The following is a 48,249-nucleotide window of genomic DNA, read 5'->3' as shown; positions in this document are numbered from 1 at the left end:
AAGTTGATGGATGTGGGGTACCACCACATACCTATCAAGCTAAGATTTTAAAGCACCATCTAAATGGAAATTTTGTGTTTTTATAGCACCGAAGTTCATTTTTATCGTTTTGGAGAAGAGTGTGTTTCTTAAATTGATAGAGATTTGGCGAGACCCCAATAAGGCATTTTAATTTAGATGAGCAGGTCGCTAAACTTAATCGGCTATTTCGTATAAAAGATTTAATGGTATATGGAAAATGGAGCTGTATGTATTAAGGCTCCATTTTTATATAGATGAAAAAGTATTATGTTTATCCTGTAAGGGTATTCAATTATGATTCTTTTTGTAATTGCTGAATTCTCTTTTCTCCCCAGTCGTACATCATTTGTAAAATGGGCTGTAAGCTTTCGCCGAGATCTGTTAAAGAATACTCTACTCTAGGCGGGATTTCTGGATAAACTTTTCTTGCGATTACACCATCATCTTCTAATTCGCGTAATTGTTTCGTTAATACTTTATGTGTAATTTTGGGAAATAAATGTTGAATGGTACTAAAGCGCATTGGACCATTTATACCTAATCGATATAAAATGACAATTTTCCATTTTCCACTAATGATGGATAACGTTAATTCTTTCGCACAATTAAATTCTTTATTTTGTATTTTATGTAATACCTCATGACGTAAATCTTGCTCCATGCTTTTCACCTTCCATTCGGTATCCTAGAGGATACTTTCTATCAAAAAAGTGCATTCTTCTCGCGTTTTTATACTACATATATAATGAAAGATGTAGAGCGGAAGTAATCGCTTTATTCTAAATTAACACAATTGGATTAGGAGATAGTTATATAGGGGAGGGATTATATATGCAAGAAATGGGGAAGATGACAAAAGGTTTTATTAGTAGCTCTTTGGCAGAGCAACCAATGACAATAAACAGTCGTTATACATTTAGTTTGCCATTGTACACGATAGGAATATTATTCATTGAATTACTTGAAAAGGGCTATGTACAGTTAAATCAAAATGATGAAATAGAAATAAGAAATAATCAAGGTACAAATCGTGTATACGTGAATCAACTTATATTATGTATACAAAATAACAAAAGACGTACATGTAAAGAATGGATGCACTATTTTGGTGAAAAAAGCAAAGTGACAGATGAAATATTTAAGAGTATAGTAAAAGAAATGAAGCAAGAAGGCACAGTTCGGTATAATTCTAAAAAGAGATTCGCCAATATTTTTACACAAATGCAAATTGAATATGTAACGAATGCAAACTCATTTGTAGAGTATATCAAAAAAAATTCGTTGGTTAAAAAAGAAAATAAAATTGAGATGATTATCTTATTATGGAAATACTACTATGCAGCTTATATAAACGAGCAAGAAATAGCTTCTTTACAAAAAGAACAAATGATTTATCGATTTGTAAAACAAATTCAGGAAGGTGTTCTTGAAGGAGCGCAAAGAAATATTTTATTTGTGTAATTGAAAAAGGAAAACTCGAAAACAAAATTTTATTCCGTATGAATAGGCAGTAAGCTCCTAACATTTGTACAGACGTGTAATAAACACGGAAAAATTAAGTTGGTAGTAAAATGAACTGTACTATATAAAATGGATAGTTTAATAAAAGGACCATGAAAGATTAAGCGTTAAAGTAAAATGTTGATATTTAATCATTGAAAAAGGACTGTCAAATTTAGACAGTCCTTTTGAATTTTTATTGAACTAAAGCATGCGTTAGTTCAATAAAAGCTATTTATTAAATATTCCATAAATAAATGAAAATATTAATACAACAAAATAATACAAATACTTTTTTTAGCCTTCTTATAATACTCCTCTTATGGTAACTCGACTTAATAATCTATTCTATTCCTTAATTTTTTTGGCTTCATAATCACCGTAAAAGTAAGAGTTATCTAAATCATCATATTTAGGAGTAGCAATTATGGTATATTTACCATTTTCATCGACTTCAAACAAATAAAGAAGATAATGATAGGGACCTAAATTATTCTCTTTTGCGGTTTCAACCACACTATACATGATGGCACTTCCTCTAGCACCTCGCGGTGTATTTGAAAACATCCAATTTTTTCTCCCAATTACAAACGGTTTAATAGAACGTTCACTTCTGTTGTTATCGATTTCTAAATGACCATCTAATAAAAAAGCTTCAAGATGATTCCATTGATTCAAACTAAAAATTGTGCGCCTTTTTTACTTTTGTATATATCTACGTGTAATAAAAATAATGAAAATTCCGGATTTTGATAAGGGGTATTTGGATAAAAATATTATGTATTGTTAATTCTAGATACAGAGCATTTGAAAAATCATAATATTATATTTTTTTATAAATGAATTCACGATATAGTTCAAATCCATTTTTTGCGTAAAATTGTTTTGCTGTAGTATTAGCAAGCCAGTAGTCTAGTTCTATCATGTTTATGTTTTTGTTATTTGCGATTTTGTAAATGTAATCTAGTAATTGTGAGCCATATCCTTTATTTCTATATGTTTCTAGTATACTGATTTGATGTATGTATATAGAAGTATACGGTTTTTTGAAAGCATTTCCTGGATAATTTTTAATTTCCATCCATGCATAGCCGAGAGATTGATTAGACTCTTCTAATAGTAAAAAAATAAAATTAGGATTACTAATCACATTTTGAAAAAAATCTTTTACAGCATCATAATGATAAGGATGAAAATGTTGAGGATATAGGGATGCATGTATGTTTTGTACCGGTTCATTTAGTTTTGCAATTATTTCATAATTATTTGTTTCATTAATTTTCATAATATCACCTTTTTCATTGAGGATGTTCAGAAGTTCTTTCTATTATATCTTATTTAAAATTAAAGGATAAAGCTGTTAATGAAACAGCGATGAGAATTTCATTAATATAAGCTAAATGTATGGTATAGTGAGAAAGTATGTTTGCAGTAGAGGAAGGAGATATAAACATGATTACATCTGCGCAAACTCCTTCATTAACAGAGACGATGAAAGAGTGGCATCAAGCGTTAACATATGAAATTAAACATTGGAAAACAATTGGTGGAAGTAAACTATCCATTATAAATGGACGTTTTTTATATACAGACTATGAAAGTAGTGTATATGTATTTCAGCTTATTTCTGAAGTAAGTTTACCAGACGGAACACCAATTCGAATTGAATTTGACGGTGAGGAAGCAACTGGAGAAGTATTATCTGTTCAAGGGTTAGACATTGAAGTGAAACTCAATTGTTATATACAGCAACATATACAAGAAGCGGCGTTATATAGTGAACCGTGGCAACTGTTAGAACAGTTGCAAGAGCGTTTAAAAGAGGTAAGAAAGGATAAACAAAGACGTCAGCGCGTGAAACGGTTATTACGGGGTGATAGTGAGCCAAAGCATATTGTGAAAATGAAAAAAATGAAAAATGAACTTGCATATCGTGCTTTTTATAATGCAACAACATACGTCTGGGGACCTCCGGGTACAGGGAAATCATATAATTTATCGCGAATTATTGCAGCTCATTATCAAAGTGGAAAATCTGTTCTTGTATTAGCTCATAGTAATGCTGCGGTTGATGTATTAATGAGTGAAGTAACAAAGCAAATTGAGAAAAAAGAGAAATGGGTACCAGGAGACGTTATTCGTTATGGTTTTAGTCAAAATGAACAAATCCGGAATCATGAAACGTTACTTACTACGCGATTAGTTGAATCAACAAATGAAGATTGGGAAGAAGAGCGGCTGTATTTAGAAGAATTAAGACAAGAATTAAGACAAAAAATCCTCTCTTATAAAGCAACTTCTTCCGAAAAACGAAGAATGCAAGAAATAGAAGGAGAACTTCGGAAGCAAAAAGCAAAAGTGAAGGAAGTTGAAAAAGAGTATATTGAAAATGCAAAAGTCATTGGGGCGACATTATCGAAATGTGCAATCGATTCACTTGTTTATGAAAGAACATTTGATCTTGTGGTCGTCGATGAAGTAAGTATGGCATATGTTCCGCAAATAGCATTGGCAGCTTCTTTAGGAAAGCGAATTGTCGTTTGCGGGGACTTTCTACAATTACCACCGATTGCTTTATCAAATCATGAGCTTGTGAATAAATGGTTAAAAGAAGATATGTTTTATCATGCAGGTATAGTAGAATCTGTAAACGAGCACAAAAAGCATCCGAATTTATACATGCTGCAAGAGCAGCGTCGCATGCATCCGCATATTTCAAGTTTTACAAATGAGTTTATTTATAAAAATGAAGTGTTCGACCATCCATCTGTTGCAGCGCGAAACGATATTGCAAATTTACAGCCTTTCATGAAGGAAGCGGCAGTTTTAATGGATACAAGTAGTATCGGTGCTTATTCATTAAAAGATGTTGCATCTAGCTCACGTTATAATATTTTTTCTGGACTATTAGCGATGCAACTTGCGTTAATTGGTTTAGTGGATGGAATATCGTCAATTGGTATCGTTACACCATACCGTGCTCAGGCACGTTTTTTATCAACGTGTACCCGAGAATTTCTTCAAAAAACAAAGTTCAAAAATGCACCTGTACTAGCGGCGACAGTTCATAAATTTCAAGGGTCTGAACGTGATATGATTTTATTCGATACAGTTGATAGTTATCCGCAAGAACGACCAGGTGTATTATTCTTTGATCAAAAAAACCATCGACTCGTTAATGTTGCAGTAACGAGAGCAAGAGGGAAATTTATTCAGTTATCAGATTGCCAATATATGAAGCAAAATCTTTCGCGAAAACAAGCCTTATCTTATTTAACACAGCACTTACAAAAGCGAGGAAATGTGTATGATCGTACAACATCAAGAGCGTTTCTAGAGCGGAAGATTACAAAAAGATTACGTTGGGTTATACAAACGAGTGCCGAAGAACCGAGGGCATTATTAAAAGACATTGTTTCAGCAAAAAAGAAAATTATTGTATCCATTCCGAATTCAAGCCGTATGGATAAGAGGATTTGGCAAGCATTAGCACATGCAGAAGCAAGTGTTATCCTATATACAGAAGGTGCAATTCCGATAAAAAACGTACAAGCGCGTCGTCAAAACAAGGTGATGCCATTTATTATCATTGACGATGAAATAATGTGGGTAGGTGCTCCATTAACAGCTCATATGATATTTGATGGTAGTCCAGAATTTCCATATATTGCAGCGAGGCTACAAGCTCCGCAAACAATTGGAGTATTAAAAGGATTTTTAGATATAAAAATATAAAATTATTATTGAAGAATCATTATTAGAATAAGATTAAACGAGAATTCCTCAGACGAAAAATTGTCTGGGGTTATTTTCGATGATTATTATTTTGAAAATTCGTAAGATTAATATTATTATATAGTTGAGATAAATAGAAATGAGGACTGTCCTGTGAAAATTGTACATAACCGAGCTATATTACAATTATTATCTGTAAAAGATGCATCTTCATTGTATGCCATTATTGAAAAACACCTAGATATTTGGACATATTTAATAACAAATTACGTGCACACATTAAAACAGATGCTCGGAATGAAAATTCACAGCGGGCTATTGAAAGATTAGGTGCAGTAAAAGAAGGAATTCTGTGAAATGAACGCCAACTTCCAAATGGATATGTGAGATGCTGTTGTGCATAGTATTATCTCAGAAGATTGGCCAAGTGTAAAAGAACAATTAGAAAATAAATAAATGAGTGTAAAATGTAAGTAGGAGGAAAAAGATGCCATATATAGAAACAGAACGTTTAAAAATGATATCTTTCACATTAGAATTAGTAGAGGCTACAATAAAAGGGACTGAGGAGATTTCAAAAATAATACCTTACCAAGTTGCTAATCAATGGCCAATGCCTGATTATGCGGAAATTTTACCGTGGATAGCAGAACGATTACGTGAAAATCCAGATAATAGTCGATGGAGTGGTCTTATTATTCATAAAGAAGATCAGAAAATTATTGGAGATATGGGCTGTAAAGGTAGTCCGGATGTGAATGGGATCGTTGAAATTGGATATAGCATTGTCCCAGATTACCAAGGAAAAGGCTATGCTACAGAAATGACAAAAGGCCTTGTACAATGGTTATTGAACCAGCAAAATGTAACGACGATTAAAGCGGAATGTTTAACAAGTAACACTGCTTCTGCAAGAGTGTTAGAGAAATCAGGTTTTTGTTGTGTATTACAGGAAGAACATATGAAATATTGGATTTTGAAATAGTAGTTCAAGAGAAATGCCTTCTAATCAATTTATCAAGATCTAAATTCAAAAAAACTTAAAATATAAAGGTCCTAACATATTAGTCATAAATAATATGTTAGGACCTTTTATTTTTGGTAATAAGTTTTGAAACTGAATTTGAAATTTAGATAGAAGTCCCATAAACGGTCGTTTTTAGAACTGTTAATAGTACATATTACATAATCAATATGGATATTTATGGTGCGGTGATAGGAAGAGTGAAAAGTAAAGCATGGAGTAAAATAATTAAATAAAACTCATTAACACTCTACGATATGATAAAATTTAGAATGTATGTTTGGTTACTGTTGGATCATTGTAATTTAAGGGGGAGTAGCAATTGAAAGAAACAAAATATCTACAAGTTTGGAACTTAGATTATCTATTCTCAGGTGGAAGTGAATCATCTCAATTAAATGAACATATAAAAGACTTAGAAGTCAAAGTCAATAAATTTGAAGAAAAACTAAATTTTTTTAATACCCCACAAGACGTAAATGAATCAGAAAAATTTGCAGATTTACTTGATTACATAGGAGACATTCGAATTTATATATCACAAGCTAATTCTTTTATAACCTGCCTTCTTGCTCAAAATCCTAAAGATCAACATGCTATAACGTTAAAAGGGAAAATAACAACAATAAATGCTCGTTTTGAATCTGCATTGCAAAAAGTGAAAAATATTTTAGTAAAAACTAATCAATATTTGTGGGAGGACTTGCTTAATACTGATTTTTTAGCAAACTACAAGTTTATACTAAATGAATGGCGTAAAGATGCTAAAATGAAACTTTCAAATGAAGAACAAAATTTAGTGTCAGACCTTATGGTAGATGGGTATCATGCTTGGGGCCAATTTTATAATTCTTTTATGAGTAATATTAGGATTAAAGTTCAAATAAATGGAGAACAAAACAAATTATCAGTGGGTCAAGCTATAAACTTACGTTCACATCCTAATGAAGAAGTTCGTAAAGAATCTCATAATGCTTTAGAAGATAAGTGGAGAGAGAATGAAGAACTATTTGCGAAAATATTAAATCATATTGCAGGCTTTCGATTACAAGTTTACAAAAAGTGTGGCTTAGATAATGTAATAGAAGAATCTTTAATAAAAAATCGTATGAAAGAGGAAACGCTTCATGCAATGTGGTCTGCAGTTAGTAAATTTAAAAAACCATTCACTGATTACTTAAATCAAAAAGCAAAAATGAATGGCTATGAAAAAATGAAATCATTTAACTTTTGGGCACCTATTGCAAAAAGTAATCAAAAAATAGAATATGAAGATGCTGTTGACTTTATATTGGATCACTTTAGTCAATTTGGAACCGAATTAGAAAGTTTCTCTAGAAAGGCTTTCAATGAGGGCTGGATAGAAGCAGAAGATCGTTCCAATAAGTCAGCTGTTGCATTTTGTGCTGGGTTTCCACTTTCGGGGGAATCAAGAGTTTTTATGACATTTGGTGGTACAATTACAAATGTATTAACACTAGTTCATGAATTAGGCCATGCCTTTCATAACCATGCAATGAAATCTATTCATGGAATGAATAAACAATATCCGATGAGCATTGCTGAAACTGCTTCAACGTTTTCAGAGATGATTATCTTAGATGCTGCAATGCAAAAAGCTAAATCTACTAATGAAAGATTATTCTTACTTGATGAGAAATTAAAGCGTAGCGTCATGAATTTTATGAATATTCATTCTAGGTTTTTGTTTGAAAAGAAATTTTACGAAGAACGTAAGGAGGGGATTGTTTCATCATCACGCTTAAATGAAATCATGCAAGAAGCAATAGATGTAGGATATGATGGTTCTCTTGATAATGCTTCATTACATTCATGGATATGGACACCACATTATTATATTACACAATCTCCATTCTACAATTTTCCATATACATTCGGATATTTATTTGCATTAAGTATATTTGCAGGAGCAAAGGAAAAAGGTAAAGAGTTTGAAAGCGATTATTTAAATTTACTTCGGGATTCAGGAAGTATGTCCACAGAAGATTTAGTGATGAAACATTTAGGAGAAGATATCACATCAGGAGCTTTTTGGGAAAAAGGAATAAAATTATGCGTTAAAGATGCTGAAGAGTTTATGAAATTAACTTCTTCACAAGGAAAAGTGTTTCAATAAGTAAAAATACTGTAGGAAATAAAATGACTTAATTTTAGTTAAAAAGAATCATAGGCGTACCCATACTTGTAGGTAATAAAAAAACCTAATTCTTCTGCTTAACGTAGAAAAATCAGGTTTTTTTATTCTAAAAATTGGATTAACGTATAATATATGCGTTTTGTCGGCAGGACCCCATCTAGACCGAATAGTTCTAGCTGAACAGGTTCACTTTGGATTTATCAGTGCTCTAAATGGAATATATGCAACTGTACATACAACAAATGAATTTATAACACAGAATGCTGCAAGTGCATATTGATGTAGATATAATCTTCCGCAATCGTGCGCGTTTGTTGAACAAGAATTAAAAGGGTGGTACATATTATACATGACTAATATGTATCACCCTTTATTTTTTATGAATTTCTATAATTTAGGTCTTGATAAATCAATTTGAAGGCATTTTTCTTACAAAACTATTACGTATTTTATATACTTTTGTTTCAGCGTTCCATTCTTTAAAAAAATTCGCTACAATATAGAAGTATGAGAATTTGATAGAAATATAAGTTGTTATTATTATAAGTAGACCACGAATGTAAGTGTGAAATATAAAAACCTCTTTTTTATTGAAAATCCTTTTATAAAGTGAAACTTCCATCAGTGGGGGGCTTCATCTCCCACTGATGGTTAATTGAATTAATCGGGCTTTTACGGGCAGTTACCCCTCATCTATCTTCTTTGCTTACTCTGAATCTTGAGGTGAGGGTCATACTGCCCGTTAATGCGGGATAGAACTGCTATGAGGGAAAACACCTTCTTTCAAATCAATTCAAATAACAAATTGAACGAACATTCGATTTAACGAATTTTTATATAAAGTATGTAGGAAATACGGGGGCTGTAATGTTATGAAGAAAAAAAGAAGTATAAAAATAAGGGTGGTACAGGCACTCTTATTTATACTTGGTTTAATTATTGTATTTGTAAGCTATGCGGCGTATGATATTTGGCATTATCGTTCTAAGACAGATCAAGTTGATACGGATGCTGCGATTGTATTAGGAGCCGCGTCGTGGAATGGAAAACCGTCTCCAGTATTTCGTGAGAGAATTAATCACGCCATTTCTCTTTATCAGAATGGAAGCGTTAAAAAAATAATTTTTACAGGTGGTACGAAATTTGAAACGGAATTAGAAGAAGCGCGTACTGCGAAAATATATGCATTAAAGCATAATGTAAAAGAGGAAGATATTTTAATTGAAACGGAATCACGTTATACAGAAGAGAATTTAAAAAATGCTCTGCAAATTGGAAAAGAACATGGCTTACAAACGTATACACTTGTAAGTGATCCACTTCATATGAAGCGAGCAATGCAAATTGCAAAGCATCTTGGTATGGATGCATATTCTTCGCCAACACCAACGTCTGCTTATCGTAGTCTAGACACAGAGTTACCATTCTTTTTCAAAGAGTTATGTTCTTATCTTGGATATGTTGCATCTTTGCCTGTTCGTTTTTTTAAAGGCGATTAAAAAAGGAAGATTTCCTAATGTTTTTAGGAAATCTTTTTTGTGCTTAAAACATTGTTTTTTCATCGGAATAGTGCAACAATTGAAATGTAGATTAATATGTTTAAGGAATAGAATGTATATAACGAAACATCCATTAGTAAGGTCTTTACAGTTCATTAGTGTGGGATAACTAAAGTAGCTAAAGAGAACAGTGTGCATATAATTTTAGCATGAAATAGAGGGGGCTGATGAAATGGGGTTTATAAGAACGAAAAAGCAACGAGAGCGATTAAGTAAATTACAACCATATATCACTCTATTCTCAAATAGAGAACAGCAGTTAGATGAATTGCATTCATTTCCTTTTGAAAATATAGAAGATTTAAAAGGGATTGGATATACAGCATGGACTGTTCCGTACGACGAAGGCGGGGCAGGAATATCTCTGTATGATTTTTTACTATTTCAGGAATATATTGCACAAGGTGATGGTTCAACAGCATTATGTATGGGCTGGCATCTTGGAATTATACAAGAACTTTCGGAAAATCGCTCATGGAATAAGAAGTTGTTTTCTTGGCTTTGTGAGAAAGTGAAAGACGGCGCACTTGTAAACCGAGCAGCAACGGAACGAAATACGGGCAGTCCAACACGAGGAGGAAAGCCAGAGACAACAGCTGTCAAAAAGGGAAATACTTGGATCATTTCTGGTAGAAAAACATTCACAACAATGGCACCGGTATTAGATTACTTTCTCGTTTCAGCATCTATAGAAGGGACAGAGGAAGTAGGGGAGTTTCTTGTCCCGCGTAATACAGAGGGTGTTTCAATTGAAGAAACGTGGGATAGTGTAGCTATGCGTGGGACAGCAAGTCATGATCTAATTTTAGAACAAGTAGTGGTTCCATATAAATACTTTGTAGAGATTATTTCTCCGCGTAGGATGACAAAGAGAAGAGGATGGCTGCTGCATATTCCAGCTTGTTATCTTGGCATTGCACAAGCTGCACGTCGGTATGCCTTGCAATTTGCAGCAACGTATCAACCGAATAGTTTACAAGCACCTATAGCAACGGTGCCAAATGTTCAAAGGTTAATAGGAGAAATGGAATTAGAAATGATGCAAGCCCGTTCTTTCTTATATAGTGTTGCAAAGCAGTATGAAGAAGGAAGTAAAGAAAGTTTGCAAGCAGAGATGGCCGCGGTGAAGTATACTGCGACAAATACGGCAATTTCTATTGTAGATAAAGCGATGCGTATTGTCGGAGCCAGAAGTTTATCTGAGAAAAATCCATTACATCGCTATTACTTACACGTACGTGCTGGACTTCATAATCCTCCGATGGATGATGCGACAATTTCACTATTAGCGCAGCATGCCTTGCAAGATTTTGAAAAGGAAAAATAGGCACTGTTTTTCCTTTTCGTATATAATAAGGGCAAGTGATGTATGAAAAGGAGAATACATATGTTAGAAGTCATCGCAACATGTTTAGAAGATGCAAAACGGATTGAACGTGGTGGTGGAGAACGGATAGAGTTAATTACAGCATTTACAGAAGGCGGGCTTACACCAAGCTATGCATTAATAAAAAATGTAATAGAAGCCGTTACCATTCCTGTACATGTCATGATTCGTCCACATGCAAAATCTTTCGTATATTCTAAAGAGGAAATTGAGTTAATGAAAGAGGATATTCGCATCGCAAAACAACTTAGCGCAACTGGTGTTGTTTTAGGTGTTTTGAATGAAGATAATAAAATTGATGAAGAAAAATTAGGACAGTTATTAGAAGTAGTAGATGAAATGAATGTGACGTTTCACCGAGCAATTGATGAAATGACGGATTTAGTAGGAAGCGTAAAAATATTGCGGAAATTTAATAAGATTACACATATTTTAACATCTGGTGGACAAGGGAAAATAGAAGATAACACTTCTGTTTTACGTGGTATGAATCAAGCAAGTGAGGGACAAATACAAATCGTTGTTGGCAGTGGTGTGACGAAAGAGAATGTGCAGCAATTGCTACACGATACTAGAATTACACAAGCTCATGTTGGTACAGCGGTGAGAGAAGGAAAATCGTGTTTTGGTGAAGTTGTCGTTCAAAATGTACAAGAAATTGTAAAACTGACTAGTTGTTAAAGGAGATATCTAGATGAAAAAGAATGAGATCGTGTCATGGGTTAAAAGTATAGCTCTAGCTTTGGTTATTGCATTTGTTTGTCGTGCATTTTTATTTACACCGTCGCTTGTACAGGGAGAATCCATGATGCCAACGCTAGAAAATAATGAGAGAATGGTTGTGAATAAAATTGGATATAGTCTACAAGGATTAGATCGTTTTAATATCATTGTCTTTCACGGGAATGAAGGTCATGATTTAGTAAAACGAGTAATTGGTTTACCTGGAGATACAATTGAGTATAAACATGATGTTTTATATGTAAATGGTAAGCCAGTTGCTGAACCATATTTAGATGAATATAAAAAGCAACTATCTGGAGGGGAGCTAACTCCTGACTTTACGTTAGAAGAGATAACTGGAAAGAAAACAGTTCCTGAGGGCTATGTATTTGTACTGGGAGATAACCGTCAAGTATCTAAGGATAGCCGAGCATTTGGTTTTGTTTCTGAAAAACAAATTGTTGGGAAAGGTTCAGTGGTATTTTGGCCACTGCAGCATGCTAGAACATTATAGTAGTTTATAAAAAAAGCAACTAAACTCATTTAGAGTTTGATTGCTTTTTTTTATTTTTATTAAAGATAAAAAATGTATTGTTAGAATTGAAAGAATATTTTATAATTTAAAACAGATATTTCATTTCGAAAATCGGAATAGGCGTTCTGAAATACGGAACGGAGGGGGACTTCATGAGTTATAACAAAACAGCAGTGAAAACAATGAACATTTTAGAATTATTTTATGAGTATGACACGTTAACATTAGCTGAGATGGTGAGATTAACTGGCATGCCTAAAACATCAGTATACCGTCTTATTGGATCTCTTGAAGAAATGGGTTTGTTGCAAAAAACAATAGATGGTGCATACAAGTTAGGATTTGTTTTTTTACGATTTGGTCAGCTTGTTTCAGAGCGGTTATCTTTACGGAAAATTGCGAAGCCTTATATGGAAAAATTACAAAAAGAAATTGGACAAGCAGTTAATTTAATTATTCAAGATGGTGATGAAGCCATTTATATTGAAAAAATTGACGGGGATCAACCTGTACGTGTATATACAGCAATTGGACGGCGAGCTCCGCTGTATGCTGGAGCGTGTCCACGTATTTTACTTACATATTTTTCAAAAGAAGAACAAGAAAATTATATAAAAAATACAACACTTGTTGCACTTGCAAAGGGCACGGTTACAGATGAAAATGAACTACGTGATATGCTACAAACTGCAAAGAATAACGGTTATGCCATTAGTTATTCAGAACTTGAAAATCATACAGCGGCGATAGCTGCTCCAATTTTTGGAAGTGATGGTATGGTAGTTGGTGGTATGAGTATTTCAGGACTAGAAGCTGAATATGATGAACCAGTAATTATAAAATGGATTGAAAATCTTACTCAAACAACGAAACAAGTATCAATAGAATTAGGATGGAAAGAAAAGAAGGTAGGGGAATAATGAAATTTTCAGCACTAGGTGATCAAGCGATTGTCGTTACATTTGGACAGAAAATCAATATGGAAATTTATGAGCAAGTACAATCTTTATTTGAGGCATTACAAAATGCACCGTTTGTTGGGATGCTAGAATGTGTTCCTTCTTATACATCTGTAACAATTTATTATGATCCCTACACATTGTATAGGGAGAAAAAGATAAATGATTCGCCGTATGACTATGTTTGTTATCATGTGCAGTCACTTTTACAAGGTGAGAATTATAAGAAAATAAAAGAATATGAATATATATCCATTCCAGTTTGTTACGGAGGGGAATACGGTCCTGATTTGGAAGAAGTAGCAAAGTATCATAGGTTAACAATAGAAGATGTAATTCGTATTCATAGTGAATCCACTTACTTTGTTTATATGCTCGGTTTCACACCAGGGTTTCCTTATTTAGGAGGTATGCCGCAGCGGATTGCAACTCCACGAAAACATACACCGCGATTAAAGATTCCAGCTGGATCTGTTGGAATCGGTGGAAGTCAAACGGGTATATATCCACTTGAAACACCAGGCGGATGGAATATTATCGGACGCACGCCGCTTTCTTTATTCCGTCCTCAAAAAGTACCGCCTACTTATTTACAAAGTGGTATGTATTTACGTTTCATCCCCATAACAGAAACAGAATTTCAGCAATGGGAGGATGAGAATGTATGAATATAGAGGTGTTACAACAAGGAATGTTGACAACTGTACAAGATTTAGGAAGACATACATATCAACAATACGGTGTACCAGTTGGCGGAGCAATGGACACAGTTGCACTTAGAATTGCGAATATGTTAGTTGGGAATGCAGAAGGGGAAGCTGGATTAGAAATTACGATTATTGGGCCGAAGCTGTTAATTAAGCAGACGACATTAATTGCAATAGGTGGTGCGAATATGGAAGCGCTTTTAAATGGAAAACGAGTTCCATTGTGGCGCCCGATATTGGTGAAAGAAGGAAGTATGCTTTGCTTTAAAAAAATTCAGTCAGGGTGCAGAGCATATGTAGCATTTGCTGGTGGAATTCATGTTCCTGATGTAATGAAGAGCAAAAGTACGTATATGCGAGCTAATTTAGGCGGATTGGAAGGTCGTGCTTTACAAAAGGGTGATCAATTGAAAATAGGTACACCTTCTCTTTGGGCAAAGCGTGTTATACAGCAGCTTGTAAATGAAAAACGAGATACAACGATGTGGGGAATAAACTCTAGTTGTTTACCAAACTATCATCATTGTCCAAAGATTCGTGTTGTGGAAGGATTAGAATTTGATAGGTTTACGGAAGAGGGTCGTCAATCTTTCTTTACAAAGCAATTTAAAATTTCCAATTATGCAGATCGAATGGGTTATCGCATAGATGGGGAGCAGGTAACGGTAGAGGGAAAATTAGAGTTGCTATCAGATACTGTGACGCATGGGACAATTCAAGTACCACCTGAAGGACAACCTATTATATTAATGGCAGATCGTCAAACGACAGGTGGATATCCGCGAATTGCCAATGTAATTTCAACTGATATACCGCTGCTTGCACAATTAAAGCCAGGAGATTATCTTTCGTTTTCGAAAATTTCAGTAAAAGAAGCGCAGCAGCTATATATAAAACAAGAACAAACTATATATCTTTTAAAAATGCTCATTAAGCTGAAAGGAGAGAAAGCATGAATGTAGTGGATTTAAATTGTGATTTAGGAGAAAGTTTTGGAGTATATAACATAGGAAATGATGATGCGATTCTACCTTATGTTTCATCGGTAAACATTGCTTGTGGATTTCATGCTGGTGATCCTTTAGTTATGCATAGTACTGTTGCAAAAGCGCTAGAACACGATGTTTCAATAGGTGCACATCCAGGTTTACCGGATCTTATTGGTTTTGGAAGAAGAATGATGCATGTTTCACCAGATGAAGTGCACGATTATATGATATATCAAATCGGGGCATTAGATGGATTTATTCGTGCATTGGGTGGAAAAATGAACCATGTTAAACCGCACGGTGCGCTCTATAATTTAGCAGCAGTAAATTCAGAAATTGCAGATGCTATTGCAAAAGCTATTTATAAAGTAAATCCAGAACTTCTTTTATTCGGATTAGCAAGTAGCGAATTTGTGCGTGCAGGAGAAAAATATAATCTTCGTGTTGTACAAGAGGTATTTGCAGATCGAACATATCAAAGTAATGGGACCTTAACAAATCGTAAAGAATCAAATGCATTGATTACAAATGAAGAAGATGCAATAAGACAAGTGTTGCAAATGGTGCAAAAAGGGAATGTTCAAGCTGTTGATGGGACGATCGTTTCAATTGCAGCACATACAATTTGTATTCATGGGGATGGCGTGCATGCTGTTGATTATGCGAAAAGCATTTACAATGCACTACAGCAAGCACAAATTAACATTTGTGCACCGTAATACGTAAAAAAGATAGGGGGGTTATATATGGTGAAATTGATTGGAATTTTACTTGTAGCAGTTGGTTTTTTATTTCGATTTAATACATTGTTAGTTGTTATGGTAGCTGGAATTGTAACAGGGATGGTATCCGGTATGTCATTTCACGAAGTGATAAGTTTATTTGGAAAATTCTTTATAGAAAATCGATATATGTCCATGCCAATTTTATTGACACTTCCGGTTATTGGAATTTTAGAGCGTTACGGATTGAAAGAACGAGCAGAAGCACTGATTACAAAATCAAAAGGAGCAACGACGGGGCGCGTTCTTCTATCGTATTTTACTATTCGCGAAGCAACTGCAGCGATTGGGCTTAACATTGGAGGACATGCGCAAGCAGTAAGACCACTTGTTGCACCGATGGCGGAAGGGGCAGCGCAGGCTCGTTACGGAAAACTTCCAGAGAAGTTAAGAGAAAAAATTAAAGCGTCCGCAGCGGCTGCAGAAAATACAGCGTGGTTCTTTGGAGAAGATATTTTTATTGCAACAGGTGCTATTTTATTAATGAAAGGATTTTTTGATTCTGTCGGCATGCATGTTGGTGTGTGGGATATGGCACTTTGGGGAATTCCAACAGCAATTTCTGCATTTATTGTAAGTTGGATTCGTTTTCGTCAAATTGATAGACATATAGACGACGTTATGAAACAAGAAGCGAATCAAAATAAGGAGGCGATGTAGCGTGAAATTAATTACACTTGATACAATTTATTATCTACTTGGTATTATTGTTGCTTTTATTGCAATTCGTGTTGCTTTTGATCGTCAACATCCGAACCGTTTTGGTTCTAGTTTGTTTTGGGCGTTGTTTGCTATTACATTTTTATTTGGAAATATTATGCCCTCGTTTTATGTCGGTTGTCTCGTTTTAGTTATGGTTATTTTAGCATCATTAAACCAAGTAACAAAATCAAATGAACAAGAAGCACCAGTAGAAGAGCGTGTAAAACATGCAGCAAAATTAGGAAATAAAATTTTCATGCCAGCTATATTAATCCCTTTGTTTACTATTATCGGAACGCTCACTCTTGGGAAACTCAAGTTTGGAGATATATTTGTTGTGGATCCTGAAAAAGTAACACTAATTGCACTAGCATTAGGTGCATTAGTTGCCCTTGCTTTTGCGATGGCTATTACAAAAGCAAAAGTGACAGAGCCAGTACAAGAAGGGAGCCGTTTACTACAAGCGGTCGGATGGGCCGTTATTTTACCACAAATGCTTGCTGCTCTTGGCGGTATATTTGCTAAGTCTGGAGTTGGACAGGTAGTGGCGGATTTAGTTGGACAAGTATTGCCGACTGAATATCCATTCGTGGCTGTCATGGCATATTGCTTAGGAATGATGTTATTTACAATGGTAATGGGAAATGCGTTCGCTGCTTTTGCTGTTATTACAGGGGGGATTGGTTTGCCTCTTATTGTTCAAATGCACGGAGGAAACCCAGCAATTATGGCAGCGCTTGGTATGTTTGCTGGTTATTGCGGTACATTGTTAACGCCGATGGCTGCTAACTTTAACATTGTTCCGGCAATGTTGTTAGAGCTTAAAGATAAAAATGCTGTTATTAAAGCGCAAGCGCCAGTTGCCGTCGCTATTTTTATAATTAACATGCTTGTTATGTACGTACTTGTATATCGATTTTAAAGGAGGGAGGATTGATGAAAAAAATTTTATTAACAGGATTTGAACCATTTGGAGGAGAAAAAATCAATCCTGCTTGGGAAGTTGCTAAACAACTTGATCAAAAGAGAATAGGTGAATATACAATCGTTAGTAAACAAATTCCTACTGTTTTTCACACATCCTTACAAATGTTAGAATTTTATATTGATGAAGTAGATCCAGCTCTTGTGGTGTGTATTGGACAAGCAGGGGGACGTTCCGATATTACAGTGGAGCGCGTTGCAATTAATGTAGATGATGCAAGAATTCCTGATAATAAAGGAAATCGGCCGATTGATATACCAGTGATTGAGGATGGTCCAGTGGCGTATTGGTCAACACTTCCCATAAAAGCAATTGTGAAGCAACTTCGTGAAGGGGGAATTCCAGCATCTGTTTCCCAAACAGCAGGGACGTTTGTCTGTAATCATCTTTTTTACGGACTTATGCACATATTAGCAAAACAGAAAGATCATATTTCTGGTGGTTTTGTACATATTCCATTTTTACCAGAACAGGCGAGTGCATATCCTGGACAACCGAGCATGTCGCTTTCTAACATTACAAAAGGAATAGAGCTTTTAATACAAACAGCTTTGGAAGTAGAAATAGATATAGTAGTAGCAGAAGGTACAACGCATTAAGAGAAAATTTCCAAGTTGCTGCATATGCCTGTTATAATGAAAGAAGAAATATACATAGAGGTGAATGTTGTGCAGCATTATGGAGAAGTGCGTTCTATCATTGACAATGCTAAGAAAATTACGGTGTTAACTGGAGCGGGTGCAAGTACAGAAAGTGGGATACCAGACTTTCGATCAGCAAACGGTTTGTATGCGGATGCAAATGTAGAAATGTATTTATCAAGAGGATATTATAATCGAAACCCGAAAGATTTTTGGAAACATTATAAAGCAATCTTTCAAATTGAAACATTTCATCAATATAAACCGAGCAAAGGACATACGTTTATTGCGCAGTTAGAAGAAAACGGAAAAGATGTTGTTGTTTTAACACAAAATATTGATGGACTTCATCAACTGGGCGGGAGTAAACGTGTCATTGATTTACATGGTACACTGCAATCTGCTCATTGTCCAAAGTGTCGTACGAAATATAACTTACAATATATGATTGAACATGAAGTACCGCGTTGTGAGAAGTGTAATTTCATTTTAAATCCTGATGTTGTGTTATATGGAGACACATTGCCTCAATTTCAAACAGCCGTTGAACGCTTGTATGAAACAGATGTATTACTTGTTATGGGAACATCATTAAAAGTACAGCCTGTAGCATCATTCCCGCAAATGGCAAAACGAGAGATAGGGGCAACGACGATCCTTATTAATGACGAGCGGACAGGACAAGAACCGTATTTTGATTATACGTTTCATGAAACAATAGGAGAATTTGTGGATGGATTTTTAGCAGGTGGAGCAGACAAAGCAGAGTAAATGAAACTAAAGCTAAAGAAGTTTATGCCAAAGTGGTTTTAAAGGGATATATAGTGCCCAACTAGCGAATGTATTAACCTAAGAGAATAAGAAGCAGTAACAAGTAACGCATGGTTGTTTCTTTTATCCATGCGTTACTTGTTCTTTTATTTAGGAATCAATATACAATAAGAGAGTTGCTTATTATGAAAATCGAGTTTTTTATCCCGTAAAAGTCCGATTGGTTCAACTAACCATCAGTGGGAGATGAAAAAAAACCTACTGATGGAAGTTTCACTTTATATTATTTTTTTAGCGATAAACCATAAACAATCGTTTCACTTGGTGTTGTAATTTTAAAGCCTGTGCTGTAATCTAGCGTCATTGTATTTCCGATATAATCTTTTGTGAAGTCATCGATTTGAATAACAAGCTGTTCGTCTTCAAATACGACATCTTTTGCATGATATTCATCGACAATTAAATCGATATTCACATAGACAGTACAAGTGTTGCCTATAGTTCCTTTTACTCTAATAATTGTTTTACCTTCGTTTTGTAATTGTTGCAGTTTTTCTTTTGCTGTATTTGTAACACAAATATTCATGTAATCCCTTCCTTTTCTTAAATTCTCATTCTATTATGGCAAAAATATAATAAACCGGCTACTCGGACACATAAGAAAACCTATCAACTTTTGTTGATAGGTTGTTATTTTTAAAGCTCACATTTATCTAGTGGAATAACTTTTGTTTTCTTTGTAAATTTATAACCTAACCAAAGTATTAAGAAAAGAGGTAAACCAATATATGAAACGAGTACACCGTTCCAATCAATAGATTTTCCCATAAATGCACCGTAGTTTTGACCGAGAATAACGATTAAACATAATACAAATGCAAAGATTGGACCGAATGGGAACCATTTTGCTTTATATGGTAAGTCATTTAAGTCTTTTCCTTGTGCAGTGTATGCCTTGCGGAAACGGTAGTGACTAATTGCAATTCCGATCCAAGCGATGAAGCCTGACATACCAGAAGCATTTAAGAGCCATACATAGACCACACCATCACCGAAAAAAGAAGCTAAGAAAGCAACACATCCAACTAATGATGTTGCAATCAATGCATTTACAGGTATACCACGACTATTTAGTTTTCCTAAAAATTTAGGTGCTTTACCTTGGTTTGCTAAATCCCAAAGCATACGTGCTGATGCATACATACCAGAGTTACCAGCAGACAGAACAGCTGTTAAAATAACGGCGTTCATTACTGATGCCGCAAAGGCAACACCTGCTTTTTCGAATACAAGTGTAAATGGACTTACTGTTACATCACTTGCTGCAAGGCTTTTGTCTGTATATGGAATGAGTAAACCAATTACAAGAATTGCTAAAATATAGAACAGTAGAATTCGCCAAAAGATGCTGCGAATTGCTTTTGGAATATTGCGTTGTGGATCTTCAGTTTCACCAGCCGCAACCCCTAATAATTCTGTTCCTTGGAATGAGAATCCAGCTGCCATAAATACACCAATGATTGCCATGAAGCCTCCGTTAAACGGTGCATCTGCAACTGTGAAGTTTTTAAAACCAACAGGTTCTCCGCCCATAATACCGAAAATCATAAGAAAACCGACAATTAAAAAGGCGATAACAGTTACAACCTTAATAAGTGCAAACCAATATTCAGCTTCCCCAAACCCTTTTACAGACATATAATTTAAAAGAAACATAATAGCTAAACAAATAGCACTCCAAATAAGGGAAGGTGTATTTGGGAACCAAAACTTCATAATTAATGTAACTGCAGAGAGTTCAGCAGCAATCGTGATGGCCCAGTTATACCAGTAGTTCCAACCTAATGCAAATCCAAGAGCTGGATCGACAAATCTTGTTGCGTATGTGCTAAATGATCCTGCTACAGGCATGTACGATGCTAATTCTGCTAAACTCGTCATTAAAAAATATACCATAATACCAATTGCAGCATAGGCGACGAGAGCACCGCCAGGACCAGCTGAGTGGACAACACCACCGCTTGCTAAGAATAAACCTGTTCCAATTGTACCACCAAGTGAAATCATTGTAAGATGGCGGGATTTCAATCCGCGTTTTAGTTCGTTATTTGTTTGTGCAGATTGATTTGTAGACGTAGAGGTAACTTTTGTAGTTGCGCTGTTCATTTTCAACACTCCTTTTCTTGTAAGATAGGAAGGAGCGGGGGGAATTAAAAAAAACCGCCAAAGGACTTTAGCGGAGCATTTCAAAAATAGCCACCCCATCATACCTTCCGTTAAGATAGCGCCCCACGTTTACACGGTAACTTTGTAAACGTGACAGTTCTGTTCCTATTCGAAAACAGCCCCAGCAAATACTTCCAGAGAAGAAGTATAAACTTCGGCAGCTTTTCCTTTCATTCGGAGTTATTGACGTTCTCTGCGTCTCGTCCGGATTACTAATAAAAGCCGCAACCTCTACCTCATCGGATTGATGAGGATTTTTTCTATTGCTATGATTTTTAATATATCGCAATTGTAATGAGTTTCTGAGAATATTGCAAGGATTTTTTTGTAGAAAAAAAGCGAAAAAGAATGGCTATTTTAGAAAAGCGCTTTCAAAATTCATCCCGGTCCTAAAAAATATGTAATAAGTAACCTCTTGATGAAAAAGGTTATACAATAGTTTCGCATTGTGTTTCAAAAAATCCTTTAAAATTTACAGAAAATTGAGACAAATAAATTTCGACAAAATATATTGTAGAAGAGGAGACTAAAAGAAAACAAGCTTCCCTTTATGGGGAAACTTGTTTTTGTTTGTTATATACAATTTTTTTGTTTGTCTGTTGTGATTGATTACGAGTCGTAATAATCAGTGCAATTGTAACGACAAGACCTGTCACAATATAAGCAAGAAAAATTACGCTTTGATTTACTTTAAAAGTTGTTAATAGCGTACGGATATTGGTGAAAATAATGAGTCCTCCGACAAGAACTCCAAGTAAATGAGAAGGAACAATTCGTACTAGCCACGCAGCAATTGGTGCTGCAATGATACCACCAAGCATAAGAGCAAACACCCAAAACCAACTGACTTGTTCCCATCCAAGAGAAATGAAAAATCCAAGTGTGGCAGCTAATGAAACAGGAAATTCACTCGTATCTACAGAACCGACAACTTTTCTTGCTTCATTACCGCGTGCAAGTAAAACAGGAGTAGTAATTGGGCCCCAACCGCCACCGCCTGTTGAATCTACAAAACCTGCAAAAAGGCCAAGTGGGATTAATTGCTTACCAGACAGGCGTTTATTATTTGTTTGAACAACTTGTTTTTGTAAAATAAATCTTAATAAGATATATACACCTAATACGAATAAAAATACTGAAATATATGGTTTAATTAAATTTCCTGGTAAGTTACTTAAAAAGCAAGCACCTACAAAAGCGCCAATTGCACCCGGTAATGTCAGTCTTGAAACGGTATATTTATCGACATTTCCAAAGCGGATATGTGAAATACCAGATGCGGCAGTTGTAACAACTTCGGCTAAATGAACAGATGCTGAAGCGACCGCCGGTGCAATTCCAAACATGAGTAGTAATGAGGAAGATGTTACCCCATAAGCCATTCCCAAAGCTCCATCAATGAGTTGAGCAAAAAAACCAATGATAGCAAAGACAATTAATTTTTGCATGTTTAATACCCCCGTTTATAATAAAGTGAAATTACCATCAAGGACTGATGGTTAATTGAATCAATCGGGCTCTTACGGGCAATAATCTCCCATCTATCTCTTTTGTCTTCTCAAAATCTTAAGGTGGGGTCTTGCTGCCCAAAAGTAGCGGGATAAAATAAAAAAGGCTCCTTTCTCTAGTGAGAAAAGAGCCTTTGGTTTTCCAATCAGCTTTATCATATTCTAATTTTTTTTATTATAATACATATTAATCATATAAATCAACTATGTTTTAAATAAAATTTTGAATTGCCAGAAATAAACGAAAAGTAATACACTAAAAAAGATAAAGGTAAGGATGGTGAGGAGATGTTACAGTTTGATCATCTTGTTCACGTAATTCAATGCTCTCCAGCTGAAGCAATAAAACAAATGAAGATACTCGGATTTCATACAGTTCAAGGAGGAGAGCATACGAATTGGGGAACATATAATAGCTTATGTTATTTTGATTTGGCATATATTGAGTTTTTAGCAGTTCAGAACAAAGAAGCTGCAAACAGAGCAGAGAACCCTCTCATTCAGCAAACTGTTCGTAAGTTGCAAATGGGGGAAGGGATGCTTCAAGTTGCACTGCGTACAGAACATATAGAAGAACTTGCTAAGAAATTCTCTGAAAAGGGATTTCATATAAATGGTCCGCTGGAGGGAAAACGTTTAAGAGATGATGGAACTCTATTAAGCTGGAAAATGCTATTTATTGAACAGGAAGCTGATGAACCTAGATTACCGTTTTTTATTGAGTGGGGTGAATCGGATGAAAAAAGAAGAGCAGATTTACAGAAAAAAGGAGTGATTTCATTTCATGACAATAATGTAACTGGAATGAAAAAGTTATTCTATGCTGTTAATAATGTAAATGAAACAAGCAAACTATGGAAAGAGTTATTGCAAATAGAAATGAGTACGCCAAAAATAGATAAGGAGTGGAATGCTGTATTTCGAAGTTTTTCTCTTGGGAAAATAACAATTCAACTTTGTGAACCAATAGGGAATGGAGTAGTTCAGAATCAATTACAGAACTGCGGGGAGGTACCATTTGCTGTAGAGTTTCAAGGAGACAAGGAGAATACGAGTGTATATCAGATATCGAATGGTATGTACATATTTTAAGAGGAATCAAGGTGAACGAAGTAATAAAGCAATTAGCAGAGCATACAAATTGGCCGGCAATTGTCCAAACAAAATTTTGGTATAAATCGAAAGGCTTCCAATCGTAATGTTGGAAGCCTTTACGAATAACAAAAGTTGATTGCTTTTTGAAGTCGAAAGATCCCTTCAGTAATATAATTTATATTTACTTTTCCATATGATAGACGAATATAATCATCTTTTGCACCAAAAATACTGCCGGGCATAAAGGCCACTTGTTGTTTTAAACTTTGCATAATAAGTTGTTTCTCTTGAATAGGTTGTTTTAATTTTCCCCATATGTAAATTCCGCCTGTTGGTATAGAAAATGAGAGTTCTTTCTGAAGTGAGCATCGCAGTGCGTCTGCTAATATATTTCTTTTTTGTAATAGTTCATAGCGTAACTGTTGTAAATGTGTTTCAAATGGAACTGTTTCAAAAAATTGTTGTATAAGCCATTGCGGAAAAATACTTAAACCTAATTCCATTTGATGCCGTGCATCTGATAATCGTTCAACAACAGACTGCGGAGCAACGAGCCAGCCGATTCGTAATCCTGGTGCTATCATTTTAGACAGAGAATGAACATAAATGACTGTTCCGTTTGTATCAATTGATTTTAAAGTTGAACATGTTTGTTCTTTATTTTCTAATGTTAATAAGCTAGAAGGGTCATCTTCAACAATTGGAATTCGTAAATCGGCACATAAAGATAGAAGTGTTTCCCTTCTTTTGGGATGAAGGAGTGTCCCTGTTGGATTTTGATAATTGGGATTTAAGAAAATCATTTTAATCCGGTGCTTTCGATAAAGTTCGTATACATCGTCTGGATGAATGCCATGTTCATCAACAGGTAATGGAAAAATACGAATGCCAGCCGATTGGAAAAGGGGCAAGGAATAGCAATGCGACGGACTTTCAAATGCGACTGCATCGCCTGGATTTAATAAACATTGCACAATAAGGTGCAGTGCTTGCTGCGCACCGGAAGTAATCATAATCGATTGTTCAGTTGCATCAATTTGTAAATGCTCCTTCATATATTTAGCTACAATTTTTCGTAAAGGAAGGTAGCCTTGTGGATGATCATAGCTTAATGATTGTGTTAACGGTTGTTCGCGTAAAATTGCTTGTAATTGCTGATGAGGAAACAAATCACATCCAAGTTCACCGTTTGCAAAATCAATGATATTTTCATTTTGCTGCACTTGCTCACGAATGTAGCGAAGGAGTGGTAAGTTAGGCAAAAATGTCCCACCTTCCACAAAACCGCTCCAATTCGGTGCGAATTTCGGCGATACACCCCACATCTGTGTACTGACCCTTGTGCCTTTTCCAGTTGTACTTTCAACAATTCCCATTGCACGTAGTTCATTATAGGCCGTTGTAATTGTACTTCGATTTACTTGAAGCTGCTCTGCTAGCTTGCGCTCTGAAGGGAGAAAACTTCCTGGTGGAAGCTCTCCGTACATAATACGCCTTTCAATATAATCAACAACTTGTTGATAGATCGGGATTTTACTATCTAAATCTAACTTCCATTTCATTTGTAACGTCTCCTTGTTCCTTCATTATCACCATTATAGCAAATTGGCTGGGTGAAAAAACAGCCAATTGGATGGTGTTGCATTGGGCCAATTTTACTATGCTAAATGAGGGAAGGGGAGATTTGGATGAAACGAAGGCAAATGGAATGGCTCCTGATGTTAGTTGCTTTAGTATGGGGAGCAAACTATACGATAGGAAAATACGGAGTGACATATATGTCATCCATTCAATTTAATAGTATGCGCTTTTTAATTGCATCACCAATATTACTACTTATTACTTTTATTATGGAACGTTCATTACGTATAGAGAGGAAAGACTGGCTGAGACTTTTGGTGGTTGGTATTGTAGGGACAACTTTATATCAAACGCTGTTTATGCTTTCAGTAAAATATACCTCTGCGACGAATGCTTCATTATTAATTGCAATGTCTCCAATCTTTACTGGGATTTTAGCTGTATTGCATAAACAAGAACGTTTTTCTCTGAAAATACAAATCGGATCTATGCTTTCTTTTGGCGGGGCAGCGCTTGTGCTATTGACAGGGCATACGAATCAGTCTACATATGAATACGCATGGCTTGGAAATATAATTGGATTGGTTGCGTCGATTGCATGGGGCTGGTATCCAATTCTTGCTCAGCCGCTTATTACGAAATATTCTGCGATGCGAGTAACCGCTTGGTCAACGTTATTAGGAATTGTTCCGCTTGTTTTATACTGCATTATGAATGTAGACTCCTTAACATGGCCGAGTGATATGCTAAGTTGGGGGTCGTTAGGATATTCTATTGTATTTGCAACGATTTTTGGACTTGCAATGTGGTACGTTGGGATTAGTAAAATTGGTTCAACAAAAGTAATGGTGTATATGTATCTTGTTCCATTATTCGCGGTTATATTTGCAGCTGTAACGATAGGCGAACAGGTGAACATCATGCAATTGTTTGGTGGGTTTGTTATTTTTGCTGGGTTATACGTTGTGAAAAAAGGAACAGTGAAAAAGCCAGCGCTCAATTTAAAAAAGGTAAGTTAGTATGAAAATGACCACGTCCTAAGAGGAGTGGTCATTTTTGTTTACATAATAAGATTGCTTGCTTCACGGCCCATTACTGGTGATCGTGAACAAGCAACTGCTGTGCTTCAGAAGAAGATATCCAATGTAAGATGTGATCATCTTCAATAGGAACATGATGTTCTCGTACTTTACTACATATGTAAAAATGGCCATCATTTAGATAGTATACATTTTCTTTTTCTGCATAAAAGTAGCGCTCAGCATTTCCGATATAGTGGTGTACCTCAATTTCCCAGCCTAATTCCTCTAATAATTCACGATGTAAGCATGCTTCTTTTGTTTCGTTATTTTCTATCATACCTTTTGAGAGGACTCCCACCTCTAAATGTACGTAAAGGTGGCGAGGTGAATCGAAAAAGTGTATCCTAATTTCATTTATTTTTATTGTATTATCTCATATGATGATACGAAATTCCGAAAAATGATAAAGGAAAGTGAACTTCAATGGCTAATAACATACATATAAATGAGAAGTGAGAGGACATGACATATGCATATTAGAAAAATTAGGCCTGAGGATTATATTACAATTCATTCTGTTATTAATGATTGGTGGGGCGGGAGACAGATGGCAGACATGCTGCCACAGCTTTTTTTTGTTCATTTTCAAGAAACGAGTTTTATTATTGAAAAGGATAATGAAATTGCAGGGTTTTTATGTGGCTTTTTTTCACAAACTTTTGAAGATGAAGCATACGTTCATTTCATCGGTGTGAATCCAAAATATAGAAGACAAGGGATTGCGTCAGCACTGTATTCCTCCTTTTTTGCTGCCGTTCGGTCCCATGGTCGTCATGTTGTAAAAGCAGTAACATCTCCTGTTAATCAAAAGTCCATTCAATTTCATCGTGATGTAGGGTTTAATATTGAAAAAGGAGATAGTGAAATAGAGGGGATATCTGTACATACAAATTATGATGGACAAGGTGGAAGTCGAGTGTTATTTATAAAACATTTATAAATGATGTAAGCAGCAAAACGATATAAAATTGTTATGCTGCTTTTTTATTATAAAATATATACTTTTGTTTTTTCTCGAGAGGTGTTTTTAGTAAAATGTTGTTTATGATAGTACTTGCAAAACATAATACCAATGTAGTTTGAAGTCGAATTTGCAGTAAATAATCGCACTTTGCGGTATGTGTCATGATAAGTTAAAGAGGATTCTTTCGAACAGATACAAAATTTTTAATAAAAATTAAGATAAAAGGCAATATAAGGAGGGTTGAATTTATATTTCGAAAGGAAGGATAGCAATTGAGTAAAGTTCTATACATTACCGCGAATCCGAAACCAACTGATCAATCATATGGACTTTCAGTTGGACAAGCTTTTTTAGAAGCATATCGTCACGAGGCTCCGGATCATGAAATTATTGATCTTGATTTGTACAAAACCAATATTCCATATATTGATGCAGATGTACTTAATGGATGGGGAAAGCTACAAAAAGGGACAGCGTTTGAAAATCTTTCTGCAGAAGAGCAAAGTAAGATCGCTGCAATTAATAAATTAACAGATCAGTTTGTAGAAGCAGATAAATATATATTTGTAACACCGATGTGGAATTTTAGCTTTCCACCGCTTATGAAAGCATACATTGATACAATTTGTATGGCAGGAAAAACATTTAAGTATACAGAAGAAGGTCCTGTTGGTTTGTTATCTGGTAAAAGGGCCGTTCATATTCAAGCACGCGGTGGTATTTATTCAGAAGGACCAGCAATAGAAAAGGAGTTTGGAGATCGTTATCTTCGGGCGATTATGAGCTTTGTTGGAATTGAAGATGTACAATCTATTATTGTAGAAGGTATGAATCAAATGCCGGATGAGGCAGAGAGCATTAAAGAAAAAGCAATGGCACACGCGAGAGAAGTTGCAAAAGGCTTTTTTGAATAATTAGAAAAAAACCCACAAATTTCTTATAATGGAATTTGTGGGTTTTTATTTATCAGATAAGTGTGGGGGGAATCGGGATGGATATTGTTTTTACAGAGGATGGGAAACGTTTTAATTATCGTGTAGCAGCTGTATGTATAGAGAATGGAAAGGTTCTTCTTCATCGGGGGAAGGGAGATAACTTTTGGTGTCTACCTGGAGGACGAGTTCAAATGCTTGAAAGTAGTGAGTCTGCTCTTAAACGAGAGATGAAAGAAGAGTTAGAAGTGGATGCAAATGTAAAACGATTAATATGGATTGTTGAGAAGTTTTTTACTTATGATAATCATGCGTTTCATGAAATAGGTTTTTACTATGAAACGCATTTAGAAGATTGTGTTATTCCAAAAACAGGTTCTTTTATAAGAGAAGATGGCGGACGAGAATTTGAGTTTCAATGGGTTCCACTAGAGGAGATCCATCATTTTAATACGCAACCTGCCTTTTTAAAAACAAAGCTAGATCATTTACCGCAGTGTGTAGAACATATTGTGACAAATTAAAAGAAAGGCGGCTCTGTACCGTTCAGGTTATGTATAATTTCAAATAAAAATAGACTGCCTCAAAAGGTACGTATGTGCCTTTTGGGGCAGTCTATTTTTGTGAAATCCTATCTTTTAAAAATTGGGTATAGGTCAGGAGAATAAGAAGAGTATATTATTGTTTTGTCTAGCATAAAAGACATCCGACTCTAAGCTGTACATATGGAAATATAGTTGAATAATAATTTTGGTGAGCAAAGGGAATAGTAAATATAATTTTGAGTCGTAGAAGGGATAACTGCCCATTAAAAAGAGGATAAAAACAAAATTATTGCTTTTCAAATGAAATTCATGTATATTAATTGACATATCAATTATTGACGTATCAATTATTGATATGTCAACTTTTTGAGTAGTCTAAAAAAGGGGTGGTAATTTGAGCGATTCATGTTCAAAGGAAGCGATTATTTTATATAAATTACATTTCCTCAATAAGGACATTAGTTCGAAATTCGAAGGTTGTACGGGGATTAGCCAGTCTAGACTTGAACTTTTACATCAACTTTATCTAGTAGATGAAATAAGTCAAAAAGCACTTCAAAAAGAAATCAATATTGACAATGCAGCAATTACTCGGCATTTAAAGCAACTTGAAGCTAACGAAATGATTACAAGACGTAAAAATCCGAATGATAATCGAATAACCCTTGTTAGTTTAACGGATGCTGGTCGGAATAAAATTCACTCCTTTCAAGAGGAAAAAGAGCGATTTGCCACTTCTGTGTTAAAGGATTTTAACGAAGAAGAACGCGATGAACTTCTAAATATGTTAAATCGCATTCAAAAAAATATAAAAGAAGTCTAATGTAACCATTAGACAGAAAAAGGGAGAATTCATCTATGATTAACATACAAAAGACAAATAATTTTACAGAAATTATGACAGGTCGTCGTTCTATTCGAAAGTACGATTCGTCTGTAAAAATTAGTAAAGAAGAAATGACAGAAATCCTTACAGAAGCAACGCTTGCACCATCTTCTGTAAATATGCAGCCATGGCGCTTCTTAGTAATTGATAGTGCTGAAGGAAAGGAAAAGCTTGCGCCACTTGCTAAGTTTAATCAACTTCAAGTAGAAACATCGGCAGCAATGATAGCTGTTTTTGGTGATTTGAATAATTTTGAAAATGCCGAAGAAATTTACGGTAAAGCAGTTGAACTTGGATATATGCCTTCAGAAGTCAAAGAAAGTCAAATGGAGAAGCTTACAGCTTATTTCTCAACAGTTTCGCCGGAAGTAATGAAAGACACAGTTTTAATTGATGGTGGTCTTGTTGCGATGCAACTTATGCTTACAGCTCGTGCTCACGGATACGATACATGTCCAATTGGTGGATATGAAAAAGATAAAATTGCAGAAGCGTTTGGTTTAGATAAAGAGCGTTATGTGCCAGTTATGTTAATTTCAATTGGGAAAGCAGCTGACAGTGGCTACAAATCAGTTCGCCTTCCAATTGATAAAATTGCTCAGTGGAAGTAATTGTAAAGGATTGCAAAGTTTCATCATTTGCGTGATTGACTTTTTTCATATACAAATACAAGTAGAAAAGTGAGAGGAGACAGTACCATGATTATTATCCATGCTAAATTTCATGTGGATCCAGTAAAACAAGAAGCGTTTTTAGATGAGATTCAGCCGCTAATCAGTGGTTCAAGAAAAGAAAGTGGAAATATGTCTTATGATTTGTACAAGGATACCGAAAAAGAAAATGTCTATACAATGGTAGAGGTGTGGGAAAATGCCGAAGTAGTTGCTAATCATAATAAGAGTGAGCATTTCACTTCTTTTGTTAGCAAAGCAAATCAATTTTTAGTTGCACCATTAGATATAAAAGCTTTTGATGGAAAACCACTACAAGGGTAATAACAAGGAGAGCGTATAAATTGACGCACTAGTTTGTGAAAAATTATGATACGGTTATAGACAGTTTCCATCGTTTCAATGAAATGTAGGTGGAATTTTTAATTAAGGGGGAAGAAAGATGACAAATTCAAATAATAAAATAGCCAGTATCTATGAAGGCACGAATATAAACAATTGGGGATCATTTCAAAACGTGGAAGAAACAAAGTTATTTGATCCGATTCAAATTGGAGCTTGGTCTCTTCGTAATCGTGTGGCAATGGCACCGATGACGCGTTGTTTTGCTAATGATGAGACAGGGGTAGTTGGAGCTGATGTAGCCGAGTATTACCGGAAACGTGCGGCAGATGGTGTTGGTCTAATTATTACAGAAGGAATAGTAATTAGCCCAAGGGCGAAGGGGAATCCAGGTGTCCCAGGTATTTATACCGAGGAGCAAATTGATTCTTGGAAGTCAGTAACAGATGCAGTACATGAAGAAGGTGGAACAATTATTGCGCAAATATGGCATGTAGGACGTATGAGCCATCATGAACTAACAGGTGGATTCTTACCACAAGCACCTTCAGCTATTGCGGCACAAGGAAATGTCCCACGTTTTCGGAAGCCTTTTGATACGCCAGAAGCGATGACAATAGAAGAAATTCAAGAGACTATCGAACAGTATGCACAAGCTGCTAGGAATGCGATAGAAGCAGGTTTCGATGGGGTAGAAATTCATGGGGCACATGGGTATTTAATTGATCAATTTGCTTATGAATTTGCGAATCATCGAAATGATCAATATGGTGGAGATTTAAAACAAAGGTTAACATTTATGAAAGAAGTATTGCAAGCCGTTATAAGTGCGATTGGTGCAGATAAAACGCTTATTCGTTTTTCTGCATTTAAAGGTGATAACCCTAGCTACATGTGGGAAAATCCTGAAGCAGCAATTCAAACTTTCGTAGAGATGTTCTGTGAAGTAGGATTAACGATGATTCATCCTTCAACAATGAATTATACGCAAGTTATAGCTGACGGAAAAAACTTACATCAATTAGTTCGTAAATATTGGGATGGTATAATTGTAGGAGTTGGGAATTTAAATCCAAAAGAGGCAGAAGAAGCACTACAAGAAGGTACAATTGATGTAGCGGCATTTGGTAGACCATTGATTTCTAATCCGGATTTTGTTCATCGTGTTACACATGGGGAAAGTTTAGAGGAATACGATGCAAAGCAGCATCTTGCTACATTAATATGAATAATAATAAAAGAAGAGCACATAAGGTGTTCTTCTTTTATTATGTAAGCAAAAAATATAAGAGAATAGCATGATAGGGGAAAGCGAAAATGAATGAAACGCTACTCGTTATTATTAGTATATTAATATTGTTTTGCTATTCATTATCTTTTTTTTACTTTAAAAATATCCAACTTTTATGTAAGCTCTCTATACTTCTTTGATAAACGAATGAACTCTGTTTTATTTCTTTTATCTAACGCTTGATCTATCTCCATCATAATATTCATCTTCTTCTGTGTAATTAAAACACCTTTTAAAAATTCTTCAGCTATTTTAGATGCACCTTTTATATTACCCTTATCATACTACTAAGAACCTCGATGACTCCAGTAGGAGAAGTCGAGGTTTTTAGCTAGTATTGAGATTTAAGCTTATTTTTTCTTTTCTTTCACTCATTTTTGATATTTGTATAATGTATGAACTTCTCTTTTAAATTTCTGGAGAAGTTCAGTATCATCACGATTTGCATACCTTGTAGCGTTATATGCATCGATAATCACATCAAATTGAATGGAGATCTTTTCTTCTCTATGAAGTCTTTCCATCCATTGTTCAACTGTTTCACCGCGTAGCCGATTTAATGGTGGTTTTAGTTTCTTTTCCAAATTAAATATTTCTTTACGAATTGCATTGTTTGGTGGGCGTAACTTTCGGTTTCGCTTTTGTATATTTCGTTGTTCTAGACCAACAATGATAGGTTCATAGGAAGACATACGCCCAAAGTTGATTTCATGACGCCTTTTAAATAGTTTCCAAATCACATAAATGGCAGCAACTACAATGATAAGAATTGTAATACATTGTAAAACGAACGGATCATATTCTTTTCCTAGAACCTGTGGAGGCGGCGAATTACCTTGCATCAAATTACTATTTAAAGAACGGTCAGTTTGCTTCAGTTCAGCTGCTAGAAATAGTGGGTTTAAAATATATCCTAATCCTAAAGCAATCCATTGAATGACATAAGTGATGCCAGTTCGTACGTAAGAAAGGAAAGGTATGAATAAAAAACTAGTAATCCCAATAGCTGTAACTGATAGTAATCGCATTATTTGTTGATTTCGATTAAAACTTGTCATCCATAATGTTAGGAGTGTATGCAAAATGAGTAATCCTAATTCCCATATGGAAGGAAGCTGCATATGGAGAAAAATGGAACCAAAAGACCATAGAACGGCTCCTAATAATTTATGAAAGGGTGAAACATCATCTTTTGCGTACACAAGAAAAAAGAAAAACGGTAATAATACGGAACTTATAGTAGAAAATAACGCCAAAGAATAGCAAACCATGACTTGTAGAATGAATAGTGCTACAAACCATGTTTTTTTCTTTTTACTAATTTTTATAATAGGCAGCAAGCAAATATGACTGACTAGAAGAAACAAAACAATGTGTACAACTTCTCCTTTTTCAGTTAATAAAGAAAGAAGGAGGAGAAGAATAAAATCATTAACGTACCGTAGCCATGTATTCAAGCTGTTCCACCACTCCTTCATTGTGAACAATATATGTTGGCTGTGTTGTATAAGGTATAGTATGTTTAGGGAAGCCAAGGAAAAATAGTGTAGACGACCTCACTCTTTTTCGCATCATATAATGCAGAAAACTCTCTCGCGGCAGTAATGTACTATCTTCTGAAATACGTGCAAGTTCTTCCAATGCTTTTGCATAATGCATAGAGCCTTCATTCAGCGTCAAGTGCATAGGCCCATCTTCTGTTAAAATGCTAATAAATAATTCAAAGGGAATTTTCTTTTCTGTTGCAATTTGACAAATGTATGTTGCATAGGAAATCAAGTCTTCTATATTTTCTTTCCATCCAATTCCTCGATCTGAGGCAAGGCATATGCAAATTGTCCAGCTATAATTTTTTACTGCTTCATATTTCTTGGCTTGTAAACTTTGCATTTTGGCGGATGCCTTCCAATGGATGGAACGAAATGATTCTCTTTCATACTGTTTTACTCCGACAATTGACGTTTCATCATGAAAAAAAGAAAAATTTGTTCTATAAGAGCCCAGTAATAGTTGCTGTATTTCTTGTAGTCCTGCAACTTGCTTCGGGGTAGGATAGACAATAATTTCTGTTTTTAATTTATGCATAATTGGTAAATGTACTTGAATGATGTTAAAGGGATCACCAATGATGCATTCAAACTGTTCGATCTGAAAAACCCCTCGTTTTGTCGCTGTGAAAGTTAAATCTAACTTTTGCTGTGAACGAGCAGGCTGTGAAAATGGAAAAGAAAAGAGATTTTTTGATATTTGTTCTAGTCCTATGCTTGGATGAATATCGAGTGATGGATGTATATGAAAAAAACATTTTCCATTCACCAACGGTGCTTTTGCTTCATTTTGTAACATAATGGATAGTTGTCCGTTCTCTTTAGGAAACAATCTTGTTGTTTGTTTCTTATTTATAATTTGAAAGTGCTTCTCTATGTAAGTGATATACCGATAAATAAAAAAAGAAAATATATAATAAAACAGAAGCGGATATACGATATATGGCTGCGGTAAGAAAAATGTGAACAACAGTGCAATCGGAATTGTTAATTTTATGGTATGATTTTGAAATAATAATGGGACGGAGACGAGACGTTGCCCATTCATGTTTGTTCAATCTCCACTGGTACATCAACCTCTTTCAAAATCGCTTCTATAATCTCTTGTTTTGTCGTACGAAGAGCGCCTTCCATGGATAAAATAATGCGGTGTTTCCAAATGTAAGGAAGTAGTAATTGCACGTCTTCTGGTGTACAAAATTCTCGATTCCTTAAAAAGGAAAGAGCTTGAATACTTCTTACTAAAGCGAGTGTTCCGCGTGGACTAATTCCGTTTGCGATAAAATCATGATTACGAGTTGCATTAGCAAGTTTGATTATGTAGTCTTCTAAAGGTTCTGATACATAAACATCTTTTACTTTCTTTTGCACTTGAATAATGTCATCTAGTGAGATGACAGGCTGAAGCTCGTTTAATGGTTTATCTTTTCGAAAACGTCGCATCATTTGGAGCTCTTCTTCTGGAGTAGGATAACCAATCGAAATGGTCATTAAAAAACGGTCAAGCTGTGCATCTGGAAGTGGAAATGTTCCTTGTGATTCGATTGGGTTTTGCGTTGCAATTACGAAAAATGGTTTTGGAAGAGGTGTGGATTGTTTTTCGAGTGTCACTTGTCGTTCTTCCATCGCTTCTAATAAGCTCGATTGTGTACGTGGCATAGCACGGTTAATTTCATCCGCTAATAATAAATTTGTTATAACAGGACCAAGGCGCAGTTCAAATTCACTTGTTTTTGGATTGAAGTATTCAATACCTGTTACATCACTAGGCAGTACATCAGGAGTGAACTGTACGCGGGAAAATTGGCCGCCAATACTTTTAGCAATCGTTTTTGCCAACAAAGTTTTTCCTGTTCCAGGGACATCTTCTAATAAAACGTGCCCATCTGCTAATAAAGAAACTAAGAGAAGGTCAATTACATTTTCTTTTCCGACAAATACGGAAGAGATATTTTCTTTTAACTTATGTATCATGTGTTTCTTCCTTTCTTATAAGTCTTTTTTTGATTTTAACAAAATTTTCTAAAAATTAAAACCATTTTTCGCTATAGTACAATGTTTAAGCATGTGCGTACATGTTCTGATAAAGTAAATAAGTAGCCCTATGTTAACGAGCTACTTACAATTTGCTGTTGTATGATTGAACAAAGTTGTTTTCTTATATTTTGATCGTATATTCTTTCAAAACGTACCCAATCATCGTTGTAGTAAATAGATATGTGAGAGCTGAAAAAGTGAGGATGCTCTTTTACTTCTTCGATTTGTTCATAAAAGTATTCTTCATATCGCTCAGGAGTAGGCTCGTTTTTTTCTTTATATACAAACAGTAATCTTTTATTTGTTGTCAGTAGTATCCCTGGCATTGATGGTCCTCTATGTAAAAATAATGATAAGGAACATTGTGCGTAAAAAAGGATTGTTTCGTTTTCATGGAGTAAGTTTTTTACTGTATCTAGTAATGTTGGCATTACAATCACCTCTTTCTATATATAATGATTATATCATTTAAATAAAGTTCGATAATTTCCGTAGTCTTTTAAATAAAGTCACGGTGTTTATAAAAAAGACACGATGTTTTGAACAAAGTCGCGATGTTTTGCCCCTTTGGATCTGTTTATCTAAAGGGGCGTTTTTATAGTGAAAAGTGAAAAGAAGATCTGAACTGAAAGGCGGATTAAGGAACTGTTGAGTAGCAACAAATGGTTATCAAGACCTAAATCGTAAAAAGTTATCAAAAATAAAGGATGTCACATATTACATATAACTAATATGTGACTGTTAAATGACAATAAAGTCATTTGAAAAATAATAAAGTTGTTTAAAAAATACCAATCATTGTATTCAACAATCGGGCCATATAGTTGAATAAATAAATCCCAATTTCTCAATTATGACACTGAGAGATTGGGATTTTGAATGCTGGAATATCCTTAACACTGTAAATCCGTGTTTTGCTGGAGGTACCCCGTTAACAATTTTGTAAAGTTTTGAGCGGTTTTTGATAGATAATGATTCTTCAGCCATATTAAGCCCGTGGATGCAGATAGCTCTGTATCTGTAATTTTGAAAGCCTGGATATTGTAGTTTTTGTATTGTTTAATGACGGTTTCCGGAACAATAGCTTCTCCAAATTTACAAGCGACTAAATCTAATAAAAGGGAGATGTCAGAGCACTCGGCAATAATGTTCGGATGCAGTTGAGCTTTTGAAAATGCTTCCAAGATCATATAATGAATTCCCAATCCTTCTGTACTCGGTAATATCAGAGGGTGGTTTTGAATGTCAGCAAGCATAACTTGATGATTAAAAGACTGCTTTTTATTTGAAGTAATAAAGTAAAAAGGTTCTTTATAAAGATGGATAGCTGAAAAATCATCTAACTCGAGCGGTAATCGTATAATCGCCAGCTCTACAATCCTGTCTCTCACTAATTGACAAAGATGAGATGACTCATTTTGATGAACTTTATATGTAACCTTAGGATATTTTTTGTGAAATTGGTGAAGTAACTCAGGTAATCCGGCTACCGAAAAAGTATTGATACCTATCGTCAGTCTTCCACTTACCCCGTTTCCGACTTCCTTTACCTCCATTCTGGCTTCTTCCATTAACTGAGTCATTTGTAACGCATACTTATATAAAGCTTTTCCTGCTTCCGTCACTTCTAAAAATTTCCCAGTTCTCTCTATTAATTTCGTTCCTAATTCATCTTCCATTGTTTTCAGGTGCTGGCTTAGCGGAGGCTGGGAGATATGAAGTCTTTCAGCGGCAGCAGAAATTTTTCTTTCTTCTACAATTGCTATGAAATATCGCAGTTGTCTAATATCCATCAGTGGAAAAAACTCCCTTCCTATATGAAAAACTTAAGTAAAATTAATTTTTTTTATATTTTTCATATACTACATTCTAAGATATCATAATTTTAGATGAAAAGAAATTTCCCGCAACGGCTTTAAACCGCGATGCATTTTTAAGTAAAAAAATTTTGCAGATGTTAGCTAGAACATCGAGATAGGTTAATAAAAGCTTTTCTTGCGGGAAATCTTTATTTTTAAGCCAATTAGAACTAATTTCTATTGGTACTTGGAAAAAATAAACATTTTAATATAAAGGTGAAACAATATGAAGAAACAACATTTTTACGGCGCTTTAAGCATATTTCAATGGTTCTTTTTCCTGCTGGCTACTTCTGTTGCATTACCGATCGTAATCGGGGGAGTATTTCATTTATCGACTGAGGAAATATCCGATTTGATGCAACGAACTTTTTTTGTGGTGGGCATTAGCTCTTTTATACAAGGATGGCTCGGACATCGCTATCCGATCGCTGACGGACCTGCAGGTTCATGGGTCAGTGTATTTGTTATTTTAGCGGGTATGGCGATTCAGCAGGGGGAAAGTACGAAAGAAACATTACAACTTTTAGAAGGTGGTTTGCTGGTTACAGGATTTTTACTAGTTATTCTTGGCATAACCGGCCTGGTTAATCGGCTGCTGTTTTTGTTCACTCCTTTAGTTACTGGTTCTTTTCTTTTGATTCTGAGTCTTCAACTTAGTGGTGTTTTTTTAGAGGGAATGCTCGGAATACAAGGACAGTCCAACCTAGATTATCAAATAGTAGCGATTTCATTTGGCGTATTTGTTCTAGTGATAGTGCTATCAATTAAAGGAAAAGGATGGATGAAAAGTTACTCCGTACTGTTAGGAATTTTATTTGGGTGGTTACTATATTTCTTATTAGGAAAAACCCCCAATACGATTTCCACACCGGCTTCCTTCATTAAATTACCAGACATTTTTGCATGGGGGACTCCGAAGTTAAATGCTGGAATGGTTATAACCTCAATTGTATTTACGTTTATTTTAGTCTCTAATACGATAGCGGCCGTTACGGCTGTTAAACAAGTGGTTCCAGAATCAGGAGAATTCGAAAAACAAACCATTAATCGCGCCAGTTGGGCAGGCGGTATTACACATGTTATATCAGCTCTTTTTTCGACAATTGGAATTGTGCCATTGCCAGTATCGGCGGGTTTTATCCGAATAACCGAGCAAAAACGAATAATGCCTTTCCTAATAGCAAGTTTAGCCTTAGCAGGTATAGCCTTTGTTCCGGCAATCGTCAACTTCTTAGCTATGCTTCCCGGCCCTATTGCTTGTGCCGCAAGTTTAGCATCCTTTGTCCAAATGATTGGGATCTCGTTTCAATCCCTTTTGAAAGACGAATTAGATCAACGTCAACTAACTATATTAGGAATCACATTGCTAATCGGTATTGGATTAATGTTTCTTCCTAAAGGAATATTTCATGATCTGCCTACTATTCTCCAATATATTTTAAGCAATGGTCTCATTGTTGGTACGATCATCGTAATTGTGCTAGAACAACTATGGAAAACAAAAAAACATGAGTGAAAAAAATCATATTTAATATTTAATTTTTAAAGGAGTGTTTTTAAATGAGTCACGAAGAATTCATGAAATTGGCAATCGAGTTAGCTTACGACAATACCAAAAACAAAAAAGGAAAACCATTTGGTGCAGTGATTGTTAAAGATGGTGAGATTGTTGCAAAGGGAGTAAATGATGTTCTTAAAACACACGACCCCACTGCGCATGCTGAACTTCTAGCTATCCGTCAGACTTGTCGCATTCTTGGTACATCTGATCTTTCCGACTGTATACTATACGCAAGTGGAGAGCCCTGCCCGATGTGTTTAAGTGCCATTTACTGGGCGAACCTTAAACATGTTTATTATTCCTATACTGCACAAGAGGAAGAAGAAATTGGATTAGGAACAAAATACGTTTATCAGCAAATAGCTCTTCCAAAGGAACAACGAGACATTAAATTATTAAAGCTCGATAAAAATCATCATGAAAAGAATCCTTTTGCTCTTTGGAAAGAAGAGAATAAATAAATTATATATTTAACGGAACGTGTTTTCCGAGAGAAAAAGCCGCAGAATATAAAAAATTTCACTCCTCAGATAAAAAGAGCAGAGCAAAAACAATATTAGAATAGAGGAGAATATTTTATGTGGAAGCGGATGATGGCATTTATAGGATGTATTCTCTTGCTTCAAGGTTGTATTTCTAACATTAGTGAAGAACCGAAAAAACAAGAAAAGGAGAAGGGAATCGTGAGCGAAGGATTAAATAAACAGTTGCTTCAAGCAGCAGAACATAGAGAGGCAGACACCATAAGCAAACTCATTAAGAAAGGTGCGAATATCAACGCACAGGACTCAAAAGGAAGGACTGCCACTATGATTGCGACATATAACAATGATGTAGAAACCGCAAAAGTACTTATCAAGGCAGGTGCGGATGTGAACATCAAGGATGATATGAAAAACAATCCCTTCCTGTATGCTGGTGCAGAAGGATATATAGATATTCTAAAACTTACGATTGAAGCAGGGGCCGACCCGGCGATTACAAATCGGTATGGAGGAACAGCTTTAATCCCTGCCTCAGAACATGGATATGTGGATGTAATAAAAGAAATTCTCACCCATACGGATATTGATGTGAATCATGTCAATAATCTTGGTTGGACAGCTTTATTAGAAGCGATTATTTTGAATGATGGAGACGATAAGCAGCAGAAAACGGTGCAATTGCTGATTGAACATGGTGCGGATGTGAACATTCCAGACAATAATAAGGTGACTCCTTTACAACATGCACGTGAGAAAGGCTTTAAAGAGATTGAAAAAATTTTGTTAAAAGCAGGGGCAAAATAGCCGGATTGTATAAGATTCCAATCAGTACAAGCGAAACCGTATTACTACTATAAATAATAGACAATAATGTAAATTCACTACAATCATAAAATGGGGAGACGATAAAAATGAACAAGAAAGCAAAAGCAATATCATCAATACTACTCGGATTCACATTAGTTTTAATAGGGTGCAGTGCTGGTGCTAACGCCCAAGAATATCATAGTAAACAGAAGCAAGAACAAGCTGTTAAAGAGACTAAAAAGGAAAATAAGTTAACCAAAGGTCAGGAAATGGCTAACATTCTTAGTAGCACAGATTGGCAAGGTACAAGAGTGTATGACAAAGATAATAATGACTTAACAAAAGAGAATGCAAACTTCATTGGTCTTGCGAAATATGATGTGAAATCAGGAAGATATGAATTTTTTGATGCTATGACAGGTAAAAGTCGTGGCGATAAAGGAACATTCTTTATCACCAATGATGGGAAGAAGAGAATATTAATTTCAGAATCAATGAATTACCAAGCTGTTGTTGACATGACAAAACTAAATAAAGATGTTTTTACTTATAAAAGAATGGGAAAAGATGCTAATGGCAACGACGTAGAGGTATTCGTTGAACATGTTCCATATAAAGAAAAAGAGCTGTCTTTTACTGATCCGGACAAGCAGTTGGACACTACTACAGGAGATATTGTTAAAAACGTTGATGGAGATAAAATTTTAGGTAGCACCCTTTGGAACGGAACAAAGGTATTAGATGAAAACGGCAATGATGTAACAAAATATAATTCAAATTTTATAAGTCTGGCAAAATTTAATGATAAGACTAATAAATATGAGTTTTTCAATGCTGAAACAGGCAAAAGCCACGGTGATTATGGCTACTTCGATGTTGTACACGGAAATAAGATAAGAGCCCATGTTTCAATTGGAAATAATAAGTATGGCGCTGCCCTTGAACTTACCGAACTTAATAATAATAAATTTACGTATAAAAGAACTGGTAAAGACGTAGGTGGCAAGGACATAACTATATTCGTTGAACATGAACCTTATAAAGGTGATTTTAAACCAAAATTCACTAAATAGGGCTTGGTATGCAGACAAGAAGGGAATAGATTTCTCCATTCCTTTCTTGTTTCCTTTAACAAGGGAAGAAATAACTAGAATTTCTTTTGTCGAATTTAAACAGTGAGGAAATAAGTGAAATGACGGGAATAGAACAAAAGAGTGTGAAGCTTTCTGCTTAAACTAACTAGCTAATAGAAGCTTCAGTGATCTTCAACAAACGGGCGCGATTGTTGAACAACATAGGTAGAAATGATCAAACTTTTTTATAAAAACTAAACATAAATCTGTAAGAGAAGAATCCATTTTGATCAATCTTTTTTCAAAATGGATTCTTTTTATTTATCGTAAAACTTGGGATTGCGAGGCATTTTTGAACAAACTTTATTTCAAAGCTACACGTCTTGCAGTGATAGATAGTCAAAATAAACAAGCAAAATAAAAACCCTTCATTTGCTTAACAGCAGACAAAGGGCAATGACATAAATGATCTAGTAAGAAGGGAATCTGACCATTTCCTTCTTCATTTATTGTAACATAGAAGGAAAACAGCAAACAAAGGAGGACTCTCATGAAAGAAATCGAAAAATACATGACACCAGCTGAAGCATCTTTTTATTGGAGGATTCCTCGTGAGACATTGAAGAATAAATACAGCCCGTCTGTAATGAATGAGAAGCAAGTGAAGGATCTAGAACGCATGTTACAAGAAGGCTTAGTTAAGTACTTTTTGCACCCTGAAGGAAAGCGTAAGGAATGGATTATTAGTCGTCAAGCAATGTATGAATGGTTTGGAGAACCAAAAGAATAAGGAGAAAGGATGTTAAGAATGAAAGAAGAAACTATTTCATTGTGGGGAGGATTCAAAAATACACTCAGGATGATTGGCTGGTTTTGGATCATAATGCTTTTTATATTTGGAGAAAGCTTGTTACAATAAAAAGAAAAACATAGGGTAAATAAGATAATGAAAAGAGGAAAGAGGCTGAATGAAGTCAACGGGAATCACTAGAAAAGTAGATGAATTGGGGCGTGTAGTTATCCCAAAAGAACTGAGAGATACGCTCGGTATTAAAGAAAAATCACCATTAGAGATCTTTGTAGATGGAGAAAAAATTGTTTTACAGAAGTATCAAGCTGGTGGGGCTTGTGTGATAACTGGTGAGGTTTCAGAGCGTAATATGTCATTAGCAAATGGAAAGATTACAATAAGTCCAGAAGGTGCAGAGTACCTGGTTAAATAGTTGCAACAATACCAAGTTAAATAGAGAAATTAAAGGCTCCGCCATACAAGGAGCTTTTTTACTATCAATATAATAATTTCACGTACCTTATTAATTAATATATTAAACAATATCACATAACATTCTACATTTATCTCTTATTTCTCTTTTGGGATGCTATTTCCTTATGAGTGAATCATGGGGTACCGCCACATCGCCATCAACTTAACACAAATAAACTACCCCCAAACGATAAAATTGAGCAATTTGTACAGAATTATCGTTTGGGGGTAGTCCTAAATTCTTAGCTTGATGGGCATGTGGCAGGACCCCTAATATCTATTAATAAAAGCAGTTTTTCTCGGATAGCTGAGGGCATCATCCTCAAAATAGATGGTTATATATACAAATAATTATATTATAATATAACATTAAAAAATATACGCCAAGCCTATGATTATGCATCCATCTTGGCGTTTTCCTTTAAACAATACCTAAGTTCGGTTTCAGTCTTCGATTGCTTGGTAGACCGTGGTCCAGAAGTCTTGGATAAGATGCGATGAGTCCGGAGTGGACATCCCAACCTGGGTGAACAGGATTCCAGTAAACTGTTTGTCTGGATCAGCGTAAGCTGCAGTGCCGGTTCCGCCATCCCAGCCGAACTGACCGATAGACGCGTAGTCTCCAAGATAGGTACGCACCGCCATCCCAAAGCCCCAGCCGCCTTGTATCCCTTGTCCAAACGACAAATGGACGTTGTTTTTGGCCAAATCGTCTCGGTATACTTGTTGTTCAGGAGTAAGACGGTTGGTGGTCATCAGCTGGACTGCAGGTCGGGACAGGATCCGTTTGGTTCCGTGCATCCCTTTGTTCAACAGCATTTGCAAATACGCGTGATAATCGTCGACGGTTGCGAGCAGCCCACCACCGCCTGCTTGGAATGCTGGAGGTTTGCTGTAACGTCCGCCTGCACCCTCATCCCACACGATGAACTCACCTGTCTGCGGATCGGGGTTGAAGGCAGGTGGAAGCCGGTCAATCTTGCGCTCAGGCACGTAGAAGCCAGTGTCCTTCATTCCCAGTGGATCGAAGATGCGTTCGCGCAGGAACGACTCGAATGTCTGACCCGTGACCCTGGCAACAAGCACGCCGAGCACTTCAATACTGATATGATACTGCCACCGCTCTCCGGGCTGGTAGCTTAGCGGAAGTGCACCTAGGCGACACATAAACTCATCTGGATCGGGCATATCCTGCCCTGGCGTGTCGAATATCCCACTCTCGAAGAACGCGTTCATGATCGGAGAACCCATCAACGTGAGATCCACTCCGAGCCCGAATGTGGAGGTCAATAGGTCTCGTACAGTGATAGGACGCCGTGCTGGGACGGTCTCTTCCAGCGGACCATCGGGCCGTTTCAACACCTGCCGGTCGGCGAGTTCGGGCAGCCATTTGTCTACTGGGTCGTCCAAATGCAGTTTGCACTCGTCGAGCAGAACCATTACCGGTGAAACTGCGATCGGCTTGCTAGTGGACGCCAATCGAAAGATCGTGTCCCGACGCATTGGTGCGCCACCATCATGCCTCATTGTTCCAAGCGCTTCGACGTGCGTCTCGCCGTTTCGGCTGACTAAGGCGACGAGCCCAGGAATCTTTCCAGAATCGACATGCTGCGCCAGTACATTGCGCATTTTGCGCAACCCTGTTTCAGAAAAGCCTTTATTGTTTTGTCCCATTTTGTTCTCCTTTAGTTTAGATTGAGATTTCTAATACATATTGGCAAACAATTATTAGTTCTTCAAATAGAAAAATTCCCCTTTTTAATAATTTCGACAAAATGTATTTATGTATATGGGGTCACCATACATCACTATCAACCTAAGATAAATTTATCCCTAGACGAACCTAAAACAGAAGGAATGGACAAAGAGGGAACTTATCCCATGGAATTTCTGGCATCTTGTCTTTTGTTAGGAAGATCAAATATGTATGTAAAATTTAATTTCGGTTTTTAGAGAGGGACAATTCAAGACAAGTTTAAGGTCTTCAGTTTTTAGTGTATAGATATTGAGATGCACTTTCAAAGTTTGATAGGGATTTTTGTAATTTGTATAGTTCGTATGTTGGAGAAGGGGTACTGACGGTAAAACGCGGATTTTATACGCATAAGGATATGCAGGATTTCATGCAAGCTACAAGAACGGTTTGAACTGTCAAATGCTGTTGTGACAGGAATGTATGAAATCTTGCATACAGCAGAGGGAACGGAAATCTGGGAAAATCTTGGTATAAATAGCTTTCGGGGATTTGGTTACTGCTGATAATGAGACGTTATGTTAACTTTACATGAATATCTTATTCATCCAAATTTGTACAAAAACGTCCTTGCTGATGGTACAATTAGGATAACGGAGGAATATTATGGGATATCTTAATGAGCTTTATGTAATACTGTTTTTTATAATCGGCATTGCAATATTCTCATTCTTCAAGTCTGATTCACCAAAAACTAAGGATAAAAATCTAACATTCATAATGGTCAGTTTAGGGGTAAATCTATTCACAATTCCAGTGGCTTTTTTTATAGGTGTGATGGCAACAGACTCTCCAGATAGTACTGAACTTGATTTTTGGGGAGGATTTCTCTTTATTCAGGCAATACCGCTCCTTATATTAATAATAGGAATCTTAAAATGGCTTATTGACAGAGGAAAAAATAAATGAGCTTATAAATAGAATTGCTTTATAATATGTATAGTTGCACAAAATCGAGAAATTTAAGGAGACGGATAAATTTTATGAGGAAATTATCCATATTACTTACTTTAAGTCTAGTATTTGTCAGTGTTACGGCTGCTTGCACACAAGATAAAAAAGATAGTGCAGTTGAAAATGATTCAATAGAAGAACCAACCGCAAAAAATGAAAATGAAGAATTAATAAATTTTGAAGAAGAAGATATGAGCCGCTTGGAACAAGGTATTTTATTAGTTGGTGAGAGTGCTAAGGGAGGCTATTACTTGACCACCGTTCAAAGTGCATATTTAAATGATAGCAACGATTCTGTCGTTGTTAATGTCTCTGTAAAAAATGTACGAGGTCAAATGATTGGACTATCAGAATTAAAATATACCTTAAAAGATGAAAAAGACGGAAAGGCGTATGAAGGAAAGGTGCTTGACCAAAACCCTTCTGATATACAAGTTAAACCAAATGAAACGGTAGAATTGAAAATAGCTTTTGAAGTACCAGGTACCGCAGATGAATATATGTTTTATATTGAAAGCTCTTTAGACCCTCTAGAAGCACACTGGAAAATTGATAAGCTGCAATCACCAAAAAACTAAGTCTAAATACAATTTGGTGGAAGTGTTCTTTAATATGAATTATATATTCGAAAAGGCTACGTTCCCTAACCGAAAACAAACATACGTTCTTTTATCATTGTATACATAATATCCACTTCTAATTATAGTCTGTTTAACTCTGACATGACGATTTTATTTAAAGATGGATCCAAAAAAACTTTTTTTGTTTGGGTTAGTGATAAAACCCAAATTACAGTAGCAAAAAATACAAATGAAGCTCAAGCTGAAGCATATAAAATAAACAATGATAATTCCAAGCGAGCGGTTAACTTTTTTGACAAATAATTTACTTCCGCTTTCGAGAATTATGTAAAAAGTAAAGCCGTCCTGATGGACGGTTTTTTGTATTTTTTGACTAGCGTGGTTTTTTTCCAAAATGCTGGCGATACCCCATCGCTATCAAGCTAAGATTTTGAAATAACCCCAAAATGAAAATTTTATATCTCTACAGTTATTTATGAGAACTCAACTCATTTTTTTCGTTTTTGGAAACACTAATTCCTTAACTTAATAGATACGGAGTGCTCCCCTGTTAGTTGTAAAATGACAATAAAATTGTTGAATTTCCAAAGAAGTCGTTACATTTATAATAAAGTTATTTAAAAATGTCAGTGATGGTATTCAATTAACGAAATAAAGTTTATTCAGTTAACTGAGCAGTTTGATTAATACATAAAGGAAATTAAGCTGGTTTCATAGAATTAATTAGGCAATTCATTATCTTGGAGGAATGACTGAATGGCTGAATTGATTTATCATGTTGCGGTTTCACTGGACAATTTTATTGCGGATCAAGGTATGATAGAAGGAAATATTAATGATTCTCTCTTTTTATTTGAAGGGGATCATGTCCCAGACTTTTTAGCAGATATTCAGGAATACGATGCCGTGTTGATGGGGGGGAAAACATATGAGTTTGGATTTCAATTCGGTGCTAAACCTGGTGAACCTGGATATAAGGGCATAAAACATTACATATTTTCAAACTCCATACAGTTTGAGGCAAACGAGGAAGTTGAACTTATTAAAGGAGATGCTATAGGGTTTATTAAGAACCTCAAAAAACAATATAACGGTAAAATTTGGTTGTGTGGAGGTGGAGAATTGGCTGGGTCGTTGTTTAAACATAAACTTATTGATCAATTAGTATTAAAGGTTAATCCAATTATAGTCGGTGAAGGTATTTCTCTATTTGGTAGCGTAAAACCACGTCTTAAATTAAAGTTAGTGGACATGAAACAGTATTCTAATGGAGTTATCAAACCTACTTACAATATTATTTATACTTAGAATTATCATGGAGAACTACTTTTTTAAATTAATTTTAAAAAATAAAATTTCATCAATTGTTCCACTATTGCGGAAGAATACTTAACTTATTAAAAAACTTTATTGTTGCTGATTTTTTAAAAATTAGAGAAGGATAAATAAAATTAAACAATTATTCTAAACATCGTTCGATTGTTCGGACGGTGTTATGCGTGTTTATAGCGTAGAAATTAAACAACTTTATTATCATTACACATTAGTATTAATCATCTTGATTGAACGCCCTGTATTTCTTTTATAATCAGTTGAAGGTTGTTCGTATATTCTTTTTCATCTACACTATGTATTCCAGAATGTTTAGGAACTACAATATAGATATTTTTCGGAATTACAATGCAATATGCTGAATCCAATTCTTTTATACCATGTACTTTGTTAAGACTGTATTCTAATCGTTCACCGTTAGAGATTATACATATATTTTTATTATGGAGTTCAAACGAAATGTTTCCTATTACCCCACGGTTTTTTTAACTATCCTACGTATAAACATTATAGGTTTTACTTTTTGAAACCAGAAATGAATAATTATAGAAAAAACGGTTCTGGTGCAAACATTTTTTGAAGATATAAAGAAGTAAAGAGATTCCTAACGGAATCTGCTTTTATGCTGGAATACCGAATAGTTGATGAATGAGGTTCACTTGATTTTGGACTGACTTCTCTTGAGAGGTTTG

Annotated in this window: 48 protein-coding genes, 3 pseudogenes and 1 riboswitch; of the genes and pseudogenes, 36 read left to right on the top strand and 15 right to left on the bottom strand. The window is 35.4% G+C overall.

What is annotated here, in order from left to right; translation table 11 throughout:
- Positions 1 to 313: 313 nt before the first annotated feature.
- Positions 314 to 682 (bottom strand): winged helix-turn-helix transcriptional regulator, encoded by a 369-nt coding sequence (locus tag CN326_RS23050; RefSeq protein WP_098311287.1) that lies wholly within the window; start codon positions 680 to 682, stop codon positions 314 to 316.
- Between the two features lie 170 nt (positions 683 to 852).
- On the opposite strand from CN326_RS23050, the gene CN326_RS23045 reads away from it, so the two are divergent.
- Positions 853 to 1,482: a hypothetical protein gene (locus tag CN326_RS23045; protein ID WP_098311286.1), complete on the top strand. Its 630-nt coding sequence runs from the start codon at positions 853 to 855 to the stop codon at positions 1,480 to 1,482.
- A 495-nt stretch (positions 1,483 to 1,977) separates the two neighbouring features.
- On the opposite strand, the pseudogene CN326_RS23040 reads toward CN326_RS23045, so the two are convergent.
- Together CN326_RS23040 and CN326_RS23035 are read right to left on the bottom strand one after the other, a co-directional pair.
- Positions 1,978 to 2,205: pseudogene (locus CN326_RS23040) on the bottom strand (IS66 family transposase); the annotation flags it as partial.
- A 139-nt stretch (positions 2,206 to 2,344) separates the two neighbouring features.
- On the bottom strand, positions 2,345 to 2,806 hold the full coding sequence (locus CN326_RS23035; RefSeq protein WP_098311285.1) for a GNAT family N-acetyltransferase: 462 nt from the start codon (positions 2,804 to 2,806) through the stop codon (positions 2,345 to 2,347).
- A gap of 137 nt (positions 2,807 to 2,943) precedes the next feature.
- On the opposite strand from CN326_RS23035, the gene CN326_RS23030 reads away from it, so the two are divergent.
- The 17 genes and pseudogenes from CN326_RS23030 (at position 2,944) to CN326_RS22950 (ending at position 19,178) form a co-directional block, all read left to right on the top strand.
- Positions 2,944 to 5,256 (top strand): AAA domain-containing protein, encoded by a 2,313-nt coding sequence (locus tag CN326_RS23030; RefSeq protein WP_483295662.1) that lies wholly within the window; start codon positions 2,944 to 2,946, stop codon positions 5,254 to 5,256.
- 153 nt (positions 5,257 to 5,409) lie between these two features.
- Positions 5,410 to 5,586 carry a hypothetical protein gene (locus CN326_RS25295; RefSeq protein WP_255258197.1) on the top strand — a complete coding sequence of 59 codons (177 nt, stop codon included), beginning with the start codon at positions 5,410 to 5,412 and terminating at the stop codon, positions 5,584 to 5,586.
- Positions 5,523 to 5,712, top strand: a pseudogene (locus tag CN326_RS25290) (GNAT family N-acetyltransferase); the annotation flags it as partial. The gene CN326_RS25295 and the pseudogene CN326_RS25290, both read left to right, overlap by 64 nt.
- 31 nt (positions 5,713 to 5,743) lie before the next feature.
- Positions 5,744 to 6,241 carry a GNAT family N-acetyltransferase gene (locus CN326_RS23020; RefSeq protein WP_098311283.1) on the top strand — a complete coding sequence of 166 codons (498 nt, stop codon included), beginning with the start codon at positions 5,744 to 5,746 and terminating at the stop codon, positions 6,239 to 6,241.
- A gap of 361 nt (positions 6,242 to 6,602) precedes the next feature.
- Positions 6,603 to 8,417, top strand: a complete 1,815-nt coding sequence (locus CN326_RS23015; RefSeq protein WP_098311282.1) for a M3 family oligoendopeptidase — start codon at positions 6,603 to 6,605, stop codon at positions 8,415 to 8,417.
- 893 nt (positions 8,418 to 9,310) lie between these two features.
- Complete coding sequence (locus tag CN326_RS23005) at positions 9,311 to 9,937, top strand: YdcF family protein (protein ID WP_098311280.1); 627 nt, start codon at positions 9,311 to 9,313, stop codon at positions 9,935 to 9,937.
- A 232-nt stretch (positions 9,938 to 10,169) separates the two neighbouring features.
- Positions 10,170 to 11,324 (top strand): acyl-CoA dehydrogenase family protein, encoded by a 1,155-nt coding sequence (locus CN326_RS23000; RefSeq protein ID WP_098311279.1) that lies wholly within the window; start codon positions 10,170 to 10,172, stop codon positions 11,322 to 11,324.
- A 60-nt stretch (positions 11,325 to 11,384) separates the two neighbouring features.
- On the top strand, positions 11,385 to 12,065 hold the full coding sequence (locus tag CN326_RS22995) for a copper homeostasis protein CutC (protein ID WP_098311278.1): 681 nt from the start codon (positions 11,385 to 11,387) through the stop codon (positions 12,063 to 12,065).
- A gap of 13 nt (positions 12,066 to 12,078) precedes the next feature.
- Positions 12,079 to 12,621 carry a signal peptidase I gene (lepB, locus tag CN326_RS22990; RefSeq protein ID WP_098311277.1) on the top strand — a complete coding sequence of 181 codons (543 nt, stop codon included), beginning with the start codon at positions 12,079 to 12,081 and terminating at the stop codon, positions 12,619 to 12,621.
- A gap of 173 nt (positions 12,622 to 12,794) precedes the next feature.
- Complete coding sequence (locus tag CN326_RS22985; protein WP_098311276.1) at positions 12,795 to 13,562, top strand: IclR family transcriptional regulator; 768 nt, start codon at positions 12,795 to 12,797, stop codon at positions 13,560 to 13,562.
- A complete protein-coding gene (gene pxpB, locus CN326_RS22980) occupies positions 13,562 to 14,269 on the top strand; it encodes a 5-oxoprolinase subunit PxpB (RefSeq protein WP_098311275.1) in 708 nt (235 codons plus the stop codon). The genes CN326_RS22985 and pxpB overlap by 1 nt, the downstream gene beginning before the upstream one ends.
- Positions 14,266 to 15,264: a 5-oxoprolinase subunit C family protein gene (locus CN326_RS22975; RefSeq protein WP_098311274.1), complete on the top strand. Its 999-nt coding sequence runs from the start codon at positions 14,266 to 14,268 to the stop codon at positions 15,262 to 15,264. The genes pxpB and CN326_RS22975 overlap by 4 nt, the downstream gene beginning before the upstream one ends.
- Positions 15,261 to 16,016 (top strand): 5-oxoprolinase subunit PxpA, encoded by a 756-nt coding sequence (pxpA, locus tag CN326_RS22970; protein ID WP_098311273.1) that lies wholly within the window; start codon positions 15,261 to 15,263, stop codon positions 16,014 to 16,016. Before CN326_RS22975 ends, pxpA begins: the two co-directional genes overlap by 4 nt.
- Before the next feature lie 27 nt (positions 16,017 to 16,043).
- Positions 16,044 to 16,739 (top strand): DUF969 domain-containing protein, encoded by a 696-nt coding sequence (locus tag CN326_RS22965; RefSeq protein ID WP_098311272.1) that lies wholly within the window; start codon positions 16,044 to 16,046, stop codon positions 16,737 to 16,739.
- Position 16,740: 1 nt separating this feature from the next.
- Complete coding sequence (locus CN326_RS22960; RefSeq protein WP_098311271.1) at positions 16,741 to 17,703, top strand: DUF979 domain-containing protein; 963 nt, start codon at positions 16,741 to 16,743, stop codon at positions 17,701 to 17,703.
- Positions 17,704 to 17,717: 14 nt separating this feature from the next.
- Positions 17,718 to 18,365, top strand: a complete 648-nt coding sequence (pcp, locus tag CN326_RS22955; RefSeq protein ID WP_098311270.1) for a pyroglutamyl-peptidase I — start codon at positions 17,718 to 17,720, stop codon at positions 18,363 to 18,365.
- 69 nt (positions 18,366 to 18,434) lie between these two features.
- Complete coding sequence (locus CN326_RS22950; protein ID WP_141525114.1) at positions 18,435 to 19,178, top strand: NAD-dependent protein deacylase; 744 nt, start codon at positions 18,435 to 18,437, stop codon at positions 19,176 to 19,178.
- 283 nt (positions 19,179 to 19,461) lie between these two features.
- Here CN326_RS22950 and CN326_RS22945 read toward each other — a convergent pair whose 3' ends face one another.
- From CN326_RS22945 to CN326_RS22935, 3 genes are all read right to left on the bottom strand, one after another.
- Positions 19,462 to 19,764, bottom strand: a complete 303-nt coding sequence (locus tag CN326_RS22945; RefSeq protein ID WP_098311269.1) for an iron-sulfur cluster biosynthesis family protein — start codon at positions 19,762 to 19,764, stop codon at positions 19,462 to 19,464.
- Between the two features lie 110 nt (positions 19,765 to 19,874).
- Positions 19,875 to 21,344 (bottom strand): amino acid permease, encoded by a 1,470-nt coding sequence (locus CN326_RS22940; RefSeq protein ID WP_098311268.1) that lies wholly within the window; start codon positions 21,342 to 21,344, stop codon positions 19,875 to 19,877.
- 108 nt (positions 21,345 to 21,452) lie between these two features.
- Positions 21,453 to 21,646: riboswitch (Lysine riboswitch) on the bottom strand.
- Between the two features lie 306 nt (positions 21,647 to 21,952).
- Entirely contained in the window at positions 21,953 to 22,852 is a 900-nt protein-coding gene (locus CN326_RS22935) for a sulfite exporter TauE/SafE family protein (protein ID WP_098311267.1), read from the bottom strand.
- 348 nt (positions 22,853 to 23,200) lie between these two features.
- On the opposite strand from CN326_RS22935, the gene CN326_RS22930 reads away from it, so the two are divergent.
- Positions 23,201 to 24,004, top strand: coding sequence for a VOC family protein (locus CN326_RS22930; RefSeq protein WP_098311266.1), 804 nt, complete (start codon positions 23,201 to 23,203; stop codon positions 24,002 to 24,004).
- A 119-nt stretch (positions 24,005 to 24,123) separates the two neighbouring features.
- Here the strand turns inward: CN326_RS22930 and pdxR are convergent, their stop codons facing one another.
- Positions 24,124 to 25,569 (bottom strand): MocR-like pyridoxine biosynthesis transcription factor PdxR, encoded by a 1,446-nt coding sequence (gene pdxR, locus CN326_RS22925; RefSeq protein ID WP_098311265.1) that lies wholly within the window; start codon positions 25,567 to 25,569, stop codon positions 24,124 to 24,126.
- A 126-nt stretch (positions 25,570 to 25,695) separates the two neighbouring features.
- Between pdxR and CN326_RS22920 the strand changes: the two genes are divergently transcribed.
- Positions 25,696 to 26,607 (top strand): DMT family transporter, encoded by a 912-nt coding sequence (locus tag CN326_RS22920; RefSeq protein WP_098311264.1) that lies wholly within the window; start codon positions 25,696 to 25,698, stop codon positions 26,605 to 26,607.
- A gap of 73 nt (positions 26,608 to 26,680) precedes the next feature.
- Here the strand turns inward: CN326_RS22920 and CN326_RS22915 are convergent.
- Positions 26,681 to 26,959, bottom strand: a pseudogene (locus CN326_RS22915) (NUDIX domain-containing protein); the annotation flags it as partial.
- A 180-nt stretch (positions 26,960 to 27,139) separates the two neighbouring features.
- On the opposite strand from CN326_RS22915, the gene CN326_RS22910 reads away from it, so the two are divergent.
- The 7 genes from CN326_RS22910 (at position 27,140) to CN326_RS22880 (ending at position 32,238) form a co-directional block, all read left to right on the top strand.
- Positions 27,140 to 27,610 carry a GNAT family N-acetyltransferase gene (locus CN326_RS22910; RefSeq protein ID WP_098311262.1) on the top strand — a complete coding sequence of 157 codons (471 nt, stop codon included), beginning with the start codon at positions 27,140 to 27,142 and terminating at the stop codon, positions 27,608 to 27,610.
- Positions 27,611 to 27,906: 296 nt separating this feature from the next.
- A complete protein-coding gene (locus CN326_RS22905; protein ID WP_098311261.1) occupies positions 27,907 to 28,548 on the top strand; it encodes an FMN-dependent NADH-azoreductase in 642 nt (213 codons plus the stop codon).
- Positions 28,549 to 28,625: 77 nt separating this feature from the next.
- Complete coding sequence (locus tag CN326_RS22900; RefSeq protein WP_098311260.1) at positions 28,626 to 29,090, top strand: NUDIX hydrolase; 465 nt, start codon at positions 28,626 to 28,628, stop codon at positions 29,088 to 29,090.
- Between the two features lie 415 nt (positions 29,091 to 29,505).
- Positions 29,506 to 29,934: a MarR family winged helix-turn-helix transcriptional regulator gene (locus CN326_RS22895; protein ID WP_098311259.1), complete on the top strand. Its 429-nt coding sequence runs from the start codon at positions 29,506 to 29,508 to the stop codon at positions 29,932 to 29,934.
- A 44-nt stretch (positions 29,935 to 29,978) separates the two neighbouring features.
- Positions 29,979 to 30,608: a nitroreductase family protein gene (locus CN326_RS22890; protein WP_176524757.1), complete on the top strand. Its 630-nt coding sequence runs from the start codon at positions 29,979 to 29,981 to the stop codon at positions 30,606 to 30,608.
- Positions 30,609 to 30,695: 87 nt separating this feature from the next.
- Positions 30,696 to 30,992, top strand: coding sequence for a putative quinol monooxygenase (locus tag CN326_RS22885; RefSeq protein ID WP_098311257.1), 297 nt, complete (start codon positions 30,696 to 30,698; stop codon positions 30,990 to 30,992).
- A 118-nt stretch (positions 30,993 to 31,110) separates the two neighbouring features.
- The gene (locus tag CN326_RS22880) at positions 31,111 to 32,238 is read left to right on the top strand and encodes an alkene reductase (RefSeq protein ID WP_098311256.1); all 1,128 of its coding nucleotides are present in this window, start codon (positions 31,111 to 31,113) and stop codon (positions 32,236 to 32,238) included.
- Between the two features lie 176 nt (positions 32,239 to 32,414).
- On the opposite strand, the gene CN326_RS25475 is transcribed toward CN326_RS22880, so the two are convergent.
- The 6 genes from CN326_RS25475 to CN326_RS22850 all read right to left on the bottom strand — a co-directional run bounded on the left by CN326_RS25475 (position 32,415) and on the right by CN326_RS22850 (position 37,678).
- Positions 32,415 to 32,552, bottom strand: coding sequence for an IDEAL domain-containing protein (locus CN326_RS25475; protein WP_375337700.1), 138 nt, complete (start codon positions 32,550 to 32,552; stop codon positions 32,415 to 32,417).
- A gap of 120 nt (positions 32,553 to 32,672) precedes the next feature.
- Entirely contained in the window at positions 32,673 to 33,758 is a 1,086-nt protein-coding gene (locus CN326_RS22870) for a DUF4018 domain-containing protein (RefSeq protein WP_098311254.1), read from the bottom strand.
- Positions 33,733 to 34,896 (bottom strand): DUF58 domain-containing protein, encoded by a 1,164-nt coding sequence (locus CN326_RS22865; protein WP_098311253.1) that lies wholly within the window; start codon positions 34,894 to 34,896, stop codon positions 33,733 to 33,735. Before CN326_RS22865 ends, CN326_RS22870 begins: the two co-directional genes overlap by 26 nt.
- Positions 34,893 to 35,822: an AAA family ATPase gene (locus tag CN326_RS22860; RefSeq protein ID WP_098311252.1), complete on the bottom strand. Its 930-nt coding sequence runs from the start codon at positions 35,820 to 35,822 to the stop codon at positions 34,893 to 34,895. The genes CN326_RS22865 and CN326_RS22860 overlap by 4 nt, the downstream gene beginning before the upstream one ends.
- A gap of 128 nt (positions 35,823 to 35,950) precedes the next feature.
- Positions 35,951 to 36,316, bottom strand: coding sequence for a PH domain-containing protein (locus CN326_RS22855; protein ID WP_098311251.1), 366 nt, complete (start codon positions 36,314 to 36,316; stop codon positions 35,951 to 35,953).
- A gap of 462 nt (positions 36,317 to 36,778) precedes the next feature.
- Positions 36,779 to 37,678 carry a LysR family transcriptional regulator gene (locus CN326_RS22850; protein ID WP_098311250.1) on the bottom strand — a complete coding sequence of 300 codons (900 nt, stop codon included), beginning with the start codon at positions 37,676 to 37,678 and terminating at the stop codon, positions 36,779 to 36,781.
- Between the two features lie 292 nt (positions 37,679 to 37,970).
- Between CN326_RS22850 and CN326_RS22845 the strand changes: the two genes are divergently transcribed.
- The 6 genes from CN326_RS22845 (at position 37,971) to CN326_RS22815 (ending at position 42,896) form a co-directional block, all read left to right on the top strand.
- Positions 37,971 to 39,263, top strand: coding sequence for a purine/pyrimidine permease (locus tag CN326_RS22845; RefSeq protein WP_098311249.1), 1,293 nt, complete (start codon positions 37,971 to 37,973; stop codon positions 39,261 to 39,263).
- A 44-nt stretch (positions 39,264 to 39,307) separates the two neighbouring features.
- Positions 39,308 to 39,769, top strand: coding sequence for a nucleoside deaminase (locus CN326_RS22840; RefSeq protein ID WP_098311248.1), 462 nt, complete (start codon positions 39,308 to 39,310; stop codon positions 39,767 to 39,769).
- Between the two features lie 117 nt (positions 39,770 to 39,886).
- On the top strand, positions 39,887 to 40,597 hold the full coding sequence (locus CN326_RS22835) for an ankyrin repeat domain-containing protein (RefSeq protein ID WP_098311247.1): 711 nt from the start codon (positions 39,887 to 39,889) through the stop codon (positions 40,595 to 40,597).
- A gap of 107 nt (positions 40,598 to 40,704) precedes the next feature.
- A complete protein-coding gene (locus CN326_RS22830) occupies positions 40,705 to 41,673 on the top strand; it encodes a DUF4822 domain-containing protein (protein WP_098311246.1) in 969 nt (322 codons plus the stop codon).
- A gap of 550 nt (positions 41,674 to 42,223) precedes the next feature.
- Entirely contained in the window at positions 42,224 to 42,463 is a 240-nt protein-coding gene (locus CN326_RS22820) for a hypothetical protein (protein WP_098311245.1), read from the top strand.
- A 178-nt stretch (positions 42,464 to 42,641) separates the two neighbouring features.
- Positions 42,642 to 42,896, top strand: coding sequence for an AbrB/MazE/SpoVT family DNA-binding domain-containing protein (locus tag CN326_RS22815; protein WP_098311244.1), 255 nt, complete (start codon positions 42,642 to 42,644; stop codon positions 42,894 to 42,896).
- Between the two features lie 485 nt (positions 42,897 to 43,381).
- On the opposite strand, the gene CN326_RS22810 is transcribed toward CN326_RS22815, so the two are convergent.
- Positions 43,382 to 44,611, bottom strand: a complete 1,230-nt coding sequence (locus tag CN326_RS22810; protein ID WP_098311243.1) for a serine hydrolase domain-containing protein — start codon at positions 44,609 to 44,611, stop codon at positions 43,382 to 43,384.
- A gap of 685 nt (positions 44,612 to 45,296) precedes the next feature.
- Between CN326_RS22810 and CN326_RS22805 the strand changes: the two genes are divergently transcribed.
- From CN326_RS22805 to CN326_RS22795, 3 genes are all read left to right on the top strand, one after another.
- Positions 45,297 to 45,599 carry a hypothetical protein gene (locus CN326_RS22805; protein WP_098311242.1) on the top strand — a complete coding sequence of 101 codons (303 nt, stop codon included), beginning with the start codon at positions 45,297 to 45,299 and terminating at the stop codon, positions 45,597 to 45,599.
- 74 nt (positions 45,600 to 45,673) lie between these two features.
- A complete protein-coding gene (locus CN326_RS22800; RefSeq protein ID WP_098311241.1) occupies positions 45,674 to 46,222 on the top strand; it encodes a DUF4352 domain-containing protein in 549 nt (182 codons plus the stop codon).
- Between the two features lie 759 nt (positions 46,223 to 46,981).
- Complete coding sequence (locus CN326_RS22795) at positions 46,982 to 47,533, top strand: dihydrofolate reductase family protein (RefSeq protein ID WP_098311240.1); 552 nt, start codon at positions 46,982 to 46,984, stop codon at positions 47,531 to 47,533.
- The last annotated feature ends 716 nt before the right edge of the window (positions 47,534 to 48,249 follow it).

The organism is Bacillus sp. AFS018417, assembly GCF_002560985.1.
GTDB lineage: Bacteria > Bacillota > Bacilli > Bacillales > Bacillaceae_G > Bacillus_A > Bacillus_A rhizoplanae.
Note: the sequence above shows the minus strand (reverse complement) of the source record. Positions and strands in the feature narration are given on the sequence as shown.

Excerpts from the sequence above, each read along its gene's own strand:
- CN326_RS23050 (WP_098311287.1), bottom strand. The coding sequence starts at position 682 with ATGGAGCAAGATTTACGTCATGAGGTATTACATAAAATACAAAATAAA.
- CN326_RS23045 (WP_098311286.1), top strand. The coding sequence starts at position 853 with ATGCAAGAAATGGGGAAGATGACAAAAGGTTTTATTAGTAGCTCTTTG.
- CN326_RS23035 (WP_098311285.1), bottom strand. The coding sequence starts at position 2,806 with ATGAAAATTAATGAAACAAATAATTATGAAATAATTGCAAAACTAAAT.
- CN326_RS23030 (WP_483295662.1), top strand. The coding sequence starts at position 2,944 with ATGTTTGCAGTAGAGGAAGGAGATATAAACATGATTACATCTGCGCAA.
- CN326_RS23020 (WP_098311283.1), top strand. The coding sequence starts at position 5,744 with ATGCCATATATAGAAACAGAACGTTTAAAAATGATATCTTTCACATTA.
- CN326_RS23005 (WP_098311280.1), top strand. The coding sequence starts at position 9,311 with ATGAAGAAAAAAAGAAGTATAAAAATAAGGGTGGTACAGGCACTCTTA.
- CN326_RS23000 (WP_098311279.1), top strand. The coding sequence starts at position 10,170 with ATGGGGTTTATAAGAACGAAAAAGCAACGAGAGCGATTAAGTAAATTA.
- CN326_RS22995 (WP_098311278.1), top strand. The coding sequence starts at position 11,385 with ATGTTAGAAGTCATCGCAACATGTTTAGAAGATGCAAAACGGATTGAA.
- lepB (WP_098311277.1), top strand. The coding sequence starts at position 12,079 with ATGAAAAAGAATGAGATCGTGTCATGGGTTAAAAGTATAGCTCTAGCT.
- CN326_RS22985 (WP_098311276.1), top strand. The coding sequence starts at position 12,795 with ATGAGTTATAACAAAACAGCAGTGAAAACAATGAACATTTTAGAATTA.
- pxpB (WP_098311275.1), top strand. The coding sequence starts at position 13,562 with ATGAAATTTTCAGCACTAGGTGATCAAGCGATTGTCGTTACATTTGGA.
- CN326_RS22975 (WP_098311274.1), top strand. The coding sequence starts at position 14,266 with ATGAATATAGAGGTGTTACAACAAGGAATGTTGACAACTGTACAAGAT.
- pxpA (WP_098311273.1), top strand. The coding sequence starts at position 15,261 with ATGAATGTAGTGGATTTAAATTGTGATTTAGGAGAAAGTTTTGGAGTA.
- CN326_RS22965 (WP_098311272.1), top strand. The coding sequence starts at position 16,044 with ATGGTGAAATTGATTGGAATTTTACTTGTAGCAGTTGGTTTTTTATTT.
- pcp (WP_098311270.1), top strand. The coding sequence starts at position 17,718 with ATGAAAAAAATTTTATTAACAGGATTTGAACCATTTGGAGGAGAAAAA.
- CN326_RS22945 (WP_098311269.1), bottom strand. The coding sequence starts at position 19,764 with ATGAATATTTGTGTTACAAATACAGCAAAAGAAAAACTGCAACAATTA.
- CN326_RS22940 (WP_098311268.1), bottom strand. The coding sequence starts at position 21,344 with ATGAACAGCGCAACTACAAAAGTTACCTCTACGTCTACAAATCAATCT.
- CN326_RS22935 (WP_098311267.1), bottom strand. The coding sequence starts at position 22,852 with ATGCAAAAATTAATTGTCTTTGCTATCATTGGTTTTTTTGCTCAACTC.
- CN326_RS22930 (WP_098311266.1), top strand. The coding sequence starts at position 23,201 with ATGTTACAGTTTGATCATCTTGTTCACGTAATTCAATGCTCTCCAGCT.
- pdxR (WP_098311265.1), bottom strand. The coding sequence starts at position 25,569 with ATGAAATGGAAGTTAGATTTAGATAGTAAAATCCCGATCTATCAACAA.
- CN326_RS22920 (WP_098311264.1), top strand. The coding sequence starts at position 25,696 with ATGAAACGAAGGCAAATGGAATGGCTCCTGATGTTAGTTGCTTTAGTA.
- CN326_RS22910 (WP_098311262.1), top strand. The coding sequence starts at position 27,140 with ATGCATATTAGAAAAATTAGGCCTGAGGATTATATTACAATTCATTCT.
- CN326_RS22900 (WP_098311260.1), top strand. The coding sequence starts at position 28,626 with ATGGATATTGTTTTTACAGAGGATGGGAAACGTTTTAATTATCGTGTA.
- CN326_RS22885 (WP_098311257.1), top strand. The coding sequence starts at position 30,696 with ATGATTATTATCCATGCTAAATTTCATGTGGATCCAGTAAAACAAGAA.
- CN326_RS22880 (WP_098311256.1), top strand. The coding sequence starts at position 31,111 with ATGACAAATTCAAATAATAAAATAGCCAGTATCTATGAAGGCACGAAT.
- CN326_RS22865 (WP_098311253.1), bottom strand. The coding sequence starts at position 34,896 with ATGAATGGGCAACGTCTCGTCTCCGTCCCATTATTATTTCAAAATCAT.
- CN326_RS22860 (WP_098311252.1), bottom strand. The coding sequence starts at position 35,822 with ATGATACATAAGTTAAAAGAAAATATCTCTTCCGTATTTGTCGGAAAA.
- CN326_RS22855 (WP_098311251.1), bottom strand. The coding sequence starts at position 36,316 with ATGCCAACATTACTAGATACAGTAAAAAACTTACTCCATGAAAACGAA.
- CN326_RS22850 (WP_098311250.1), bottom strand. The coding sequence starts at position 37,678 with ATGGATATTAGACAACTGCGATATTTCATAGCAATTGTAGAAGAAAGA.
- CN326_RS22845 (WP_098311249.1), top strand. The coding sequence starts at position 37,971 with ATGAAGAAACAACATTTTTACGGCGCTTTAAGCATATTTCAATGGTTC.
- CN326_RS22840 (WP_098311248.1), top strand. The coding sequence starts at position 39,308 with ATGAGTCACGAAGAATTCATGAAATTGGCAATCGAGTTAGCTTACGAC.
- CN326_RS22835 (WP_098311247.1), top strand. The coding sequence starts at position 39,887 with ATGTGGAAGCGGATGATGGCATTTATAGGATGTATTCTCTTGCTTCAA.
- CN326_RS22830 (WP_098311246.1), top strand. The coding sequence starts at position 40,705 with ATGAACAAGAAAGCAAAAGCAATATCATCAATACTACTCGGATTCACA.
- CN326_RS22820 (WP_098311245.1), top strand. The coding sequence starts at position 42,224 with ATGAAAGAAATCGAAAAATACATGACACCAGCTGAAGCATCTTTTTAT.
- CN326_RS22815 (WP_098311244.1), top strand. The coding sequence starts at position 42,642 with ATGAAGTCAACGGGAATCACTAGAAAAGTAGATGAATTGGGGCGTGTA.
- CN326_RS22810 (WP_098311243.1), bottom strand. The coding sequence starts at position 44,611 with ATGGGACAAAACAATAAAGGCTTTTCTGAAACAGGGTTGCGCAAAATG.
- CN326_RS22805 (WP_098311242.1), top strand. The coding sequence starts at position 45,297 with ATGGGATATCTTAATGAGCTTTATGTAATACTGTTTTTTATAATCGGC.
- CN326_RS22800 (WP_098311241.1), top strand. The coding sequence starts at position 45,674 with ATGAGGAAATTATCCATATTACTTACTTTAAGTCTAGTATTTGTCAGT.
- CN326_RS22795 (WP_098311240.1), top strand. The coding sequence starts at position 46,982 with ATGGCTGAATTGATTTATCATGTTGCGGTTTCACTGGACAATTTTATT.